Below are 55,035 nucleotides of genomic sequence, written 5' to 3' on the forward strand. Positions count from 1 at the left end.
ATGTCCCATCTGCCGGTAGATCGCCGTGCGCCAGTCGCGGCCGTAGCCTTCGGATGCGCGGAAATCCAGGTCCAGCACGATGTAGCCCTGCTGCACCAGCATGTTGTGGAACATCTGTTCGCGGAAGTAGTTCGGGTAGCGGTCGCTGACGTTCTGCAGGTAGCCCGCGCCGTGCACGAACAGCACGATCGGGTACTCGCGGCCGGGCTCCATCGTGGCGGGGCCGTAGTACTTGCCCCAGATGGTGCCGGCGCCGTGCTTCGAAGGCACCTGCACGGTCTCGGGCTGGATCCACTCGCGCGCCTTGAACTCCGCGGTGCGGGTGTCGGTCAGCTGGCGCGCACTGCCGCCGGCGGCGTCGACCACGGACAGCTGCGGCGGCACGTAGCTGGTCGAGTGGCGCACCAGCACGCGGCTGCCATCGGGCGAGGCGACGAAGTCCTCAACGCCATGAAGCGCGGTCAGCTCGCGCACCTCGCCGCCGTTGGCGCCGACGTGGCAGACCTCGTAGTCACCGGGACGCGCGCGATTGCACAGGAACCAGAAGCCCTGGCCATCGGCGGCCAGCACCGGCTGCGAAGCCTCCCAGCGGCCCGAGGTGAGCGCGCGCGCGCGGCTGCCCGTCGTGACGTACAGGTGCGACCAGCCCGACTCCTCCGACATGAACCACAGGCTGCGTCCGTCGGGCATCCAGCCGAACTCGTTGAAGCCCCAGTTGATCCAGGCGTCGTCGGTCAGGCGGTGCACCGGCTGCAGCGTGGCCTGCGCCAGGTCCACGGTCGCCAGCCAGCGGTCCTTGTTGTCGACCGAGTGCAGCATCAGCGCGAGTGCGTCGCCGTCGTCGCTCCATCGTGCGCCCGAGGAGACGTCGCCACCCCAGCCTTCGATGCGCACGGCGCGGTTGCCCTTCAGCGCGTCCTTGCCGGCGGCCTTGCGCAGCGCGGCCAGCGGATCCTGCGTGATCCCGGGAAGCGCGTCCGTCTTGAGCTCGCGCACCGAGCCATCGGCCACCGACACCAGCCAGAACGACTGCGGCACCGGATCGTTGCGGCCGACGCGGGTGCGCACGTCCTCGAACTCCTCGTAGCCGGATTCGGTGACGTACTTGGGCATCTTGCCGGTCTGGCCGGCATCGGCGCCCTTGGCCTGGGTGACGGCGAACAGCCAGCGGCCGTCGGGCGACAGCGCGCTGCCCTGCAGCTCCACGTCCTTGCCGAGGAAGGCGGGTGCCGGCGTGCGGCTCGGGTCGGCGCTGCGCCAGGCCTCGGCCTGGGTGCGCAGCTCATCGCGACGGTCGCGCTCGGTACGGAGGGTCTCGATGTAGCGCAGCTGGCGTTCGCGCAGGTCGTCCGCCTTGGGCGGCGTGCCCGGCGCGTCCTCGGCCTTCAGGCTCGCGGCCTGGCCGACGCCGCTGCCCGCGGTCCAGCGGAACCAGTCGTTGCCGCTGCGCCAGGACAGCGAGCCGTCGCGGCCCCATTGCAGCTGCGATTCACCGGCCTCGGTGCGGGTCAGCTGGGTCAGCGCGCCGCTGCGCAGGTCGCGCAGGAAGACATCGCCGCTGCGCAGGAAGGCCATGCGCGCGCGGTTGGCGTCGTAGACCGGGTTGGCTGCATCGATGCCGGCGCGGTCGGCGCCGTCGACCCGGGTCGCATCACCGCCGACGATCGGTTGCGCGAACGTGTCGCGCACGTTGCTGCCGCGGCGCTTGGCCACGTAGTACGCGGTGCCGCCGTCCCAGGCCCACCACATGCCTTCCACCGGGGGGCCGATCCAGTCCGGGTCGGCCATGACCTGGTGCAGGTCGAGGGCCTGCACGGGCTGCGCCGCGGCATCGGACGCCGGCGCGATGGCCAGCAGCAGGGAGAACGACAGGAGCGGGACGACGAAGCATTGGCGCATGGTGCAGGGATCCCCGGGGACGGTTGACGCGCCAGCGTATCAGCCGGGTGCAAGGCCGCTCCCGGGCCGGTGGTCATGCCCGCGTTTCACGCCGCCTGAACAGCGCGCGCGCGCGGCCGGCGCACAATGCGCATTCGCGGCACCCCGGCCCGTGTCGCGGAGAAGGATGTGGACGCACTGCTGTTGTCGCGGATCCAGTTCGGTTTCGTGATCACCTTCCACATCCTGTTTCCCGCCTTCACCATCGGCCTGGCGCACTGGCTGGCCTTCCTGGAATGGCGCTGGCTGCGCACCCGCGACGCCATGTGGCGCGACCTCTATTTCTTCTGGCTCCGGATCTTCGCGATCTCGTTCGGCATGGGCGTGGTGTCGGGGATCGTGATGAGCTTCCAGTTCGGCACCAACTGGGCGGCGCTGTCCGAGCGCGCCGGTGCCATCCTCGGCCCGCTGCTGGCGTACGAGGTGCTGACCGCGTTCTTCCTCGAGGCCAGCTTCCTGGGCGTGATGCTGTTCGGCTGGAACCGGGTGTCGCCGAAGCTGCACTTCTTCTCCACCTGCATGGTCGCGCTGGGCACGCTGTTCTCGACCTTCTGGATCCTCGCCGCCAACAGCTGGATGCAGACGCCGCAGGGCCACGAGATCGTCGACGGCATGTTCCACCCCGTCGACTGGTGGGCAATCATCTTCAATCCGTCCTTCCCGTACCGGCTCGCGCACATGGTGCTGGCCGCGTTCATCACCACCTGCATGGTGATCGGCGGCGTCAGCGCCTGGTACCTGCGCCGCGGCGTGCACGTCGAGGCGGGCCGCAGGTCGCTGAAGCTGGCGGTCGCGTTCGCCGCCATCGCGCTGCCGCTGCAGGTATTGGTGGGCGACCTGCACGGGCTCAACGTCGGCGAGCACCAGCCGGTGAAGCTGGCGGCGATGGAGGGGCACTGGGAACACGCCGAGCCGGGCGCCGGCGTGCCGCTGGTGCTGTTCGCCTGGCCGGACGAGGCGACTGAAAGCAACCGCTACGAGCTGGCGATCCCGCGCCTTGGCAGCCTGATCCTCACCCACAGCTGGGACGGCGAGATCGAGCCGCTGACCGCCGTGCCGGCCACCGAGCGTCCGCCGATCGCGCCGGTGTTCTGGGGCTTCCGGGTCATGGTCGGGCTGGGCATGGCGATGCTGCTGCTCGCGCTGGCCTCGGCCTGGGCCTGGTGGCGCGGCTGGCTGTTCGAATCGAAGTGGCTGCTCAACGGCTGGCGACTGCTCAGTCCCGCGGGCTTCGTGGCCCTGCTCGCGGGCTGGTACGTGGTCGAGATCGGCCGCCAGCCCTGGGTCGTCTACGGCCTGATGCGCACCAGCGAAGCGCTCAGCCCCAACATCTCCGCCGCGGCCGTGATGACGTCGCTGGCCACGTATGCCGTCGCCTATGCCGTGATCTTCGGCGCCGGCATCTGGTATCTCATCGGCCTTGCGCGCAAGGGCCCGCAGCGGCACGAGGACGCGCCCGATACCGAGGGCGGCGACAAGACCCCGGCGCGCCCGCTGTCGGTCGGCGATCGCGACGACATGCAGACGGAGGGCCCGTGATGGACGCTGCGACCTGGCTGCCGGTGGCCTGGTACTTCGTGATCGGCTTCGGCGTGCTGATGTACGTGCTGCTGGATGGCTTCGTGCTCGGGCTGGGCATCCTCGCGCCCTTCGCCGAAGACAGCGGCCAGCTCGACAACATGATGAACACCGCCGCGCCGATCTGGGACGGCAACGAGACCTGGCTGGTGCTCGGCGGTACCGCGCTGCTGGCCGCGTTCCCCAAGGCCTATGCGGTGTTGCTGTCGGCGCTCTACCTGCCGGTGCTGGTGATGCTGATCGCGCTGATCTTCCGCGGCGTGGCCTTCGAGTTCCGCTTCAAGGCGCGGCGCGCGCGGCGGTTCTGGGGCGGCGCGTTCGCGCTCGGTTCGATGGTGGCGGCGTTCGCGCAGGGCCTGATCCTGGGCGCGCTGGTGGAAGGCATGCCGCTGGAGGAGGGCAAGTACCTCGGCGGCGCCTTCGACTGGTTCAGCCCGTTCTCGATGCTGACCGGCGTCGCCGTGGTGTTCGGCTACGCGCTGCTCGGCGCCGGCTGGCTGATCCTCAAGACCGAAGGGCCGCTGCAGAAGGTGGCGCGCACGCTCACCCGGCCGCTGGTGCTGGTGGTGGTGGCTTTCATGGGCCTGGTCAGCGCCTGGTTGCCGTTCCTGGATTCGCAGGTGATGGCGCGCTGGTTCGAAAGCGGCAACTTCTGGTGGCTGGCGCCGGTGCCGCTGCTGGCCCTGGCCAATGCCGTCGCGCTCTGGGTCGCGGCGATGCGCGAGGGCCGCGACGCCAGTCCGTTCCTGCTCACGCTGAGCTTCTTCGTGCTCGGCTTCATCGGCCTGGCGGTGGGCATCTGGCCCAACATCATCCCGCCCTCGCTGAGCATCTGGGATGCAGCCTCGCCGCCGTCCTCGCAGGGTTTCACCCTGGTGGGGCTGGTCATCCTGCTGCCGATCATCCTCGGCTACACGGCGTGGTCGTACTCGGTATTCCGCGGCAAGATCCAGGCCGACGCAGGCTACCAATGAACATTCCCGCCACCCCGCGCCCGTCGGTGCGCGGCGGCGCGGCGCGCTTGCTTTATGCTTCCCTCTGCACGCGTGCGCCCACACGCCGGACCAGCAGATGCAAGCCTTCGTCTACAAGAGCCTTCGAAAGGCCGATACCTACGTCTACCTCGCCGGCCGCGACGACTTCGGCCGCATCCCCGATCCGGTCCGCGGCGAGCTCGGCGAGCTGCGCTTCGTGCTCGAGGTCGCGCTCACACCCGGCCGCCGCCTCGCCCGCGAGGACGCCGACGTGGTCCGCACGAACCTCGTCGCCCGCGGCTTCCACCTGCAGATGCCGCCGCGGGCCGACCTCGACCCGCTGACCGAGGACTGGGGCACCGATGCCTGAGTCCCCGTCCGTGAAGACTCCGCCCATGAAGCGCTGGATGCCCGTCGTCATCGGCGTCGCGCTGTCCTTGCTGGCCGGGCTCCCGGAGGCCGGGGTCGCGGCCCTGGCTGTCTGGGTGGCGCAGCCGGCGTTCGCGCTTGGATTGCGCGCGGTCCGTGGCGCTGCGCTGCCTGCGGGCCCCGGTCTGCGCCGCGAGCTGCTGGCGCTGGCTGCGCTGTGGGCCGCAGCCATGGCCGCCACCGCGCTGCTGGTGGGCTGGCCACTGTCCACGCTGCTGGAAAGCCGCGGTGCCTCGTTGGGATCGGTGCTTGCGCTCAGTGCCACCGCAGGCCTTGGCGTGATCGCGCTGTGGCGGCTGTGGCCGCTGTGGCAGCTGGTCGAGGGTGCCGGCGGCCAGGGCCTGGCAGGCCACTGGCGCGCGCTGGACGATTACGACGGCTCGAGCTGGCGTGGCCTGGGCGCGGCCCTGGCCATTGCCGCCATCCTGGCACTCGCGCTGGCACTGGCCTGGCCCGGCCTGGTCTCCGGCGGCGCGCGCTGGGCGCTGGCGGCACTGGCAGCCGTGGCATGGCCGCTGCTGCACCTGGCGGTGCTGCGCACGCCGCTGTCGCAGGCCATGATCGAAGTGGTCGACATGCCGGAGCCGGCGTTGCCGGCCGCCGTTGAAGAGACCGATGGCGACGCCACCGCGGCGCTGTACGCCGCAGCGCGGGGTGGACGCGTCGAGCGCGCGCTGGCCCTGCTCGAGGACGGCGCCGATCCGCACGCGCTGCCCGATGCCGAAAGCCGCGACCAGCGCGCCCTGGCGGTGCTGGCCGCCGTGCTGCCCGACCTGCGCCTGCTGCGCGCGCTGATCGCCAGCGGCGTCGATCTCAACCACGCCCATGCCGGACTGACGCCGCTGCTGGCCGCGACCCGCGACAGCTGGCACGGCCGCCCCGAAGCCGTGATGACCCTGCTCGCCAACGGCGCCGATCCGCGCGCGGCCGACCGCGATGGCAACACCCCGCTGCACCACGCCGCACGCAGCTCCGATCCGGGCGTCGCCGCGCTGCTGCGCGATGCCGCCGCCGAACTCGATGCCCGCAACGCCGACGGCCTGACTCCGCTGGGCATCGCCTGCGGCTGCGGCAACTGGCGCCTGGCCCGCTTCCTGCTCGAGCGCGGCGCACGCACCGAGCCCGAAGGCGGCTCGCCGCCGCTGCTGGCGGCCGCGGGTGGCGATGACGACGACGTCGCCGGCGTGGCGCTGCTGCTGCGTCACAAGGCGAAGGTCGACGCACGCGACGCGCGTGGACGCAGCGCCCTGCACGAGGCCGCGCTGGCCGGCCATGCCGAGATCATGGCGGCGCTGCTCGACGCCCGCGCCGACGCCGATGCCCGCGATGCCCACGGCCGTGCGCCGCTGCATGAAGCCGCCTTTGGGGGGCATCTCGCCGCGCTTGAACTGCTGGCCGAACGCGTGGACGTCCACGTGCTCGACGCCGAGGGACGCAACGCCATGCACCTGGCCGGGCTCAGCGCATCGGGCAGCGCGCCGCTGGCGGCGCGCCTGATGGAGCTGGGTGTCGATGCCGCGATCGAGGACGCCGTGGGCAAGCGGCCCGTCGACCATGCCGCCTCCGGCGGCCGCTGGGCGATGGTGGCCGCGCTCGATCCCGCGCATCCGCTGCCGGCCAGCGTGCTCGGTGGCGACAGCGACGTGCCGACCGACCGCGCGCCGCTGGACGTGTTGCGCGAACAGCTCGGGGACGGCCGCTTCGAAGGCCTCGAGCCGCTGGCGCAGCTGGTGACCGCGGCCGAACTCGGTGGCCTGCTGCTGCCCGCCGATGCCCCGCCGACGCCCGCACGCATTGAATGGCTGCTGCTCAACGGCGCCGATGCGGACGTGCGCGAGGACGACGGCGACAGCGCGCTGATGCAGCTGCTCGGTCGCGGCACCGCCGCGCTGCCCGCGGCGCAGGCGCTGCTGCGCGGTGGCGCCTCGCCGGCGGGGGCCGGCGGCCTGGCGCGCTTCCTCGAGGCCTGCGTGCGCGAAGACCAGGCCGCGCGTGGCCTCGAGCAGTTCGCGCTGGAACTCATCGAACGCGGCGCCGACGTGTTCGCGTCTTCGCCGGGCGGCGATCCCGCCGCGGCGCTGGCCGTGCGCCTGGGCTGGATGCGCCTGCTCGAGCGCCTGGTCGCCGATGGCGTCGACCTCGATCGCCGCGACGGCCATGGCATGGCCGCCCTGCACCTGGCGGCCGCCCTCGCTCGCGAGCCGGCGCTGAAGCTGCTGGTCAAGGGCGGTGCCTCGCCCGACGTGCGCGCCGCCGATGGCCAGACGCCGCTGGGCGTGGCCCTGTCCGCTGGCCGCCGCGATCTCGCCGACTGGCTCGACTGGAACGGCTGGGCGCTGCCCAAGCGCCCGCTCCAAGCCGGTGACCTCCCGGCCGCGGCCATGGTCGGCGACACCGGCGCGGTGCGCCGCCTCCTCGAACTCGGCTTCCCGGTCGATGCCGCCGACGACAAGGGCTGCACCGCCCTGTTGCGCGCCGCGGGCGGTGGCCATGCCGACACCCTCGAACTCCTGCTCGAGCGCGGCGCGGACGCACAGCGCGCGGCGCACACCGGCGCCACGCCGCTCTCGGCCGCGGTGAGCATGCGCCACGGCGCGATCGTCGAACGCCTGCTCGCCACCGGCGCCGCGCTGGAACAGCGCCTGCCGGGCGATGTCACCGTGCTCATGCTTGCCGCCGCGCTCGGCATGCCCGACATCTGCGCGCGCCTGCTCACCGCGGGTGCGAACGTGCAGGCCGCCGATGCACAGGGCCTCACGCCGCTGCACTGCGCCGCGCTCTACGGCTTCACCGCGCGCGACCGCCCCCGCCTGCTCGCCCTGTTCGACACCCTGCTGCTGGCCGGCGCCGAGCCCGATGCCGTCGCCGCCGGCGGTGTGACCCCGCTGCTGCTGCTGCTGGGCGCGCGCGCCGAACCGGGCACCGCCTGCGACGAGGACGTGGTGCTCTCGGCCGTCGACCGCCTGCTTGATGAAGACACGCGCCTGGACGCCCAGGACCCACGTGGTTTCGGCCCGCTGCACCTGACCGCCCTGCACGGCCTGCTGCGCCTGGCCCGGCACCTGCTGCGCGCCGGCTGCGATCCGGACCTGCGCGACGCCCTCAACCGCACCCCGCGCGAAGTCGCGGTGATGCGCGGCTTCATCGACGTTGCCGCCGAGTTCGCGCCGGCGCCGACCGGGGTGTCGATGGCGCGGTTCCTGCGCGACCGGAGCTGAGGCCGGCGCGCGCCGGCCTCAGCGGCCCCGGGTCGGTCCCGGGGAGCGCAGCCGGCCGCGGTCGCCCTGGTCGTTGTCGTCCGGCGGCGTCATCGCGGGCGAGAAGATCCAGGCCTGGGAGCCCGCGCCGTTGCAGGCCGACATCTGCACCACGCGGCGCATGCTGCTCGAATGGTCCATGCACTGGCCGGCGGCACCGCGCAGTTCGTTGTCGGATGTCGGTACGAAGCGCTGCGACGGCTGGCCGTTGCAGTCGGCCAGGCGCACCGCGGCAGTGCCGCGCACGCCTGCTGCAATGGCGACGTCGGCGCAGCGGTCCGCGCCGGGGTTGAACAGCGAACCGTCGCCGCGCAGCACCCAGCGTTGGCCGGGTTCGCCGGTGCAGGGCCAGGCCAGCAGGCCGGTGCCGGCCGCGGTGCCCGGCGCGTGCAGGCACTGCCCGCTGAGCGTGTTGATCTGCGACTCCCCGGTGTCGCCCGTGCCGACGACGCGATAGATCGCGCCGGTGAGGCTGGACACGTACAGCTCGCCGAACACGTCCTCGCCGAAGGCGACCGGCTGGCTGATCGCGCCGGCCGGGATCGGGGTCTCCACCCGCGGCTGGCCGTTGTCGAAGGTGATCGTGCGGATCGCCGTGTTGCAGTAATCGGTGAAGAAGTAGCGTCCGGCCAGCGACGGCGATGCGCTGCCGCGATACGCGCGTCCGCCGGTGATCGAGCAGTTGCCCGCGGCGTGGGTGGTGGTGATGAGCGGCGCGAAGTAGGCACCGTTGCAGCCCGCGCCGTTGTAGACCTGGTTGCCCTCGTAGCAGCGCCAGCCGAAGTTGAGGCCGGCCGCGGTCCCCGCCGGCACGAAGTTGATTTCCTCGTGGGCGTTCTGGCCGACGTCGGCGATCCACAGGTCGCCGGTGACCGCGTCGAAGGCGATGCGCCAGGGGTTGCGCAGGCCGAGGCCGTGGATCTCGTCGCAGCCCGCGCCGCCGGTGCCGTCCGTGTAGGCGTTGTCCGCGGGGATACCGTAGTGCTGGCCGGACGCCAGGTTGCAGTCGGGCGCGCTGCCGCCGCCGTCGACATCGATGCGCAGCAGCTTGCCGAGCAGCCGGTTGGGGTTCTGGGCGTTGTTCTGCGGATCGCCACCGCTGCCGCCGTCGCCCGAGGCGATGTACAGGTAGCCGTCGGGACCGAACTGGATGTCGCCGCCGTTGTGGTTGGCGTAGGGCTGTTCGAACTCCATCAACACCAGTTCGGAGCCGGGATCGGCCACGTTGGAATTCGGGGCCGCCGTGAAGCGCGAGATGCGCGTGCGGTCCAGGCCGCTGCCGGGCGGATCCCGGGTGTAGTTGACGTAGACGTAGCCGTTGTCGGCGTAGTCGGGGTGGAAGGCCAGTCCAAGCAGGCCCTGTTCGTTGCCGCTGGCGTCCACGCGGTCGCGGATGTCGAGGAAGGGCACGGGCAAGACCACGCCCGCGTCGATCACCCGGATGCGGCCGGGCTGCTCGGCGACGAACAGCCGCGTGTCGCCGGCATGGGTGATGACCACAGGTTGCGTGAGTCCGCTCACGAACGGCTCCAGCGATGCGTCGGCCGGCGGCGGCGGCGGCGGCGGCGGCGGCTCCGGGTCGCCGTTCTGCACGGTGACCGTAAGCTGCCGGGTCCCGATGCCGTCGCCGAGCAGGTTGAGGAGGCCGTTGCTGGAGTTGCCGGCCGCGTACAGGGTCACGGGGCCGTTGTGGCCGGGCGCCTGCCAGCGGAAGTTGAAGCTGACCGCGCCGCCGGCGAAGGCCTTCGGCTGCGTATGCGAGAGTTCGCCGCCCACCACGTGCACGTCCTTGCCGACGGCCTGGAAGCTGCCCACGCCGCCCGAGGCCGACACACCAAGGCCGCCGGTGGCGCCGGGGCCGCCGGTGATGGTCACCGTGTAGTCGGCGATCGTGCCGGCATCGAGGACCTGCGGGCCGCTGATCGTCACCGTCGGGGTCGCGGCGCCGGGCGCGTGGCAGGCGCTGCAGTTGGCGCCGTTGTTGGTGCCGGGATTGCCGGAGAAGCCGTCGCGCCCGTACAGGCTGGCGTCGGCCGAGGCGCTCCAGGCCAGGATGACGGCGGCGGCGATCGACGCACGGAACCAGGTCTTGCCCATGACTACCCCAGCGATTGGCATGAAGGGGCCGAGTATTGCGTATAGGGCTGGCCGGCGTCATTGGGGTGTACCCGTGACGACGATGCAATAAGCTGGCCCCGGATCGGGGACCGGGGATGGGAATGCGCAAGCGGTGGGTGTCTGTATTGGCTCTCTTCCTGCTGTTGCTGCCGCTTGCGGCCGCGGCCCTCACGCCCTCGGGCAAGGTGCACGAAGTGCGCATCAAAGGCCGGATCGAGATCGGCCCCGATGGCCAAGTGGTGGATTACCGGCCCAGCCGGGACCTGCCGGCGGTGATCTCGAACGCGGTGGATGCGAACGTTCGCAGCTGGACGTTTGAACCTGTCGTCATCGATGGTCGTGCGGTCACGGCGGAGACGGGCGTGTTGCTGGTGCTGGATGCCCGCGAGAGAAGTGATGGTGGGCTGGCGCTGCGGATCAAGGACGTGGCCTTCGGCGCGCCCGAGGGCAGTGTCGAGAAGGCGCATCCCCGCTATCCGGTCGACGCGCTGCGCAGCTCCATCGAAGCGCGGGTCATCCTCGTCATGCGCGTGGACGGCGATGGCGATGTGCTGGACGTCGCGGTGGAGCAGACCAGCCTCAGCAGGCACGTGAAGCCGCGCCATGCCCAAACGTACGCGGACATGTTCGAGGCGGCGAGCATCGACGTGGCCTGGCGCTGGCGCTTCGGAACGCGGGAAAGCGTCGACGGCGTTCCGGTCGAGGACACCGTCCGGGTGCCGGTCGAGTACCTGGTCGGCAGCCGCACGCCCAGGTTCACGCCGGGGCCGGTGCGCGTGGCGCCCTGGCGCGCAGAGAGTCCGCCGGCGCTGCCCTCCGAGCTTGCGGCGCTGGCTAGCGACGACATCCGATCGCTGGACTCCGTCTTCAAGTTGCGCAGCGGCGTGTTGGGCACGGAGATCTGAGCGCGGTCGCCCCGCATGTCGCTATGATCAGGCGGGAGTCGACAGGGAGCCGAACATGATGAACAGGATGTTGGCCAGTGTCGTGCTGGCGCTGGCGCTGCTTGCGACAGGTGTCGCGCTGGCGAACGGACCGGCGGCAGTGCGCAAGCAGATGGAGGCGAGCATGCTCGTCACCGGCATGGTGGTGATCGAGCCCGATGGCCGCGTGTCGACCTGGGAAGTGGATCGTCGGGACAAGCTCCCGGAGGCGGTCATTGAGCTGATCGAGAAGTCCGCTCCTTCATGGGTCTTCAACCCGGTCGTCGTCGATGGCGACATCGTGCGGGCACAGGCAAGGATGAGCCTTCGCGTGGTGGCCACGCCCCACGGCGAGGACGGCTTCCAGGTCACCATCCGCAGCGGGCACTTCGGATACGACGCGTTGAGCTCCGAGGAGCGCCGGATGGCCGCGGACACGGACAATGTCCGCTCGGTGCGGATGCAGCCACCCTCGTATCCGGGCAGTGCGCTGGCGGCGGGCTTGATGGGCACGGTGTATCTCGTGCTGCGGATCGACCGCGAAGGCAAGGTATCCGACGTGTTCGCCGAGCAGGTCAACCTGCGGATCGTGGCCGGCGAGCGCCAGATGGAGCAGATGCGCCAGACGCTGATACGCCCGGCGCTCGCCGCGGCACGCAAGTGGAGCTTCGATATCCCCACCACCGGCGACGACGCGGGCCGCGACTACTGGTCCCTGCGCGTGCCGGTGGAATACCAGATCAAGGGCGCGAAGGTGGCCACCTATGGCGAGTGGCAGGCCTACATTCCCGGCCCGAGGCAGAAGGCGCCGTGGAGCAGGGGCGAGCTTGGGCCCGACCAGAGCCCCGACGCCCTGGTTGCCGGCCGCATCTACCAGGAAGGCAAGGGACTGAAGCTGCTGACGCCGCTGGGCGAAGGCTGAGCATTCACCGCGCCTGCAACTGGCGCGCCCAAGAAAAAAGCCCCGCGAGTGCGGGGCTTTTTCGTCCGTTGACCCGGAGGTCAGCGCCTCATCGAAGAGAAGAACTCGTCGTTGGACTTGGTGGTCTTCATCTTGTCGAGCAGGAACTCCATCGCCGCGATCTCGTCCATCGGATGCAGCAGCTTGCGTAGGATCCAGATCTTCTGCAGCAGCTCCGGCTCGATGAGGTAGTCCTCGCGGCGGGTGCCCGACTGGTTGACGTTGATCGCCGGGTAGACGCGCTTCTCGGTGATGCGGCGGTCCAGGTGCACTTCCGAGTTGCCGGTGCCCTTGAACTCCTCGTAGATCACCTTGTCCATCGCGCTGCCGGTGTCGACCAGTGCGGTGGCGATGATGGTCAGCGAGCCGCCTTCCTCGACGTTGCGCGCGGCGCCGAAGAAACGCTTCGGGCGGTGCATGGCGTTGGCGTCGACGCCACCGGTCAGCACCTTGCCGGAGCTCGGCACCACGTTGTTGTAGGCACGCGCCAGGCGGGTGATCGAGTCGAGCAGGATCACCACGTCCTTCTTGTGCTCGACCAGGCGCTTGGCGCGCTCGATCACCATCTCGGCGACCTGCACGTGGCGCGCGGCCGGCTCGTCGAAGGTCGAGCTGATCACTTCGCCGCGCACGCTGCGCTGCATCTCGGTCACTTCCTCGGGCCGCTCGTCGATGAGCAGCACGATCATGTGCACGTCGGGATGGTTGTAGGTGATGGCGCTGGCGATCTGCTGCATCATCATCGTCTTGCCGGCCTTGGGCGGCGACACGATCAGGGCGCGCTGGCCCTTGCCCTGCGGGGCCATCAGATCGAGGATGCGGCCGGCGATGTCCTCGCTGCTGCCATCGCCGCGCTCGAGCTTGAACTTCTTGCGCGGGAACAGCGGCGTCAGGTTCTCGAACAGGACCTTGCCCTTGCTCGCTTCCAGCGGCTCGCCGTTGATGGTGTCGACGACGTTGAGCGCGAAGTAACGCTCGCCGTCCTTCGGCCAGCGGATGCGGCCCGACAGGTGGTCGCCGGTGCGCAGGTTGAAACGGCGGATCTGGCTGGGCGAGATGTAGGTGTCGTCCGGGCCGGCCAGGTAGCTGGCCTCGGCGGCACGCAGGAAGCCGAAGCCGTCGGGCAGGATCTCGAGCACGCCGTCGGCGACGACGCCTTCGCCGTGGCGGGTCAGCACCTTCAGCAGGGCGAAGATCACGTCCTGCTTGCGCGCGCGGGCCACGCCCTCGTGGATGTTCAGCTGCTCGGCGATGTCCATGAGCTTCTGCGCGGGCATGCGCTTCAGGTCGGACAGCGAGTACTGCGGGAAGCCTTCCGGGATGTTCGGAGGCGGCAGGCGGTTGGCCTGGTCGTTGTTGTCGGTCGGCAGGCCGTCGTCGCGTGGGCGGTCGCCACGGGGGCGCTGCTCGCGGTCGCGGCGGTTGCGGAAGCGCTCGCGGCGGTTGCCCTGACCTTGCTGCTGGTCCTGCGAATGCTGGCCGCCCTGGCGCTGGCCGCCCTTGTGCCCGTCATTGCCGTCGTCACCGCTGGACTGCCCGGCGGAGTCAGACTGCTGGCCCTGCTGCGGCTGTTGCGGCGACTGCGACTGTTGCTGTTGGGGCTGCTGGGGTTGCTTTGGCTGCGCCGGGGCCGCGGCGTCGCCGGGTGCCGGTGCTGCGGGCTTCGCCGGGGCATCGACCTTGAGCTCGGCCTGGACCGGAGCCGTGGCAGGCGCGTCGGCCTTACCCGTGGTGGGGGCCTCGCCCTGGGCGGCGGCCTTGGTGGCGCGCGGCTTGCGCACGCGCTTCACGGCGGTGTCGCCGGGATCGGAAGGATTGTCTGACAAGTGCGGAACCTCGCTTGCTGCGAGCGCCCTGGAAGGGCGGCCTGGGAATGGACTGGTGGGGTTGTTGCAGAAGGTGCGGCGTCACTGGAGCGCGCCGGGGCACGGTTGAAGCTAGCACTCCCGACAGCCTACGGCAAGCCGGTGCACGCACTGTGTAGGAGCATCTACGGCTGGGACCGGGCCTGGAGCGCGGCATGGCGGAGCGCAGGCTGCACGGGTTGCAGCTGCACGGGTCGCAGCTGCAGCTGCTCCTGCACGCGGGATGCGGCGCGCAGGACTCGCCCGGAGGCGCTCGCCAGTCGGGCCGTCAGAGGGCCTTGTCGATCATCTGGGCCAGGGCCGGCTTGCCGACGGCGCCGATCTGGGTGGCCTGGACCTGGCCGCCCTTGAACAGCAGCAGCATCGGGATCGAGCGCACGTGGTACTTCATGGCGGTGGCGCGGTTCTGGTCGATGTCGATCTTCACGATCTTGGCGCGGCCGGCATATTCGCCTGCGAGCTCGTCCAGGGCGGGGGCGATCATCTTGCACGGGCCGCACCAGGGCGCCCAGAAGTCGACCAGCACCGGCTCCTCGGAGGCGAGGACGGTGGCGTCGAAATCGGCGTCGCTGGCGTGGATGACGTCTTGGCTCACGGGGATCTCCTGCGTGGGGGGCGTCCGGGCCGGCCCGAAGGACGGGCGGTTGGCGGCCGCGGTAGCTGCTAAACTTGGGCGATTCGCGGCCGATTCAAGGGGCTGTCCCGTCGGAGGGGGCGAGCTTCGAGCGGGCAAGCCGCCGCGCCATCACCACGGCAGTCTGCTTGGCTGCCGCCTTCCACGCAAGCGCGCCACGCCGCGCAGACTTCCGACGAATGACCGACAAACCACTTACCGACGTCACCTTTTCTTCCTTCGATCTCCATCCGCGGCTGCAGGCCGGCCTCGAGACCGCAGGCTTCACGCGCCTCACGCCGATCCAGGCGCTGACCCTCCCGGTCGCGTTGCCCGGGGGCGATGTCGCCGGCCAGGCACAGACCGGCACGGGCAAGACGCTGGCCTTCCTGGTGGCGGTGATGAACCGCCTCCTGACGCGTCCGGCGCTGGCCGACCGCAAGCCCGAGGACCCGCGCGCGCTGATCCTGGCGCCCACCCGCGAACTCGCGATCCAGATCCACAAGGATGCGGTGAAGTTCGGCCCGGAGCTGGGCCTGCGCTTCGCGCTGGTCTACGGCGGCGTCGACTACGACAAGCAGCGCCAGCTGCTGCAGGAGGGCGTGGACGTCATCATCGCCACCCCCGGCCGCCTGATCGACTACGTCAAGCAGCACAAGGTGGTCAGCCTGCACGCCTGCGAGATCTGCGTGCTGGACGAGGCCGACCGCATGTTCGACCTCGGCTTCATCAAGGACATCCGCTTCCTGCTGCGCCGCATGCCGGTGCGCACCGAGCGCCAGACGCTGCTGTTCTCGGCCACCTTGAGCCACCGCGTGCTGGAGCTCGCCTACGAGCACATGAACGAGCCGCAGAAAATGGTGGTCGAGACCGAGACCATCACCGCCGCGCTCGTGCGCCAGAAGCTTTATTACCCCTCCGACGAAGAGAAGCTGCCGCTGCTGCTGGGCCTGCTCTCGCGCGGCGAGGGTGCCCGCACGATGGTGTTCGTGAACACCAAGGTGTTCGTGGAGCGCGTGGCCCGTGCTCTGGAGCGCGCCGGCTACCGCGTGGGCGTGCTTTCGGGCGACGTGCCGCAGAAGAAGCGCGAGTCGCTGCTGAAGAAGTTCCAGGCCGGCCAGCTCGAGATCCTGGTCGCCACCGACGTCGCCGCCCGCGGCCTGCACATCGATGGCGTGAAGTACGTCTACAACTACGACCTGCCCTTCGATGCCGAGGACTACGTGCACCGCATCGGCCGCACCGCGCGGCTTGGTGAAGAGGGCGACGCGATCAGCTTCGCCTGCGAGCGCTACGCGATCGGCCTGCCGGACATCGAGGCCTTCATCGAGCAGAAGATCCCGTCCGAGCCGGTGTCCGCCGAGCTCCTGACCGCGCTGCCGCGCAAGCCGCGCGAAGGCGTCGAGCTCGAGCCCGAAGCGGGCGAGAGCGTCAGCGAGATCTTCCGCGAGGCGCGCGAGCAGCGCGCCGCCGACGATGCCCGTCGTGGCGGTGGCCGTCGCGAAGGCGGCGGTCGTTCGCCTGGACCGCGCAGCGAGGGCGAGGCACGCCGTGAACGGGCCCCGCGCAAGCCGCGTGCGCCCCGCGCGGACGAAGACGCCGCCGTTGCGCCCGTTGCAGCAGTGAACAGCGACGCTGCGCCGATCGCGGCCACGCCGGCCGCCGCCGGCACGGACGATGCCATCGCGGGCGCCGAAGGCGAGCGTGGGCCGCGCAAGCGTCGCCGCCGTCGCGGTGGCCGCCGTATCGGTGAAGACCGGCAGGCGCAGGGGGCCGAGCAGGGCAACGGCGCCGACACGCCCGCCTCGCCACGCGCGCCGCGCGCGAAGCAGCAGGACAAGGCGCAGGCCGCCGCCAAGCCGCAGGGCGCACAGCCGCGGTCGCAGCAGGTTGCCGGCCAGCCCGCTGCATCGGCTTCGGAACAGGCGCCATCGCTGCTTGGCCGCATCGGCCAGGGGCTGCGCAAGCTGGTCACGCGCGCACCGCGTTCGCAGCACTGATCACATGCGGCTGCTGCCGACTTCCCCGTGGCAGCCGCTCTTGTGGGAGCCGCTATAGCGGCGATCGCGGCCATGGCCGCTCCCACAAATCCGGCGGGCAGGCGATACTCACGTTCTCCACGACATGAGTCCCGCCATGCCGCCCGTCCTGCGCTTCGACAACGTCTGCAAGCAATACCCGGGCGGGCACGTCGCGCTTGAGGACGTCAGCTTCAACGTCGAGGCCGGCGAAATGCTGTTCGTCACCGGCCATTCCGGCGCCGGCAAAAGCACCCTGCTCAGGCTGATCCACCTGTCCGAACGGCCCAGCCGCGGCGCGGTGCTGTTTGGCGAACGCAACCTGCTCAAGGTCCGTGGCGGCCGGGTGGCGCTGCACCGGCGCGAGGTCGGCGTCGTGTTCCAGGACCACCGCCTGCTGGCCGACCGCAGCGTGCACGACAACGTCGCCCTGCCGCTGGTGCTGCGCGGCATGCGCCGCGGCGACGCCGGGCGCCGGGTGCGGCCCGTGCTCGAGCGCCTGGGCCTGGGCGCGCGCGGCAACGCACTGCCGGGCGAGCTCTCCGCGGGCGAGCAGCAGCGCGTCGGCATCGCGCGGGCCGTGGTGGCCGAGCCGCGGCTGCTGGTGGCCGACGAACCCACCGGCAACCTCGACCCCACCCTTGCCGCCGAGATCATGGCGCTGTTCGCATCGCTGCCCGAGCAGGGCACCAGCGTGTTGGTTGCCAGCCACGACCTGGGCCTGGTCAAGCGCATGAAGAAGCGCGTGCTGGTGCTCGACCACGGCCGCCTGGCCGACGACATCGCGCCCGAGGACCTGGCCGATGAATGAGCCCATCGCACGCAGCCGCGTGCCTGCCCGGTCCCGGCCCGGCGCCTGGCTGGACCACCACGCCTACAGCATCGTGGCGAGCCTCGGCCGGCTGCTGCGCAAGCCGGGATCCACCGCCCTGACCATCGGCGTGATGGCGGTGGCGCTGGCGCTGCCGCTGGGGCTGTGGCTGGTGCTGGCCAATGTCGAACGCTTCGCCGGCGACGTGCAGTCCTCGCGCCAGCTGAGCATCTTCCTCAAGCAGGACACGGTAGCGTCGCGCGTGGCGGAACTCGCTGCCTCGCTCGACGGGCGCGCCGACATCGGCCGGGTCGAGCACCGCACGCCCGAGCAGGGCCTGGAAGAACTGCGCGCGCGCAGCGGCCTGGACGAGGCCATCGACGCGCTGGGCGAGAACCCGCTGCCGCACGTGCTGGTGGTGACGCCGGCGGGCGACGAGGCGCTGCTGGTCGAGTCCTTGCGCACCCTGCCCGAGGCGGAGCTGGTGCAGCATGACGCCGCCTGGCGCGAGCGCCTGGACAACTGGCTGCGCTTCGGAGGCCGCGTCGCCTGGGTGCTCGCGGCGCTGCTCGGCCTGGGCGCGCTGCTCGTGGTCGGCAACACGGTCCGCCTGGACATCCAGTCGCGGCGCGACGAGCTGGGCGTGCTGCAGCTGCTGGGCGCCAGCGACGGTTTCATCCGCCGTCCCTTCCTCTATCTCGGGGCCTGGTACGGGCTCGGCGCCGGTGCGCTGGCACTGGGACTGCTCACCGTTGCCGGCGCGGCCCTGGGCACGCCGCTGGCGGAACTCGCCACCAGCTATGGCAGCAGTTTCGCACTCACGGGTTTCGCGCCGCGCGAGGTGCTGGCGGTCATCGCATGCGCCACCGTGCTCGGCTGGCTCGGTGCCGGCGCGGTCACCGGCCACTTCCTGCGCCAGACCCGGCCCACGGACACCTGAGCGCATGGCGGAACCCAACGACATCCGGCACCTGGATGGCACCGCGCCGAGGATCATGGTCGTCGACGGTTCGCGCCTGGTGCGCAAGCTGATCGGTGACGTGTTGAAGAGTGAGCTGCCCGGTGCCGAGGTGGTGGCCTGTGCCGGCCTGGCAGAGGCGCATGCCGCGCTCGCGGCCGCGCCCATCGATCTCGCCACCACCTCGCTCGTGCTTCCCGACGGTGACGGCCAGCAGCTGGCCGAAGCCGTGCGCGCCGCGGCCAGCCAGCGCTACGTGCCCGTGGTGGTGGTGTCCGGGAACGCACAGGAGCACCTGGAAGGGCGCCACTTCAGCGACGACATCACCGACTATTTCGACAAGTCGCATGGCCACCATGCACTGGCGGAATTCATCCGCGGCTATGTGCAGCCCGCGCCGATCCCCGGCGTGCGCGTGCTGTACGTCGAGGACAGCCGCACCGTGGCGCTGGCGACCTCGCGCATGCTCAAGGCGCAGCAGATGCACGTCGAGCACGTGGTCAGCGTGGAGGCCGCGCTCGAGTTCCTGCATGCGCGCCGCGAGGCGGGCGACATCCCGGGCGTCGATCTCGTGCTCACCGATGTCTACCTCAAGGGCGAGCTTGACGGCGGCGACCTGCTGCGCGCCATCCGCGGGGAGTTCGGGTACTCCAAGCGCCGCCTGCCGGTGCTGGTGATGACCGGTGACGCCAACCCGGCCAACCAGGCCGCACTGCTGCGCGAGGGGGCCAACGACCTCGTGCTCAAGCCCATCGAAGAGCGCCTGCTGGTCACCAAGACCCTGTTCCAGCTGCGCCTGGCCCGTGCGCCCGAGTCCAGGGTGTTCGGTACATGAGTGCAGCGGGCGAGCTCCGCATGGAGCCGGCATGGAAGGCACGCGTGGGCGACTGGTTCGAGCGCGACGACATGCGTGCGCTGTCGGCCTTCCTGCGCGGGCGCCGTGCTTCTGGCGCGCGCATCTTCCCGCCGGGGCCTGACATCTTCGCCGCGTTCGATGCCACGCCTTTCGACGACGTCCGCGTGGTCGTGCTTGGCCAGGATCCCTACCACGGCGCCGGCCAGGCGCATGGCCTGGCGTTCTCGGTGCGGCCGGGCGTGCGCGTGCCGCCGTCACTGGACAACATCTTCAAGGAGATCCAGCGCGACCTCGGGACCGCCCGCCCCGACCACGGCTGCCTGCTGCCCTGGGCGCAGCGTGGCGTGCTGTTGCTCAACGCCGTGCTCACCGTCGAAGAGGGGCGCCCGGGTTCACACCAGCGCCAGGGCTGGGAGGGTTTCACCGACCACGTGGTCGATGTGCTGGGCCGCGAGCGCGAAGGCCTGGTGTTCATGCTCTGGGGCGCCTATGCGCAGGCCAAGGGCAAGGTGATCGATGCGCGTCGCCACCGCGTGCTGCGCAGCACGCACCCGTCGCCGCTGTCGGCGCACCGGGGATTCCTCGGATGCGGGCATTTCTCCGCGGCCAACCAGTACCTGGTGCGCAACGGCAGCGCGCCCGTCGACTGGACCCTGCCGCCGCGGTCCGCGATGGAGGCCGCATGACGGCGCCGCCGGTGGTGGTGTCGCTGCATTTGCCAAAGACCGCGGGGACGAGCTTCGCAGAGACCCTGCGCGCCGCGAACGGCGAGGGCTACCGGCCCGATTACGCGGACCTTCCCATGCAGTACGACGCCTGGCGGCGGCGGCGTGACGCGGTGCGCGGAGGACTGGCGCTGCGCGGCCGGCTGGGGGCGGACGTGACCTGCATCCACGGGCACTTCCTGGCGCTGAAATACCGCATCGCGCTGGGGCGGCGGCCGGCGCGCTACATCACCTGGCTGCGCGACCCGGTGCAGCGGCTGGCCTCGCATTACGCGTACTGGCGCCGTGACTATGACGGCGGCGACCCGGCGCAGCCGCTGCGCAACCGGATGCTGCGCGAGGAGTGGTCGTTCGAGCGTTTCGCGCTCGGCCCGGAGATGTGCAACGCCTACCGCCAATACCTGTGGGGCTTCGACCCCGCGCGCTTCGACTTCATCGGCATCACCGAGCGCTACGAGGCCGACCTGGAACGGCTGGTCCGCATGCTGGGCTGCGACGCCGTGGTGGCCGCCGCGCTGGTGAACCCGGACTGCGGGGAGGCCGGGTACGGGATCGAACCGGGCCTGTTGCAGCGCATCGAACGCCATCACGCCGCCGACCTGGCCCTGTACCGGTGGGCTGCGGGCGCGCGCGTCCGCTGAATTTTTTCGCGGGGGTGGCGGGAACCGGAAGTTTTCTTCGATCTGTGAGGTGAGGGCGGCCTGACGGCGCGTCCGCAACCCTGCGAGGAGAACAGCTGTATGAGCAATGCCACGATGCCGCCCGTGCTGGCGGCCGCCTGCGTCCTTGGCCTGGTGGCCGGGCTGCAGGCCACGGACGCCGACGCGGCCAACCAGCGCGCCCGCTACACCCGCCCGGCCGGCGTCTGCGAGGCGCCGCTGCCCGTCTACGACGCCTACCTGCGCAAGTCGCCACTGATGGTGGCCAACGTCGGGAACCAGAACGTCTTCGTCAACTGCGCCATGCCCAGCGACCCGGTGGGCGATGTCGGCAGCGCATGGATCGAGATCCACGTGGCTTCGTCCGCCCCGGCGAACGCTTCGGTCACGTGCACCCTCGTCACGGGGACCGCCGACGCGCCCGTGCAAGACATTCGCAGCCGCTCGGTGGGGCCCAATTCCAACACCTGGTTCACCTGGTCATCCCTTGACAAGGGGAGTCCGGACGGTCTGTTCGCCTTCATGTGTTCGCTGCCGCCCGGCGTCCAGATCACCCACATCCTTGCCACTGAAGCGGACAGCGCCGGTGGCATCTGACGTGTCCCTGCCTGCCTTCCATCCCTGGAGACTCCCATGATCGCAAGCCCCGTCCATCGCGCCCTGGTTGCTGCCGGCGCGTGCGTGTGCCTGTCGATGGCCGTGCACTCGCCGGCTGCCGACGCCGCGACCCAGCGCACCATCAATCTTTCCGCCACCAGCGTCTGCGAAGCGCCGCTGCCGGTCTTCAACGTCCACCTGCGGAAGCGGCCGGTCGCGGTCCAGAACGAAAGCGACCGCCCCGTGTTCGTCTCCTGCACCCTGCCGACGGATTCCGCGGGACAGTCCAACACGGGTTCGGTGCGGGTCTCGTTCGCAACCTTCGGCGAAGCGGCCACGATCAGCTGCACCATGGTGTCGGGAACCAGGGGCGCCCAGGTGTTCTATGTACCCGAGGAACGAGCCCTTGCGGCGAACGGTCGCGTCGTCATGGACTGGAACGACATCAACAAGTGGAGCACGTCCGGCACGTATGCCTTCAGCTGCAACCTGCCGCCCGGGGTGGTGATGGAAACCATCACCTACACCCAGACCGACACCGGCGGCCGGCTGTGACCCGTCGCCCCATGGAGAACCGACGCATGAACAAGCCTTTCCACAGCCGCATGCCCGCAATGGCGACCTGCGCGCTCGCGCTCGGCGCGATGCTGCATGCCCCCGACAGCAGCGCCGCCACCGAGCGCGTCCAGCGCGTCAGCGCCAGTGCGGTGTGCGAAGCGCCGTTGCCCGTCTACGACATCACCCTGCGCAAGCGCCCGATCGGCATCGGCAACGAGGGCACGACCAATATCTTCGTGTCCTGTGCGCTGCCGACCGACGCCGCCGCGCCGCCGGGTGGCGCCACGGTCAGCGTGCGGTTGGCCATGCTCGCCAACCTTCCAGCAACCACGGTCAACTGCCAGCTGGTGGCCGGCACCGCGGACAATCTGGTCTTCACCGAGGGCACTGCGGTCGTGCCGTCGAGCGGCACGGTCTGGCTGACCTGGGACAATGTCCACAAGGGCTCCACCGGTGGCACGATCAACTTCAGCTGCAGCCTGCCGCCACAGATGGACATCAGTACGATCCTGTACCGGGAGGTCGACCCTGGCGGCGGCCTTTGAAGCAACGACCCCCACCCCGGCCGTTTGCGGCCGGGGTGGGGGGCCGTATATTGAATGCATATTCGGTCCAATCCATAAACATGAACGAAGATTGTCCTGTTGATGGAACTTAATGAACTCTTTGGTCGTTTAGCAGTCTTAACAGGCCACTGCTAAAATCGACGCCATGACAGCAAATACCGCTACTGCGCTCATCCCGAACAATCTGCCGGTCCCCAGCGCGCTCGGCTCGCTGGATGCCTATATCGGCGCCGTGCACCAGATCCCCGTGCTCACCGTGGAAGAAGAGCAGGCGCTCGCCCGCCGTTTCCTCGAAGAAGAGGACCTCGGCGCCGCGCGCGACCTGGTGATGTCGCACCTGCGCTTCGTGGTCCACGTGGCCCGCGGTTACAACGGCTACGGCCTGCCGCTGGGCGACCTCATCCAGGAAGGCAACATCGGCCTGATGAAGGCCGTGAAGCGCTTCGACCCGGACGTCGGCGTGCGCCTGGTCTCGTTCGCGGTGCACTGGATCCGCGCCGAGATGCACGAGTACATCATCAAGAACTGGCGCATCGTCAAGGTCGCCACCACCAAGGCGCAGCGCAAGCTGTTCTTCAACCTGCGCCGCAGCAAGAAGCGCCTGGGCTGGCTCAATGCCGCCGAGGTCAGCGCGGTGGCCAAGGACCTCAACGTCTCCGAGCGCGAGGTGGTGGAGATGGAGTCGCGCCTGTCCGGCCGCGACATCGGCTTCGACCTGTCCGCCGACGAGGACGACGAGCGCGCCCCGCCGGCGCCGGCCGCCTACCTGAAGTCGCACGCCGAGGACCCGTCGCAGGCCTACGAGCGCGAGGACAGCGAGTCCAGCCAGCTCGAGCTGCTGCGCGAGGGGCTGGCGACCCTGGATGCGCGCTCGCGCGACATCGTCCAGCGGCGCTGGCTCGACGCCGACAGCAAGGTCACGTTGCAGGAACTGGCCGACGAGTACGGCGTCTCCGCCGAGCGCATCCGCCAGGTCGAGGCCAACGCGCTGAAGAAGATGAAGGCGCTGTTCGCGGCCTGAGTGCCATGCGCGATCGATCGATGAAGCCCGGCCCCGGCCGGGCTTTTTCGTGGGCGTGCGGTTACCCTTCGGGCTCACGGGAACAAGGTCGTCGCCACCGCGATGAGGCTCTGGATCGCCCTCTATGCCGTCGGCGCCGTGCAGGCGGCGATGCTCGCCGTCGCCTTGTGGCGCAGGCCTGCGAACGCACCGGCCAACCGGGTGCTGTCGGCCTGGCTGGCCATCGTCGCCGCCGACCTCGCGGTCAAGGCGCTGCACATGGCCTCACCCGGCGCCGGCTTCGCCCCCGCGTTCGGCGTCGCGCGGCTGTTACCGTTCGTGTACGCGCCGCTGTTCTTCGTCTACGTGCGTTCATTGACCGTAGGCCGTGCGCCTGGCGTCCGCGCGCTGGTCCACGGTGGATGGTTCCTGCTGGTGCTGTCCTGGGCGGCCTGGCGTTGGCTTTCGGGCGATCCGCTGCCGGTCGACGGCTCCTGGGACGCAGGCTGGTTCGATCCGCTGCTGTTCGGCGTGGCCTTCGCCTATCTCGCGGCGGCAGTGCTCGAGATACGCCGGTACCGTGCGTGGCTGCGCACGCGCCGCGCGGACGCCGACCGCCTGTCGTTGCGCTGGCTTGCCGTGATGGCGGGCTGCCAGTTCGCGATCTGGGGCATCGCCATGGCCCACTGGCAGCTGGGGCTGCCCTTCGTCGACTACCGCCTGATCTACGTCGCGGTCGCCGCCTGGGTGTGCGTGGTGGGCTGGTTCTCGCAGGGCCAGCCGCCGGTGGTGGTGGCGCAGGCGGATGACGCCGCGCCGGCTGGCCCCGACGCGCCGGCAGCGGATAGCGCGCTCGATGATCCCCGCTTCGACGCCGTGGAAGCGCGGCTGTCGGCGCTGATGTCCGAGCAGGCGATGTTCCGCGAACCCGCCCTCACCATCGCTCAGCTCGCGCGCCGCAGCGGCTATCCGGAATATTTGGTGTCGACGGTGATCAACCGCCGCTTTGGCGGCAACTTCTGGGACTACGTGAATCGCCATCGCATCGATGCAGTGCGGGCCTGCCTTGCAGACGCGAAGGATGCGCGCAGCATCCTCGAGATCGCCTACGACGCCGGATTCACCTCCAAGTCGACCTTCAACACCGCCTTCAAGCGGATCATCGGCGAAACGCCCAGCGGCTACCGGCGTCGCCAGGCGGCGCCGGCCGCGGCTCCGCCATCGCGCTGAGGCAGCGCGGACGCGGCGCGCGCAGCAGCCATGCACAGACCGACAGGTTGAACAGCCAGCTGGCCCAGGCGGCGGTGATGTAGACCGGCATGAAGGGCAGCTGCAGCATTCCGCCCCCGACCGCGAGGATCACCCGCAGGGTCACGGCCGCCGAGGTCAACGCGATGCTGTAGGCCATCCAGCGGCGGTGCCGCGCGAGCTCGCCCATGATCGCCAACCGGATGCCGTTGGCGGTCGTGCCCAACCACAGCACCGAGAGCAGGCTGAAGCCGATGCGGCTGGGCCACCCGCCCTGGGCGTGTTGTGCCAGCGACAGGCCGGAGACGCCGCCGACCAGGATGGCGAAGGCCGACAGCAGGCCGCCGATGCGGTGCAGGGCCGGCCAGCGCTGGCGGACCGCATCGGAGAGCTGCAGCGGTACGAGCAGCAGCGCCAGTCCCGCGCCGAAGAAGTGGGCGGGGACATCCCGGCCGGAGACCGCGAAGTTTTCCGCGAACGGATCGCCCTGCCGGAACGCCATGTACAGATAGGCAAAGGCGTAGGCCGCGGTGGCCACGCATGCGAGCGAGAACACGGCCAGCAGCGCGAGCCGTCCGGGCTGGCAGGGTCGTGGGCGCATGTCCTTCCTCCATCGGGATCGATGGCTGAAGGTGGCGGCGTGCGCCCCGGGTGTCGTCGCGGCCGGCGGAATCGAACGTCGCCGCGGCCGCCGGCACGTGCGGACCGGCGGATCCGGACGTCGCCTCAGGCCGCGGCGGCGTCGCCCGGCGGGTTCACCACTTGAACAGCACCAGGCTGATCGCCAGCACGGCCATGCCGCTGACCAGGCCGTAGACGGTCTCGTGGCCCTTCGAATAGCGCTTCGCGGCCGGCAGCAGTTCGTCCAGCGCCAGGAACACCATCACGCCCGCGATGATGCCGAACACGCTGCCGAACACCGCATCCGACATCCACGGCCGCAGCAGTGCGTAGCCGATGATCGCGCCGATCGGTTCGGCAAGCCCCGACAGCAGGCAGGCGCCGAAGGCATAGGCCTTGTTGTTGGTGGCGAAGTACACCGGCACCGCGATCGCGATGCCCTCGGGCACGTTGTGGATGGCGATGGCGAAGGCCAGCGGCATGCCCACGCCGGGGTTCTCCAGCGTGGCGAAGAAGGTGGCCAGGCCCTCGGGGAAGTTGTGCACGGTGATTGCCAGCGCGGTCAGCAGGCCGACGCGCTTGATGTAGGCGGCGTTGTGCTCGCGGTAGAACGGGTCGTCGGCCTCGAGGCGTTCGTGCGGGTTGGGGATCAGGCGGTCGATGAGCATGATCAGGCCGACGCCGCACAGGAAGGCCAGCGTGCCCAGGCTGAAGCCCATGCGGTCGCCGTAGCCCTGGCTGAAGGAATGGATCGACTTGTTGAGGATCTCCGACAGCGACACGTAGACCATCGCGCCGCCGGCGAAGGCCAGGCCGAAGGCGAGCAGGCGCGCATTGGGTGTCTTCTGCGCGAACACCAGCAGGCCGCCGACGCCGGTGGCCAGCCCGGCCGCGGTGGTCACGGCCAGCGCCATGAGCAGGTTGGCGTTGGAAAACTCGATCATGTGCCGCTGTCCCCGCCCTTTCCGAAAATGATCCGCGCCGCGCGCTGGTAGCTCCAATACGCCCAGGTCCAGTTGAACATCACCACCACGCGGTTGCGGAAGCCGATCAGGAAGAGGATGTGTACCAGCAACCAGAACCACCAGGCCAGCACGCCGGACAGTTTGAGGCGCCCGAAGTGGACCACGGCGGCCATGCGCCCGATGGTGGCGAGGTTGCCCCAGTCACGGTAGCCGAATGCGGGCGCGGCGCGACAGCCGATGCGCGCGCGGATGGCAACCGCGACATGGCGGCCCATCTGCTTTGCGGCCGGCGCGACCCCGGGGACCGGCTGTCCATCGGCCCGGGTCATCGCGGCAAGGTCGCCGGCGATGAAGATCCGTGGCTGGCCCGGCACGCCAAGGTCGGGTTCGACCCGGACCCGCCCGGCGCGGTCCAGCGGCACGCCCAGTGACTGCGCCAACGGGGACGCCGCGACGCCTGCGGCCCAGAGGACCGTGCGCGACGGCATGAACCGGTCGCCCAGCCAATAGCCGCTGGCGTCGATGGCGGTGACCGGGGCGCCGGTGACCACCTCCACGCCCAGGCGCTCGAGCTGCCGTTGCGCACGCGCCGACAGGTCTTCGGGGAACGAGGCCAGCACCCGTGGACCCGCTTCGACCAGGCGCACCCGCGCGCTGGCCGGATCGATGTTGCGGAACTCGTCGCGCAGCGTGTGCCGCGCGATCTCGGCCAGGGTGCCGGCCAGCTCCACGCCCGTCGGGCCGCCGCCGATGATGGCGAAGTCGAGCCAGGCGGCCTGCTTCGCTGGATCGGATTCCGCTTCGGCGCGCTCGAAGGCGAGCAGCACGCGGCGACGGATGTCCAGCGCGTCCCCCAACGTCTTCAGGCCGGGCGCGTGCGCGGCCCACGCGTCGTTGCCGAAATAGGCGTGGGTGGCGCCGGCGGCCAGCAGCAGGTAGTCGTAGGCAAGGTGGCTGCCGTCGGCCAGGTGCACGCAGCGGGCCTGCGCATCGACCGTGGTCACGTCCGCGAGCCGGACTTCGACGTTGGGTTGCCGCCGCAGGATGTGGCGCAGCGGCGCGGCGATGTCGGGGGCCGACAGACCCGCGGTCGCCACCTGGTAGAGCAGGGGCTGGAACAGGTGGTGGTTGCTGCGGTCGACCAGGGTGATGCGCACGCGCTCGCGGGCCAGTGCACGCGTGGCCCAGAGGCCGGCGAAGCCACCGCCGACCACCACCACCCGTGGAAAGGACGAAGCATCCATTGCGCTATTGTGCTCGCAACGCGCCCGGTTCGGCGCACCGCCAGAGCCTACGCAATGCCCGATGACGAGAAACGCATCGCACTCCTGATCGACGCCGACAACGCGCCGGCGTCGAAGATCGAAGTGATCCTTGCCGAGATCGCGCGCCATGGCGTGGCCAACGTGCGCCGCGCCTATGGCAACTGGAAAAGCCAGCACCTGGTGGGTTGGGAAAAGTGCCTGCACACCTGGGCCATCCGCCCGATCCAGCAGTTCGCCTACACCAGCGGCAAGAATGCGTCGGACATGGCGATGGTGATCGATGCCATGGACCTGCTGTACGCGCGCAACCTCGACGGCTTCGCCATCGTGTCGTCGGATGCCGACTTCACGCCGCTGGTGATGCGCCTGCGCAACGACGGCGTGGCGGTGTACGGCTTCGGCCAGGAGAAGACGCCGGAGCCGTTCGTGCGCGCCTGCTCCACCTTCCTGTACCTGGAGAAGCTCGGCGAACCCGACGACGACAACGGTGACGCCAGCCCCGCGCCGTCGCCGGCGCAGCTGCAGCACGATGCCGACCTGGTGCGCCTGCTGCGCGGCGCGGTCGACGCCACCCAGGGCGAGGACGGTTGGTCGAAGCTGGGCGCGGTCGGCAGCCACGTCGGCAACCAGGGCTCGTTCGACTCGCGCAACCACGGCTACCGCAAACTGAGCGATCTGATCGAAGCGATCGGTCTGTTCGAAGTGCGCCGCCAGGGGCAGGTGATCGAGGTCCGCAACCGCAGCGCGCGCGGGCGCAAGCAGCCAGCGCCCAGCGCGACCCCGGCGCCCAAGGCGGCGAAAGCCATCGGCGCGGCCAAGGCCCCTAGGCCTCCCAAGACCCCACCCAAACCCTGACCCACCCGCCGGAACAGCCCCCCTTTCCTTGTGGGAGCGGCTATAGCCGCGATACCGACTCCGCAGGATGTTGGGGCAATCGCCGCTATAGCGGCCTCCCACATAAGATCTGCTCCCACAGGATCGGATCACGCCTCAATAGAGGTCGATGGGATCCACGTCCAGCGACCAGCGCACGCGCCGCGCCTCCGGCAGCGCGTGCAGTCCAGCGATGACCGCATCGAGCACCACGTGCAGCGCCCGCCGCTCCGGCGATGACAGCACCAGTTGGGCGCGGTGCATGCCCGCGCGCCGCGGCATCGGCGCCGGCACGGGGCCCGCGAGCATCAGCGCGCGTGACTGCGCCAGCGGCAATGCATCACGTGCCTGGCCGAACGCGGCGGCGGCGGCCTGCAGGAAGGCTTCGGGCAGTCCCGGCTTCTGCGCCTCGGCGCGCAGCATGGCCATGTGCGCGAACGGCGGGAACGCGGCGGCTTCGCGCTGGCCGAGTTCGGCGTCGGCGAAGGCGCGATAGCCGCCGTGCACCAACACCTCCAGCAGCGGATGCCCGGGATGGTGCGTCTGCAGCAGCACTTCGCCCGGACGCTCGGCGCGGCCCGCGCGCCCGGACACCTGCACCAGCAGCTGGGCGAGCTTCTCGCTGGCGCGGAAGTCGGCCGAGAACAGGCCTTCGTCGATGCCGACCACGCACACCAGCACCAGCTTCGGCAGGTCATGTCCCTTGGCCAGCATCTGCGTGCCGACCAAAATGCCCGGCCCGTCATCGAGCTTCGCCAGTTCGCGCGCAAGGCCATCGCGGCGTCGCGTGCTGGCGCTGTCGATGCGCAGCACCGGCACATCGCCGAAGCGCGCGGCCAGCAGTTCCTCGATGCGCTCGGTGCCCACGCCCTGCGGCTGCAGCGCCAGGCTCGCGCAGTCGGGGCAGGCCATCGGCACCGGCCGCCGTGAGCCGCAGTGGTGGCACTGCAGGCGACGGCCGCCGGCGTGCACGGTCATCGGTGTCGCGCGCTCGGGTGCGCTGCAGCGTTGACAGGCGGCACCCCAGCCGCAGTCGTGGCACAGCAGCACCGGCGCGTAGCCGCGGCGGTTCTTGAACACCAGCACCTGGCCACCGCCGTCGAGCGCGCCGCGGATGCCCGCAAGCAGCTCTTCGGACAGCCCGGCCTGCAGTGGTCGCTTGCGCACATCGAGCACGCGCACCCGCGGTGGCTTCGCTTCGCCCGCACGCGTCCGCAGGCGCAGGTGCGCATGGCGGCCGGCGCGGGCGTTGTGCAGCGTCTCCAGCGACGGCGTGGCGCTGCCCAGCAGCACCGGGACGTCCAGCGCCTTGCCGCGCACCAGGGCGACGTCGCGGGCGTGGTAGCGGATGCCGTCCTGCTGCTTGTAGCTGCCGTCGTGCTCTTCGTCGACGACGATCAGGCCGGCATTGGGCAGCGGCGCGAACACCGCCGAGCGCGTGCCCACCACCACCTGCGCCTCGCCGCGCCAGGCGGCGGCCCAGGTGCGCGCGCGTTCGCCATCGTTGAGGCCGGAATGCAGCGCGTGTACGGGTACGCCCAGGCGCGTGCGGAAGCGGGCCAGCATCTGCGGCGTGAGCCCGATCTCGGGCACAAGCACCAGCGCCTGGCGGCCGTGGGCGAGGCAGCGTTCGATGATGGCCTGCAGGTAGACCTCGGTCTTGCCGCTGCCGGTCACGCCTTCCAGCAGCATCGGAGCGAAGCCGGCCGCCGCGCGCAGCGCCTCGAGCGCCGCGGCCTGTTCGTCCGTGGGCACGGGGCCGGGCTGCACGGGTACAGGCGATCCCGGTCCGTCCACCACCACGCGCTCGACCAGTCCGCGCTCTTCCAGGCTGCGCGCCGCCGTGCGCCAGCCATCGATCGCGTCGTCGAGCAGATCGTCGGCCTGCGGTCCGCCACGCAGCGCCTCGGCCAGGCGCCGGGGGCGCCCGCCTGCGCGCAGTCCCTCGATCGCCGCCATGCCGGCGGCGGTGAGCGCGCGTCCCCAGGTGGCGGTGTCGGGCAGCGGCTCGCCGCGACGCAGCGCCGCCGGCAGGGCCGTGGCCAGCACCTCGCCCAGCGGCGCGTGCAGGTAGCGCGCCAGCCATCGGGACGTCGCCAGCAGCTCGCCGTGGATGAGCGGCTCCGGATCCAGCCAGGCCAAGGCGTCGCGCAGCGCCGGGGCGTCGTCGGCCACCGGCCCGACCGCGGCGACCACCCCCACGAGTTCGCGCGGGCCGAAGGGCACGCGTACGCGCCGGCCGACGTCGTCGGGCGAGGCTTCGCCGCCCTCCGGGGCGAGGTAGTCGAACAGGCGTGGCAGCGGCAGCGGCAGGGCGATGCGCAGGACATTTGCGGGCATCGCGGCAGTCTAGCGACTCGCTCGGCGGCCTTTGATGCCGGTTGCAGGCCATAGCTGCCTTGCAAACTACAATAAGGCTGCAAGTTGCGGACACATAAAGGAATTTTGTTTATCCACACAAGCTGTGGATAAGTCTGTGCATGGTGTCCGCGGGGCATGCCTGAAAGCGCATGGGAACAGCGTTCAGGCTGCGTTGGCGAAAAATTCACCATTCCTGCAAAGGTCAGTCGATTCAACAACTTGCCCGTGAAACATGGCGGTCCCGATGCTCCACGTGGGCGTGAAGGCTGGATCAATGACATTTGCGTGACTGCTGTGAACAACCTTTTGCAGTGCGGAATGCGCACTGAGGGCGTCCGGACCGCAAAGTGTGCGCCCCGTCAAGGGCGGCGGTCCCGGCGGGCGCGGCTATGATGGCGCCCTGCATGCGTCCGGCCCCATGACCCCACGACACCCGACAGAACCTGCCGAGGCCGCCGCGCCGACCGCCCTGGGCGCCTTCCTTCGCGGCGTCGAGCGCCGCGGCCTGGTGTTCGCGCGGCTGCTCGCGGGGTCCCGCGAGGCCGGTGACGACGCCCTGGCCTGGGCGCTGCAGCGCTTCGCCGACGAGGCCGGCAAGACCGCATTCGGTGAATGGCCGCGCCGCTTCTGGTCGCTGCTGTTGGCCGCGCCGAGCCTGCGGCTCACGCCCGCGGCGCCAGGCTGGGAGCCGGGGTTCGAATGGCTGTCGCGGATCGGCCACGGCCCGCGGGCCGCGCTGCTGCTGCGCCTGGTCGCGGGGCTGGCGGAATCCGATGCCGCGAGCGTCCTCGGCATCGCGCGGCCCACGTACCGCCTTGGCCTGCAGCGTGCGCTGCCGCACCGCGCCGACGGCAGCGCCGACGTCGACGCCTGGCACGCGCTTGGCCGGGCGGCGCAGGACATGCAACGTGCGCTGCCGCCGGGCTCCCTGGCGCTGTCCCTGCGGGCCGAAGGTGGCGTGGACGGCGCCGCGGCCACGCCCCCCGCGCGGCGTGGGCCGTTGGGACGCGGCGTCCGGGCCGCCTTGTGGCTGGTGGCCTTGGCCACCCTCGGCGGCCTGGTCGCCACCTTCGTTGCCATCGACCGCCTGCCCGCCGGCCTGGACGCGGCGCCCGGCCACATCCTGTCCGAACCGCTGCCCATGGCCGAGCCGCCGGCCGGTCGCTATGCGGATGAGGACGCGCTGACCCTGCATCCCGACCTCGGCCTGCTGCTGGACGCCGACGACCAGGAGGCCGCGGCGGCGGACCCCGCATTCCACGCCTGGCTGGTGGCGGAAAGCGAAGCCGAAGCGCGGGCCGAAGCCGAAGCCGTGTCCGCCAGCCCCACGACCACGTCCGTCCCCGCCGCTGCGCGTCCCGAGCCCCGGCCCCAGCCGGCCGGCGACCGGCTTGCCGCGCTCGAACCTGCAGCCCGCGCGCGGCTGGCACAGCGGCGCGACCAGTGGGACGCGCTGCCGCATGCCGAGCGTGGCGAACGCCGTGAGCGCTGGCTGGCCTGGAACGACTTTTCCGCCGCGGAGCGCGCGCAGCTGCGGGACGTCGCTGCCGCCTTCGCGCTTCGCAGCGCCGACGAGCGCGCCGCGCTGCGCGCCCGCTTCGACGCCATGGATGCCAGCGATCGCCACGGTTGGCTGCTCGGCCCCGATCTCGGCGCCGACTATCCGCGGCTGCACCCCCTGATCGCCCAGGTGCCGCTGGACGCACGCACGGCGCTGCTCGAGGCCCTGCGCGGGCTCGAGCCCCAGGCCCGTGACGACCTCGCCGTGTTGGCCGCGCGTACCGCTCCGCAGGCGCGCGCGGAACTCCGCATCGAGCTGCTGGCCACGCCCGCCGCGCAGCGTGCGCGCTGGCTGCGACGCACCGTAGCGCCCGTCCAGTAAACCAATGTCCACCCAAACCGAACCACTCCCCTTGGGCGGCGAAGTCCGCGCCACGGCGGTGCTTGCCACCCCGCTGGTGTTCGGCCACCTCGCCACCGGCATGATCGGTTTCGTCGACAGCGTGATCGCCGGGCGCCACGGCACCACCACGCTGGCCGCGGTGTCGGTGGGCACGGCCATGTTCTGGCTGCCGATGATGATCCCGATGGGCACGCTGATGGCGCTGCCGCCGTCGGTGTCCCAGCTCGCCGGCGCGGGCCGCCACGGCGAGATCGCACCGCTGTTCCGGCAGTCGCTGTGGCTGGCGCTGGGCCTGGGCCTGCTGCTGTTCGCGCTCCTGAGCCTTGCGCCGATGGTCCTGGCACCGATGGGCATCGCCGAAGGCATCCGCCCGGGCGCGCGCGACTTCCTGCACGGCATCCGCTGGGGCGTACCTGCGCTGACGCTGTACTACGCCATGCGCTATCTGAGCGACGGCCTGCACTGGACGCTGCCGACCATGCTGCTCGGCTTCGGCGGACTGCTGCTGCTGGTGCCGCTGGGCTGGGCCTTCGCCTTCGGCCGCTTCGGCCTGCCCGAGATGGGTGCCGGAGGCTTGGGCCTGGCCTCGTCGCTGATGATGTGGGCGCAGGCGATCGCCTTCGCGATCTACCTGTCGCGTGCGAAGCGCTTCGCGTCGCTGGGCCTGTTCGCGCGCTTCGACCCGCCGCGGTGGGCATCGATCCGCGATCTGTTGCGCACCGGCCTGCCGATCGGGGTCACGGTGGCGATGGAAGGCGGGCTGTTCGTGGTCACGGCGCTGCTGATCGGCCGCCTGGGCCAGATCGAGGCCGCGGCCCACCAGGTGGCGATCAACGTCGCCAGCCTGTGCTTCATGATTCCGTTCGGCGTGGCGGAGGCCACTACGGTCCGCGTGGGCCATGCGCTGGGCGCCGGTGCCGGGCGCGAGGGCGTGCGCCGGGCCATGGTCGCCGGGCTGGCGCTGGTGCTGTGCACCCAGGCGCTGTCGGCGCTGGTGCTGGTGGCCGGCCACGGCGTGATCGCGTCGATCTACACCACCGACCAGGCGGTGGCGGCGCTTGCGGGATCGCTGCTGCTGTTCGCGGCGGTGTTCCAGTTCCCCGATGGCGTCCAGGTGCTGTCGGCCGGCGCGCTGCGCGGACTCAAGGATACGCGGGTGCCGATGCTGCTGGCCGCGTTCGCGTACTGGGGCGTGGGCATGGCCCTGGGCGCCACCCTGGGGCTGGGCATGGGCATGGGGCCGCGCGGCATGTGGATCGGCCTGATCGCCGGACTTTCGGTCGCGGCGGTGCTGATGGCCTGGCGCTTCCTGCGCACGTCCGGGCGGCTGCCCCGAACGGGGCAGTGACCAAAGGCGGGTGACTCGGGCGGCCGGCAGCGGTGATACTGCCGGCAACGCATCACACTTCTGCGAGCTGCCTCCATGTCCGACCCGCAAGACACCCCCCGGCGCCGCCGCGGTCCCATCGCCCGCGTGCTGGTTGGCGCCTGGGACTCCGTCAACTTCGCCCGCCGCCTGGTGTTCAACCTGCTGTTCCTGCTGGTCGTGGCGGTGGTGCTGATCGCGCTGTTCAGCGCCGAGCGCGCCAAGCCGGTGCTGGACCGCACGACGCTGGTGATCGCGCCGGAAGGCGCCCTGGTTGAGCAGTTCAGCGTCGACCCGGTCAGCCGTGCGATCGCCAAGATCACCGGCAGCGACACGCCCGAAGTGCGCCTGCGCGACCTGCTGCGCGTGATCGAGAAGGCCGCCGAAGACGACCGCATCGAACGCGTGCTGCTGCGCACCGACCGCATGGCGTTCTCCGGCTACGCATCGATGCGCGAGCTTGGCGACGCCATCGGCACGCTGCGCGAGGCGGGCAAGGAAGTGATTGCCTATGGCGACTACTTCGGCCAGGCCCAGTACCTGCTGGCCGCGCATGCCGACGAGGTCTACATGGATCCCTACGGCGGCCTGGTGCTCGAGGGCCTCGGCCGCTATCGCCAGTACTACCGCGAGGGCCTGCAGGACAAGCTCGGCGTCGACATCCACCTGTTCAAGGTCGGCGAGTTCAAGTCCGCGGCCGAGCCCTATGTGCTCGACCAGGCCTCGCCCGAGGCCAAGGAAGCCGACCTGTACTGGATGAACGACATCTGGCAGCGCTTCCTGGGTGACATCGCCAAGGCGCGCGGGCTCGATGCCGCGACCCTGGCCGCGAACGTGGACGCCTTGCCCGATGGCGTCACTGCCGCCGGCGGCGACCTCGCGAAGCTGGCCGTGGACCAGAAGCTGGTCGACGGCCTGAAGACGCTGGAAGAAGTGCAGCAGCTGCTGGCCGAGCGCGGTGAAGCCGACGAAGACAGCGACAGCGGCGTGCGCGACATCGCCTACGACGCCTACCTCAAGCACGTCACCAGCCCGATGGCCGCCGCCGACGCACGTCCGCAGGTCGCGGTGGTCGTGGCCGAAGGCGCGATCATGGGCGGCAAGCAGAACCCGGGCAGCGTCGGCGGCGAGTCGACCTCGGCCCTGCTGCGCGCCGCGCGCGACGACGAAGCGGTCAAGGCCGTGGTGCTGCGCGTGGACTCGCCGGGCGGCGAAGTCTTCGCCTCCGAGCAGATCCGCCGCGAGGTGGTGGCGCTGCAGGCCGCCGGCAAGCCGGTGGTGGTGTCGATGGGTGACCTGGCCGCATCCGGCGGCTACTGGATCAGCATGGACGCCGACGCGATCTACGCCGACCCGTCGACGATCACCGGCTCCATCGGCATCTTCGGCATGTTCCCGACCATCCCGCGCACGCTGGAGAAGATCGGCGTGCGCACCGACGGCGTCGGCACCACGCGCTTCGCCGGTGCCTTCGATCCCACGCGTCCGCTGCAGCCCGAGGTGGGCACGGTGATCCAGAGCGTGATCGACAAGGGCTACCGCGATTTCACCGGCAAGGTGGCGACTGCGCGCGGTCGCAGTGTCGAAGAGATCGACCTCGTGGCCCGCGGCCGCGTGTGGAGCGGCGCGCAGGCGAAGGAGCGCGGCCTGGTGGACGAGTTCGGCGGCCTGCGCGACGCGCTTGCCAACGCCGCATCGCGCGCCGAGCTGGGCGAGGACGACAGCTGGGGCGTGAAGTACATCGAAAAGCAGCTCACCCCGTTCGAGAACTTCGTGGCCGGCATGGCCGAGAGCCGCGTCGGCGCCGCGATGCTGGCGCGCAGCGATGTTGCCCAGGGTCTGCTGCTCAAGGCCGTGCCCGGCGTTGCCGGCGACCTGCGCTTCATCGAACAGGCGCTCGCACGCGGCGGCCACCCGGTGAAGGCCGTCGCCCACTGCTTCTGCATGCCGTGAGCAGCATGGACCGGTCGCGCTGGAGCCTGGACGGACAGCTGGCCCTGGTCACCGGCGGCAGCGCCGGCATTGGCCGCGCGATCGCCGCCGAGCTGCTCGGCTTCGGCGCGCGCGTGCTGATCGCCGCGCGCGACGGCAATGCGCTCGAAGCTGCGCGCGAAGAGCTGCTCGAGCTGCATCCCGAAGGTGACGTCCGCGCGCTGATCGCCGATGTCGCCGACGACGAACAGCGCCGCGAACTGCTGGACTGGGTCGAAGACCAGGGCGAAGGCCTCAACATCCTGGTCAACAACGCCGGCGGCAACCTCAGCAAGCCATCCATCGACTACACCGAGGACGAATGGCGCGAAGTCTTCGAGGTCAACCTGTTCAGCGCCTTCGAGCTCAGCCGCTACGCCTATCCGCTGCTGACCCAGCACGCTGCCAGCAGCATCGTGAACGTGGGCAGCGTGTCCGGCGCCACCCACGTGCGCACCGGCGCGCCCTATGGCATGAGCAAGGCCGCGCTGCACCAGATGACCCGCAACCTCGCCTGCGAATGGGCCGAGGACGGCGTGCGCGTGAACTGCGTCGCGCCCTGGTACATCCGCACCCGCCGCACCTCGCCGTCGCTGGCCGATCCGGATTACCTGGATGACGTGCTGCTGCGCACGCCCATGGGGCGCATCGGCGAACCGGAAGAAGTCGCCGCCGCGGTGGCGTTCCTGTGCCTGCCTGCGGCGGGCTATGTCACCGGCGAATGCATCGCCGTGGATGGCGGGTTCCTGCGCTACGGGTTCTGAGGCTGCGGGCTGGAAATCCCCCGCGTGGGGATCGACGGACTACCATGCGCGCACCTTACCGCCCGGCTGAAGCAATGCCCGCCCCGATCACGCCTGCCTACCTCGACGACGACCAGATCGAGCGTCTTGCCGCGCTGCTGGAACAGCGCGCCGTCCCGTTCAAGGGATTCAACCTGGAGGCGCTGGACGGCTTTCTGTCCGCGCTGGTGGTGGGGCCGTCGCTGGTGCCGCCCAGCGAGTGGCAGCCCGTGGTCTGGGGCGGCAAGCCGCTGCGCTGGGACACGGAGGACGAAGCCGCGCAGGTACAGGCCCTGCTGATGGGCCACTGGAACATGTGCAGCGCGCGCGTGCGCCATGACGGCGACAACCTGCCCGACCACCTGTCGCCGCTGATGTGGCTGCCCGAAGACCCGGAGCTGACCGGCGAAGAGGCCCTGCGCGAGGACGAACTCGACGTCGGCCACGACTGGGCGCTGGGCTTCTTCGCCGCCGTCGGCCTGCGCGAGCAGGAGTGGGACCGGTGGCTGGACGACAACGAGTGGATGGATGACATCTTCAACCTGTTCGACCGCCTGGTCACCGGCGAAGTCATGGACGCCGGGGATCCCACCGCAGCGGCGACCCCGATCAGCTACCGCGAGCGCCTGGAGATCATCGTCGGCCTGCCGGGGATGCTGGCCGACCTCAACCACCACCGCGTGGAAGCACTGACCCCGCGTGATCCGATCCGCCGCGAAGCGGCACCGGAGCGCAACGGGCCGTGCCCGTGCGGCAGCGGCAGGAAGTACAAGAAGTGCTGCGGCAAGCCAGACGGCGCGGCGGACGCCTGAATCCCGCCGCGCCCATCCGCCGTCTTCAGTCCACGTCCCCGTCCCGGTACAGCCACCGCCCGTCCACGCGTTCGAACCGGCTGAGCTCCCGCATCCGGACCGCCGGCGCGCCGCCCAGCCTGTAGCGGGCGACAAACGCCACCACCGCAGTGCCGTCGCCGGCATCGGCGTGGCGCTTCACGTCCAGGCCGAGCCACTTCAGGCCGGGCGTGTCGTCCAGGTTCAGTGCGACGGGCCGCGTATCCGGGTGCCAGGTGGCGAGCAGGTAGTCACGCAGGCCGAGCACGTAGGCGCTGTAGCGCGAGCGCATCAGGGCTTCGGCGCTCGCGGCCGGCGCGCCTTCGTGCAGCGGCTGGCAGCAGGCGGCGTAGGTGGAGAGCGGGTTGCAGGGGCAGGGTTGGTGCATGGCGGGTTTGAGTGTGACCCCTCAGCGGCAGGTGGTGTTGCCGTAAGCATCCGTGCTGCAGCGCTTGGTGGTGCCGTCGCTGTTGCGGTACGTCGTGTTGCCGTAGGCATCGGTCGTGGCACGGGTCGTCGAGCCGTCGCTGTGGCGATACGTGGTGTTCCCATAGGAGTCGGATGTTGCGCGCGTGCTTGAGCCATCGCTGCTGCGAAACGTCGTGTTGCCATAAGGGTCCGATGTGGCGCGGGTTGTCGGGCCGTTGCTGCGACGGTAGGTCGTGTTGCCGTACGGATCGGTGGAGGCACGGGTCGTGGTTCCATCGCTGCTGCGGCAGGTGGTGTTGCCATACGGGTCGGTGGAGCATCGCGTCTGCGCGAAAGCGCTGGAATGGGCTGCGAGCAGTCCGACAAGCACTACCGTAAGGATCCTCATGTCTTCCCCTCCCCAGAGATCACGCCTTCGATCCAGTCAATGTAATGGCTGAGGCGGACACTGCAGCTGGCCTGACCATAGCGTCCGGGCCGGGCAGTCCGGACATCGCCCGGCAAGAGCTTCCAGGCGAACAGGCCTGCCAGCAGCCATTCGCCTTCGGCCTGGATGAGCGCGGGGCTGCCGCTGTCTCCGTTCCCGCCTGTGCCCTCAAGGGGCAGGGCCGACGATGGCTCATCGAACACATGGCAGAGCCAGCGCTCGTGCGCGCTGGTGATCGTGTTGAACGCGCGGCGGAGTTCCGTGCGATTGGGACCTTTGGGGTCGTGCCCGTTGGCTCCCGTGCCCGTCGCGCCTTTTCCGACGATCTTGACGATCTGGTTTGGCTCGTCGCTGTCCTTGTAGAGCGCGACGGGGGCAACATCCGTGACGGGCTGTGTCAGCTTGAGCAGTGCGATGTCGTCGGACGAGGCGAGCAGTACCAGTATCAGCACTGCTTCTCCAGTGGCCATTGCCTGATCGATCAGCTCATGTGGCGGCGCTCTGTACCCGGGATGCGTCACGACCCGCTCGACGTCCCTTGGTCTCCCGCCAACAACCACCTGCATGTGCCCGGAGTGCCAGGGAAGCACATGCGCGGCCGTGATCACCCACTGCGGAGCAATCAGTACGCCGTGGCCCTCGCCGGGCATGTCAACCAGCGCCGGGAAACCGGATGCCGGAATCCGATACTCGGCGTCATCAACGTCATCCCGAATCACGATGGCGCCGGCAGTTGCTGGCACCAGGAATAGCATGAGCAACAACAGTCGGGTCATGCGTGATGCCATGCAATTGGATTCGCTATGGGGCATCGGTGCAATCCCGTGGCGCGAACAGGATCCCGCCAGGCCATTCGATTGATGCGCCTTCATTGTTGCTCGCGATTTGCTGTGCCCAGCAATAGAAAGATGGCAGGCCGATCTCAGCCCGTCTCTCGTCGAGCTGGCTGGAATTCACGATGTCGTAGAACCGTATTACATCTCCTGGAAGAACCTGGAACTGCATTCCATACACCTGCGGCTGATCGTTCAGCCGACGATTCCTGTCGACCAGGAGCGCGAGATCGCGCGCCTCGGCCTCGCCCCGGTGCACGGCAAGCTCGAGCTGCTGTGCAGCAAGCGCTTGGTACTGCGGATCCATGTCTGCGTGTTGGGTCAGCCGCCATGCTGCCTTCGCGGCCTGCTCGCCCACTTCGGACCGCTTGGGCCAACCGCAGTTGGCCACCACTGTCCTCATGTAACGGGTGTTCTCGCGGTCGACGTCCAAGGCGCGCTCCAAGGCTTCCTTCGACTCGCGGTCGGCAAGAAGAGCTCTTCGTGCGGCCTGATCTGTTTCATTTCGCTGCAGCAAATCATCCCTGAGCGCGTCGGGCGAGCAATCCTGGGCAAGCGCGAGACCAGGCCATAGAGACAAAACTGCCAGTAGCAGACGAAACATCGCGTGCCCCCAGATCCAGATGAGTTGTCAGCCGCTGATACGCCCGACCAAGTCCGCAAGAAGACCGGACTTGTGAAGCCAGGTCACCGCGGCCAGGTTGAAGATGACCGTAGCCCAGAAGGCGAGCTGGAACGACGGCTTCACGGTCTTGTGGCGGAACTGTTGCTGGGCGATCAGCGCGCCGGGCCACCCTCCAAGGAGGTCTGCAAGGTGGAGGCTGGCTTCCGGCGTGCGTTGCGCATCGCTCTGGGCCGCGATCTTGTCGGACCTGTACATGAAGTACGACGAGACACTCAACGCGAGGTACGCGACCATCAACAGCGCCGGGAAAAGGTCGATGGCAGCAGCGGCCACGCCGCCCGTCAACGCGCCCACGCCAAGAGCCGCCCTTGGAATCCGGGAAGGGGCGCGCGGCACTTCGATCCTCTGGCCGGCGTGACGGACCTGCCGTGCGTTGGTCCGCCCTCGCGGGTCAACCTTGGGGAGGTAGGAGATCATGTCGCCGACAACGGGCCGGCGCGAACCCCGCTGGAACTCGTTGATATGGACGAACGCGCGAGTACCGCCGCCATGGGGCACTACGAAGCCGAAACCCTTGTCGTCGTTCCAGTCAGTGACGCGGCCCGCAAGTCGCATGGTCAGCCCTCAACCCGATCAAAGCTGCCAGATGCCGCATTCCTCGCAAAGACCGAACCTGATGGCTCTTCCAGGAGGTCAGGCACGGTGTCGTCTCGATTCAGTACCGCGCCAGTCGGGCTACAGGGAAGTATTTTGCTGTCCGCTTCATGTAGCCCCGCAACCTTTGCGTGAAGCGCCCTGCGGATATCCATGTCTTCGTCCTGACCCGTAGCTGGAAGAGCGTTGAGCAGCATGGAGAAAAGCGCGATCGACTTCATTGGCGCCCTTTGATACCTGAGCCAACCCGCCCGGTGCGGTCTCGGCTTGAAGGCATTGTCAGGCCGCGACCGCGCCGCTGCTGAGGCGCTCGCTCTTGGGGCCTGCGAAAGAGTCAAAGATCCGACGGTGAGCATGGTAAGACCATTGATCTTGCCGCACATAATAGTCCGCCACCCAAGCTTGCAGGTTCTCCAGCATCTGGTCTTGAGCTGCTCTCGAGGCGTACTTGTGGGGCTCCCACGGACGCTTGCGGTTGTGCTCCAGGCACGTTTCAAGCCCGGGATTGAGGAAGACAAGCTCGGTGCAGTGGGCCGACGCGGCCAGCACCAGCTCGCCGTAGCAGCCCTCGATGACCCAGTTGGGGTGTTCGGATAAAAACGCAACCAACGAGGCCTCGATTGCGTGAGCAGGCCGCTGGACAGCAATCTTGCCAGGCTCCCAGACGATGGAGTCGAGGTCGAGATGAGCCAAGCAGTGTTCTGAAGCCAGTTGCCTGGCAAATGTGCTCTTCCCAGAACCCGAGTTGCCGAAGACGAGAACTTTCATAGCGGCCTAACAAGAAGTACCCGGCATTTCCAAGAAGTAGTATTGCTCACACCGCAACATGGCCGCCCTCCTGCTCAAGCGCCCTCCCCAGCGCCACCAGCTTCGGCAACCGCTCTTCCATGGGCCGCACGCAGGATACGTCAACTCAGCGCATGGGCTCAGGAGGCGGATGACCGGGATCGCGCAGCGGTGGCGGTGCGGTGGGGTCGGCCGGGCGGTCCGGCATCGGGTCGATGGGGCGGTCGGGCACGGGGTCGGTCGGCTGGGGCGGTGCAGGGTCGTGGGGCTGGTCGGGCACCGGGTCCCTGGGCTGGTCGGGCACGGGGTCGCGGGCGGGATGCGGGGCTTGCCCGGGGATGTCACGCGGGTCGGGGGTCATGGGGCGCTCCAGGTGCGGGGTGCGCCATGATCCTGGCGGTCGCGGGATGGCATCCGCGTGAATAATGCGGGAGCAGCCATAGCCGCTCTCACATCGGTCCCGGCGCGCCGGTCAGGGTTCGTCGATCGCTTCCAGGATGATGCCGCGCTCGGCCAGCACCTTCGCGGCCTCCTTGTCACCGGCGACCCGGTGCTTCAGCGACCGGCAGCGCTCGATGCCGGCCAGGGTGAGGCGGTAGTCGCCGTCGTCGTCGTCGACCAGGCCGGCTTCGACGAGCCGTTCGAGCATGTCGTCCGCGCGCGAATCAAGGCGCTGGCCCTGGTCGATCCTGATCAGGCATTCGAGGAGGTCCAGCTCCTGCTGGCCGATATCCCCGACGTTCATCGCGTAGCGTTTGTCACTTGCCATGGGCGTGTTCTCGAGTGCCCGGAGAAAGGCGATTCTAGGCCTGTCGGGCGGATCAACGCCAATCCGCGAGCTCATGTAGCTGCCTGGTGTGGGAGCGGCTATAGCCGCGATCCATTGCGCCGATCGCGGCTATAGCCGCTCCCACAGCTCCTACGGGGCTGGCTGGTCCTCTGCCGGCTGCCTGTCCACAGCCCGCCGGCCGATCGCGACATCGTCGGTGAAGAAGCCGTCGATGCCGGCATCGAGCAGGGCGCGGATGTGAGCGATGGCCCCGTCGTCGCTGCGGCTGCGCGGATCTTCGCCCTGCCACAGGCTTCGCGGCAGGAAGTGGTTCTCTGGGCGGAACGTGTAGGGCATGACCTGCAGTCCGGCGGCGTGCGCGGCGCCGACCAGCGGCGTGGCCTGGCCCAGGCGCCCGTCGTCATCCACCGGGATGACGTAGCCCAGGTGCGGTCCGAGGATGTCGGCGTAGGTGGCGATCCCGCGCAGGCCGTCGACGGTGAGCATCTCGAGATAGGTCGGGCCGCCGGCCGCGGCAAGATCGGCGGGTGCCGAGTCCGGCGCGCCGAGCAGCTGCAGCAGGCGGATGTTGTTCCTGTCCTTGCCGAGTTTCCCGCGCAGCGCGCGCAGGTTGCCCACTTCGAACGACTGGATCACCACCGGCGCGCTGCGGGTGTAGGGATGCGCGGCCAGCGCGTCGAGCAGGCGATCTTCCAGCGCCAGTCCGCGCGCGCGGAAGTGGGTGGAGTGCTTGAGCTCGGGGATCAGCCCGATCACGCGGCCGCGCGCCGCGGACTCGCGCACCACGAGAGCGACGATCTCTGCGAACGTCGGTACCGGGTACAGGCCATCGTGCGCGGTACTGCGCAGCTGTGGGATGCGCTCGCGGGCACGCAGCGTGCGCAATTCCTCGAGGCTGAAGTCCTCCACGAACCAGCCCTCGATCGCCTGGCCGTCGACGTCGCGCGTGGTCTTGCGGTCGGCGAAGGCGGGGTGTGCGGCAACATCGGTTGTGCCGCCGATCTCGTTCTCGTGCCGCGCCACCAGCACGCCGTCGCGGGTGGCGACGAGGTCGGGCTCGATATAGTCCGCACCTTCCTCGATTGCGCGTGCGTAGGCGGCGAGCGTGTGTTCGGGCAGCGCCGCGCTCGCGCCGCGGTGAGCGATCACCAGCGCCTTCGCGGCAGGCGATGGCGGGTCCTTGAGAAGTGTCTCGGCGGCGTGTACGGGCATGGTGGCCAGGGCGAAGGCGAGAGCGATCCAACGGATCATGGCGGACTCCAGCGGCGGGATGCCAACGTGCATCATCAGCGCTGGGATTGACACCGGGATGACGCGCCGCCGGCGTTCGCGTTCACGCTTGCGATTGCGCACGCGGCCGCGGCGAGACCCACATCGCGATGCTGGCGCGGAACACGGTGTCGCCGCCGGCGTTGCGCACATCCACCACCACCGGCAGTTCGTACCCCTCGGTGCCGGACGTGATCAGCGCGGCCGGCTGGGCCACGGCATGCATCGTGCCCACGGCCTTCTTCACGTATTCGACCGTCATGCCCTTCGGGATCCAGCGCATGTCGGGCGGCAGGCTGGCCTCCAGCATGACGCCGCCAGCCAGTTCGGCCAGGTTGCACAGGGCGATGGCGTGCACGCTGCCGATATGGTTGTGCACGCGGCGGCGGTCCGGGATCGCGACCTCGCAGCGGCCCTGGGCGACCATGAGAAACCGCGGCGCAATGGTCCCGAAATAGGGCGCACGGAAACAGACGGCGCGTGCGAACAGCCACCGGCCCATGGGCAGGCGTGACATGCGCTCGAACAGGGCGACCAGGCGCGAACGGTGGGTCGGGGACACTTGGGTCATGACAGACCTGCTCGGTGGCGGGAGATGCGCTCGCCAGCGGCGGCGCCGTCGAGGTCACTACACCGCAGTTTCAACCATGTGGGCGCCAATGGCATCGCACCTCCCGCCTCGTTGACTCCCGCATCATCCGCGCCAGCGATACTCGGAACGCGGACCCGGGCACGCGGTGAGAGGGCGACACGCGCGATTGCCGCACCTGGTGGCGTGGCTGGACAAGGAGCAGCCCGACATCGTCGCCCTGCAGGAGCTGAAGGCGGTGGACGAGGCCTTCCCCGCCGCCGAGCTTGAAGCGGCCGGCTACGGGGCGATCTGGCAAGGCCAGCGGGCCTGGAACGGCGTGGCCCTGCTCGCGCGCGGCGCGGTGCCGGTGGAAAGCCGCCGCGGGCTGCCGGGGGATCCCGGGGATACGCAGAGCCGCTACATCGAAGCCGCCATCCACGGCGTCATCGTCGCCGGCATCTACCTGCCCAACGGCAATCCGCAGCTGGGGCCGAAGTTCGACTACAAGCTCAAGTGGATGCAGCGCCTGCGGCGCCATGCTGCACACCGGGCATCGGGTACGACGTGCCTTGGCGCGAAGTCGAAGCCATGCTGCTGATGGCGGTGGCGCGCACCGAAGGGCTCATGGCGGAGCCGAAGCCCTTCGTGCTGCAGGTATCGCTTGGGGACTTCGCGGCCAACTACGAGGTCAATGCCTATTGCGACGATGCGCTGCGCATGCTGTTGCTGTACTCCGCGCTGCACGCGAGCATCCAGGACGTGTTCAACGAGCACGGCGTACAGATCATGTCGCCCGCGTACACGCAGCTTCTGCCGGCGCCTTCGGCGGACCAGGCGGCGTCGAAGCCGGAGCCCGTGGCTCGCCCGGCGAGCTGAGTTTTGCTACCAGTCCGTCGGCTTGTAATCCTTCAGGAACTGTCCCCAGACATGCTCGCCTGTGTTCAGCCCGGCGATGATCGGGTCGACGATGCGCGCGGCGCCATCGACGATGTCGAGCGGTGGGTGGAAGCGCTCCTCGATCGTCTTGCGCGCGGCGATCTCCACCGGATCCTCGTCGGTCACCCAGCCGGTATCGACGGAATTCATGTGGATGCCGTCGCCGTGGTAATCGGCGGCCGAGGTGCGCGTCATCATGTTGAGCGCGGCCTTGGCCATGTTGGTGTGCGGGTGCCGGGTGGTCTTGAAATTGCGGTAGAACTGCCCCTCGACTGCCGACACGTTGACGATGTGGCGGTCGCGCGTCGGCGCGCTGCCGTCCGGTGTGCGCAGCATCAGTGGCTTCAGGCGCGCATTGATCAGGAACGGCGCGATCGCGTTGACCAGCTGCACTTCAAGCAGCTCCACCGACGGCACTTCGTCCATCAGCAGGCGCCAGGAGTTGCGGCCGCGCAGGTCGACCTGCTGCAGGTCCTGGTCAAGCCTGCCTTCCGGGAACAGGTGCGACTGGCCGAGCAGCTCTTCGGCCAGCAGCGGCACCTGCGACAGCTCGGCGGCGCGGGTGAGGCCGGCGGCGGCTTCGTGGCGCAGGTCGCGTCCGGCGAGCGCGGTCTTGTCGCCTTCGGGCAGGAGCGCGTCGGCGCGCAGGCCTTCGTAGCGGCCGAGCAGGCGCTGCAGGTGTTCGGGCGCGTCGCGCAGGGCCGCGGTTTCCGCCGCCATCATGTGGGTGTAGAAGCCCGGCGGGCGGCGCACCGTCTGGCAGGCGTTGTTGATGATGAAATCGAGGCGGTCGTGGGTGGCGAGCAGCTCGCTGCAGAACGCTTCCACGCTCGGCGTGTGGCGCAGGTCGAGGCCGAAGATCTCCAGGCGGTCGTGCCAGTCGGCGAAGTCCGGCTCCTGCGCGTAACGCGCGGCGGAGTCGCGCGGGAAGCGCGTGGTCACGATCAGCCGCGCGCCGCAGCGCAGCAGCTTCAGACCGGCCTGGTAACCGATCTTGACCCGGCCGCCGGTCAGCAGCGCGACGCGACCGGTGAGGTCGGTGAGCTCGGTGCGCTTGGCGAAGTTGAACTCCGCGCACTCGGGGCACAGCTGGTCGTAGAAATGGTGGATGCGCGTGTACTTCTGCTTGCACACGTAGCAGTGCTGCGGCTCGAGTGCCTCGTGGTGCGGCGGCACGTCGGCGTCGAGGTCGTGGGGCGTGAAACCGGTGGGCGGGAAATAGTTGGGCGTGGTGAACACCGGCTGCCGGCGCAGGGTGCGGATGCCGGTGGCGTCGAGAATCGCGTCGTCGCGCTCGTTCCTGGCCTGCACGCGGCTGCGCTTCTCCTGCTTGCGGCGCTGGCGACGGGTCACGGCGTCGATCGGCGCGCCAAGCGCGGCCGCGGCGCGGTGCAGGCGCTCGCGCGTGGCGTCGTCGAGGTCGGCGAGCAGCGCATGGTCGGCCGCGACGGCTTCAAGGGTGTCGGTGGCCTGCTTCAGGCGCTGCTCGAAGCAATCGCCGGACAGGTCGGGGCGGGCCGCAGGGGCGGCCGGGGGAGGCGTGGTCATCCACATAGTTTGAGGGCTTGGGGCCGCGAGCGACAGCGCGCCCGGCGCCGGGCACCGTGTGGGCGCCCGCGGACGGACGCCGGGGCGGCCATCTGCACCTGCGCCTGCACCGCCGCGCCGTATCCTGTGCACCCCAGCCGCCGACCACGCCGACATGCACACCCCAGACTCTGAATTCGACCCCGACGACAACTTCAGCGGCATGGATCCGGAATCCGCGATCGACGAAGAGGCCGGCACCGAGGCACTGGTCTGGCAGCTCCTGCTGCGCATCAATCCCGGTGACGAGGAGACCGCGCTGCGGCAGTTCGATGCCTACCGCGAGGCCACCGTGGATGCCGGCGACGAAGAGTTCGAGCCGGCCTGGGTGCTGAAGGACATCATCGACTGGACGTCCGGCTTCCAGGTCCATGACGATGACGCCGCCGCGTTCATCGAAAGCATCACCGAGCTTGTCGCGCGCTGGAACCTCGAGCTCGACTGGGGCGTCGACGATCCCACCGACGACGAGTTCCTGGACAAGGCCAGCGTCCACGACCTGCTCAAGGTCGCCCATGACGCCCTGCGGGCCTACGGCTACACCCTGTGGACCTGGGACACCGGCACCGACACCATCGCGGGCTGGATCACCCTGAGCCGCGACGACGAAGCCATGCGCGTGATCGCGCCGGAGCTGGGCATCACCCTGCGCACCGGCGGCCAGGCCTAGCGGGCCGCCCGCTACAATCCGCCACGCCCCCGCCCGAACGGCCTTCGATGACGAATGCGCTCCAGTTCCAGCGCCGCCAGGTGCTCAAGGCCATGATGGCCGCGGCCGTGCCCGGCGTGCTGGCGTCGTGCGCCGGTGGCGGATCGTCAGACGCCCTGGTGGTCGGCGGACTGCCGGTGACCTGCAACCTCACCCTGCCGGTCGCCTGCGTGGCGCACGCGAAGGCAATGCAGGCGTCCGGCATGCCGCGGACCGCGATCGAGTTCAGCAAGTTCAGCGGCTGGCCGGAGGTCAAGGAGTCACTGATGACCGGGCGGATCCAGGCCGCCTACATGCTGGCGCCGCTGGTGATGGACCTGGCCGACAGCAACATCCCGGTGAAGATCGTGTCGCTCGGGCACCGCTCGGGCGCGGTGATCATGGTGCGCACGGACTCCCCGTACCGCACGTTCCGGGAGCTTGCCGGCAAGCAGATCGCCATTCCCAGCCGTTTTGCCGTGGATTTCCTGTTCCTGCGCAAGATGCTCGAACAGGAGGGGATGACGCCCGACGACATCCGCATCGTCGAGATGCCGCCGCCGGACATGCCCGCTGCGCTGTACGCGGACGCGGTCGATGCCTATTGCACGGGGGAGCCCTTCGGCGCCGCCGCGCAGCATGCAGGCTACGGACGCCCGCTGCGCATGACGCGCGACGAATGGCGCAACTACATCTGCTGCGTGCTGGCGGTGCGCGAAGAGCTGATCGAGTCGAACCGGCCGCTGGTGCAGGAGCTGGTGGACTACGTCCAGGCGGCGGGTGTCTGGCTCGACCAGGACCAGGCGAATCGCGAGAAGGCGGTGGAGATCGCCGCGCGACGCGAGTACTTCAACCAGGACCCGTCCATCATCCGCTTCGTGATGGAGAATCCGACCGACCGGGTGACCTATGGCGACCTGCGCATGATCCGCAGTGAATTCGAAGAGTTGATGCAGTTGTCCATCGAAGCCGGCACCATCAAGCATCCGATCGCCTATGAGACGTACATGGACGAAAGCTTTTCACGGGCCACGCGCCCGGTGGCGATCGAGGTATGAGCCGCGTGGGCGATCTGTCGAAGTGGCTGCGGAAGCCCATGCTCGGCTGCGCGGCGATCGTCGCGCTGGCGTGCACGGCATTCGCCGGCGCGGCCGATGCCGCGGTGCTCAAGGCCGGCGCGTTCGAGCCGCCCGCCGCGGCGCCCGGACTCGACCTGGCGGCCTCGAACGGCGGCACGCTTTCGCTTGCGGACTACCGCGGCCGCGTCGTGCTCATCGCCTTCGGGTTCACCGCGTGCCCGGAGGTCTGCCCGACCACGCTTGCCGTGCTGGCGCAGGCCAGGAAGCGGCTTGGGCCGCAGGGGAAGGACGTGCAGGTGGTCTTCGTCACCGTCGACCCGGAGCGTGACGACGCGGAGCGCATGCGTGGCTATCTGCGCGCCTTCGATCCCGGTTTCGTCGGCGGTACCGGCACCCCGGCGCAGCTGGCCGCCGTGCGGGCGCGCTACGGCGTCATGGCCCAGCGCCAGGCCGTGGGCGACAGCTACACGGTCGGCCATTCGTCTTCGGTGTACCTCGTCGATCGCGAGGGCCTGCTGCGCGGGATGATGCCGTACGGCCGCCCGGCGGGGGACTTCGTCCACGATGTTCGCGCGCTGCTTGCCGAATGACGCGTCCGCCACCGGCCCCGCGCGCCGGGGTGTCGCCATGAGCCGCGGCGTGCGACGGGCCGCGGCGCTGGGCGTGGCGGCGGTGCTCGCATCGGCCGTCGCGTGGGCGGCGTTCGCGCCGGTGGCCGGGCCGCCGACCCGGGAGAAGGCCTTCATCATTCCCGAGGGCACCTGGGAACGCAGGATGGCCGGAGAGGAGCTGGACATCCTGCCGCAGCGCATCCGGCTCACCCTTGGCGTCAACGACGTGCTGCGCTTGGAGAACCGGGACACCGTGCCGCAGACCTTCGGGCCGGCGCTGCTGATGCCCGGGCAGACGTTCCGCCTGCCCTTCGACCGCGCCTCCGAATACCAGTTCGCCTGTACCGCGCACTCGAACGGCCAGATGGACGTCATCGTCGACCCGTTCCCGGCGACGCCCTGGGCGCGGCTGCGCTGGCGGCTGCACCAGGCCGCCGACCGGCTCGGCACGCAAAGGCATCAACCGACATGAGGTTGCGACAGTCGCTGCCCGGCGTCGTCGTCATCGTGCTGCTGCTGGCCGCGTGGTGGGCCACGGTGGCCTGGACGCACAGCGTGATCTTCCCGACGCCGTGGAAGGTGATGTCGGGCACCCTCGAGCTGGTGCGCGACGGCACCCTGTGGTGGCACATCGCCGCTTCGCTCGGCCGCGTCGGCGCCGGTTTCGCGCTGGCTGTCGCCGTGGGCGTGCCGCTGGGGCTGTGGATGGGCTGGAAGCGCGGGGCCCACGACGCGCTCAATCCGCTGTTCCAGATCCTGCGGCCGATTTCCCCGATTGCCTGGATCCCGATCTCCATCCTGTGGTTCGGCATCGGCAACGCGTCGCCGATCTACCTGATCTTCATTTCGTCGGTGTTCCCGCTGGTGCTGCAGACCGTCGCCGGCGTGCATACGATCGAGAAGCGCTACCTGCGCGCCGCCGAAAACTTCGGCGTATCGAGGCGGAAGCTGTTCGCCCAGGTCGTGATCCCGGCGACGCTGCCGCAGGTCATCGTCGGCATGCGCATCGGCCTGGGCGTGGCCTGGCTGGTGGTGGTCGCGGCGGAGATGATCGCGCTGCGTTCCGGCCTGGGCTACCTGATCATGGATTCGCGCAACGCCGGCAACCGCTATGACCTGGTGATCGCCGCGATGATCATCATCGGCCTGATCGGCCTGCTGCTGGATGGACTGATGCGCCAGCTGGAAGAAGCGAAGATCGTGCGGTGGCGCTATGCCCACTAAGATCTGCGTATCGGGGCTGCGGAAAAGCTTCGCGACCGACACCGGCCGGCTGCCGGTGGTCGACGACGTCACCCTGCAGGTGGCCGACGGCGAATTCATCGCGATCGTGGGGCCGTCGGGCTGCGGCAAGTCCACCTTGATGCGGATGATCGCGGGCTTCATCCCCGCCGACGAAGGACACGTCGAGATCGATGGCGTCGTGCAGCAGCGGCCCGGCCCTCAGGGCATCCTCATCTCGCAGCACGGCTCCGTGTTCCCGTGGCTGACGGTGCGGCAGAACCTCATGTTCGGGCTGGGTGACGCGCTCGGCGGCGTGGAGAAGGCCGCCATCGCGGACCACTACGCACGTATCGTCGGCCTGGAAGGATTCGAGGGCAGCTATCCGCATGAGCTTTCGGGCGGCATGCTCAAGCGGGTCGAGATCGCGCGCGCGCTCGCGGTGAAGCCGGCGGTCCTGTACATGGACGAGCCGTTCTCGGCGCTGGACGCGCTGACCAGCCTGCGCATGCGCAACGAACTGCTGAAGATCCTCGCGCAGGAGCGGCATACCGCGCTGCTGATCACGCACGACGTGGAGGAGGCGATCCATCTTGCCGATCGCGTGCTGGTGCTGTCGCCGCGGCCGACCCGGATCCAGGCGACCTTCGAAGTGGACCTGCCGCATCCGCGCAGGCTGACCAGTCCCGAGGTGCAGGAGCTGCGGACGGCGATCCTGCGGGAGCTCGGCGTGCCAGCGGGGGAAGAGGGCGACGGGGCCTGATCGGGCATTGACGTCCGCCTCATGCGGGCAGCCCCAAGTTCGCGGGTTGGGTGAAGGTGCTGTCGGAGTTCATCGACCATCACGCGGAGAGGAGGAGAAGGAGATGTTCGCCTCCGCGCGTGAACTGTTCACGCCGCAGGAGCTGGCTGAGTTCGACGAACAGTACGAGGAATGAAGGACATCGTTCGTTGCAGCCGGTGTCACCGCCCACGCCAGGATCAAGACCGGGCTGAAGTCGGTGATGCGCAATCCGAAGGCGCCGGGTTAGGCGTCGCCGCCCGATCCGGGCCATCGATGCGCGCTCCTGCAGCGGGTGCGTAACCCCGTGCAGGAGCGCGCGGCCCTGGCGTCAGGGCACCTGCTTTGCGCTCACAGTGTGCGGCGTCCCGCTGCTGCCATCGGCGCGGATCTCCACCACCGAGACAACGACGTCCACGTCGGGAGCGTTCTCCATCTCGCGGATGGTCGGCAGCGTCACCGCCCTGATCCTCCAGGTACCGTCGGCGTTCGTCTTGGCCGTGAAGGTGCCCAGGTCGTCTCCGGCGCCACTGCGCGGCGGAACAGGCTTGCCGCCGGGTCGCGAGCGCGAGGCGATCGTGCGCTTCACGTTGATGCGGAGGTTGCTACCCGGTGCCGCCGTGCCGCTGACCTCCATGAGGCCGCTGACGCGGCTGCCTGCTGCAGGCGCGGTGACCGTGGCTACAGGGCGCGTCAACACCTCCCTGGTTTCCGCGATCCTTGCTTCGTCACGCGCGCTCATCGTGACGCCCGCCGGAATCTGCGCATCCACCGATGCCCTGGCGGCTTCCTGCGGCGTCGGCGCGCGCTTGGTGGGAACCTCCACCGGCACGTCGCGGATGGTCGCGTTCGACGCCAGCGAGTCGCTTTCCCGATGGATCTCCGTCGCCGTGATGCGATTCCGGGCGTTCACGTAGTTGTCCCGTGTCCGGCCGCTTGCTGCCCGTGCCTGCCACGCTCCGTTGCTGCCGACGGTGACCGTGGTGCTGGCGCTGTTGCTCTTGAGCTCATAGCCCGGGCGGGTATCCAGGGCGTACAAGAGCTCGGTGGCCACCCGCACGCGGTTGCCCGGCGTACCCGTGCCATTGATGACGAACTGCTTGTCGGCGGGAAGGATCGTGCTCGAGGTCGGTGTCTGGATCACCGGTGCCGGCGGCGCGGTCGGCAGCGGTTCGGGCTGCGACTGCGGGAACACCTCAACGACCGTCGCCGCGGATGGGTCCTTGATGATGTGATGCTGCTCGGGTCGTCTGTCCCAGTGTAGGACCGCGGAGATTTCGTAGCGCACATCCTCCCAGCCCCGCTGCATCCTCGGCAGGTCAAAGGTCGCCTGCCACTGGCCGTTGGACACCGTGGCTCCCTTGGTGAGGTGCTGCCCCCCATCGATGCGTCTGCCATTGCGGACATGGAACACGCGCACCGTGACCGTTGCCTTGGTGAACGAGGGCGCGCCACCCCGCACCGTGACCTTGGACGGATCCGCCAGCCGCGAGCCGGCCGCGGGTGACGTCACTGTGGGCGCGGGCGGCACACTCGCAGTGTTGCTATTGGTGTTGGCGAGCGCGGTGGGCGCGGCTACCAGCAACGCCAGCAACGCGGTCAACGCACGGAACCGGAAGCAGCGTGTCGACTTCGGCTGTTCACTCATGTTTTGTTTTCCTGCTGGGCATGATGAAAGCCTTAAGACGACCGATGGCGGCGCGAACGGACATTGGCCGTCACCGGTCCCTGGACCGGCAGCCATGTCGTCTGCACGTATTCGTGGCCCGCACGCCCCGGGCGGAGGTGCGCCTGCCCCGTTGGAATGCGCGCGTCAGCGCTGCCCCGGGATGCCGCAGCTGGTGTCGGACAGGATCGTCGCCACGCGTGCGAACTCCTCCTGCAGTGGCGCCTTGCCGTCGCCGCGCGCGTAGCGCCAGCTCGACTCGATCTCCCGGCTGCGCTGGCGCCAGCCGTCGCAGGCCTCGCCGTCTGGAATGCGTTCGCAGCGGTCGTACTGCCATTCACAGGCAGCGCCCGCGGCGAGGGCCGGATCGCCGTTGATGCCGACCGTCTGCATCGCGACGCAGCGCGGCTTGGGCTCGGCGTCTTCGCTGATGTAGCGATCATTGCCGGGCGTGTGGCAACGGAAGATCGGTGGTGGCGGCAGGCGGTCCGCATCGGTGATGCGCGCGGGCCGTGGGGCGTCGGGACGATCGGGCGCGGCAGGCGTGGCCTCGGGTTCGGGCTCAGGAACCGGTGCCTGCGGTGGTGGCGCCTGCGGAACGTAGACGGGCATGGGTGGCGGTGGCTGGACCACGCTGCGCTCCTGCCGGCTGCCGGCAGGGCAGGGTTCGTCGTTCTGCACGGTGAGCGCACCGCTGGCGTCGGTGCAGCGGTAGATCACGACCTGCGGCGTGGCGGCGATGGGGGTGGCGAACGCAGCGGCGGCGAGCAGTGCCGCCAGGCCCAGGCGGCATCGGGTGGATCGGAGCATCAATACGTCCTGCAGTCGCGGTCGATGCGGGCGTTGAGCCCGCGCTCTTCGATGCGCAGGGTATCGCGCTCGCGCTGTTGGGCGTTGAAGAAACGGCGGCGGAGGTCTTCGCGCCGGTCGCGCAGGCGGGAACAGGTCTCGGCCTGGGGCAACACGTGGCATGCGTCGCGCTCCCAGCTGCCGGCGCCGCCCGGCCAACCGTAGCCGCCATGGGGCGGGCGCGGGCGGGGACCGACGCTGCCCGGGTCGGGACGAGGTGGATCGGGTGGAATGCTGATGCGGCTGACCGGCGGTGCGCTCAGGCCACTCCCTGCAGGGGTCGTCTGGCCACGGCTGCCGATGTCGCCGCGGCCGCCGGGACGCCCGGGCCGCCCGCCATGCCCGGGATGTCCGGCGCCGATGCCACCGACGGGCCAACCCTCGGTCCACCGCGGCACCCATCGGGGTTCGCCGTCACCGCTGTCGCTCTGGTAGGTGCCGCCGTCCGGGCGCACGCATTCGTACAGCGGCTGCGGCGGCTGGGCGACCACGTAGCGCACTTCGGGTTTGGCGGACGCGGGTGTCGCGGCCGGCGCGGACATGACCGGCGCCGGCGTGCCGTCCACCGGCCGGGCCATGCTGCGTGTCTCCTGGCGGTCGCCGTCGGCGCAGGGCAGGTTGCCGATGCTCACCGTGCCGCTCGCGTCGACGCAGCGGTAGATGGTGACGTCATCCTGCGCACTGAGCGGCGCGGCCACCGGCACGGACAAGACAGCCAGGAGACCGGAGATTGCGACTATGGAGCGGGCACGGCGCACGCGGCCATCTTGCGCTGAAGCTGTTGCCGATGAAAGCCGGTTGCGTCCGACGACGCTCATTTCACCCGCGTGTACTCCAGCTGCATCGTGCGCACCTCCTTGCCGTCCTTGGGCTCGAACATCTCCATCACGTGATGATCGGCGTCGACGACACGGACGGTCTCGCGCACCGGGATCATGGTGCCCGGGTGCATCGGGTCGGCCATCTCCCCGGTAAACGTGTACGTGCGGGTGGCCTCGTCGTAGTCGCCATCGGTGAGCATGTGCGAGGTCGACATGTTGTCGGTCCAGCTCGACGTGTAGCGCTCGCGGACGTTGTCGTAGCCGCTCATGCCCGTGCCTTCGAACGGCGCACCCATGAACGTGCCCTTGAAGTCCTGGCGCAGCTGGCGGCCGCCGAGCACCGGGCTGATGGTGGCGGTGCCGCGCTGGCTGACCGGTGGCGCGTCAGGCTCCATCCAGATCGACATGGCGACGTCCCAACTGCCAGCGAAGTGTTCGGCGAGCTGCGCGTGCTCGGCCCCGGGGGTCGCGGCCCTTGTCCAGGCGTCCATCATCGCCTGCTGCTCGGCCGACATGGTTCCCTGCCGGGCCTGGGCGGTTCCCGTCTGCGGCGCGGGCTCCGCGGCCAGGGCGATCGGCATGGCGCAGGCCAGCGCGATGGCCAGGCAACGGCGGGCGTGGATGCGGGTGGCGGTGTTCATGAGCGCTCCTCCCTTGGTCCGGCGGATGCCGGCGGTCGGATCGTATGCCCGCGCGTGCCCCGCCGCATGTCGCGCTGCGGCAGCCGGTCGCCCGGCCTCAGTCGCGCAGCCCGGCGCCGCTGCGGGCGTCGCGGATCGGGGTCGGGCGGTCGAGTCCGCCGGTCTCTCCGGCCAGCACCGCA

General features: G+C 69.8%; 54 protein-coding genes and 1 pseudogene (2 of these 55 cut by a window edge). 31 read left to right on the plus strand and 24 right to left on the minus strand.

From position 1 onward, the window contains the following. A protein-coding gene (locus ACW5E8_RS10525) for a S9 family peptidase (protein WP_456965478.1) crosses the window boundary here: on the minus strand, positions 1-1,899 show its 5' portion. 495 nt of this gene lie to the left of the window's left edge; only the first 1,899 of its 2,394 coding nucleotides appear in the window; the start codon lies at positions 1,897-1,899; its stop codon lies off the left edge, out of view. A 168-nt stretch (positions 1,900-2,067) separates the two neighbouring features. On the opposite strand from ACW5E8_RS10525, the gene ACW5E8_RS10530 reads away from it, so the two are divergent. The 4 genes from ACW5E8_RS10530 (at position 2,068) to ACW5E8_RS10545 (ending at position 8,137) form a co-directional block, all read left to right on the plus strand. Next, positions 2,068-3,477: a cytochrome ubiquinol oxidase subunit I gene (locus ACW5E8_RS10530; RefSeq protein WP_456965479.1), complete on the plus strand. Its 1,410-nt coding sequence runs from the start codon at positions 2,068-2,070 to the stop codon at positions 3,475-3,477. Beyond that, a complete protein-coding gene (gene cydB / locus ACW5E8_RS10535; protein WP_456965480.1) occupies positions 3,477-4,490 on the plus strand; it encodes a cytochrome d ubiquinol oxidase subunit II in 1,014 nt (337 codons plus the stop codon). The genes ACW5E8_RS10530 and cydB overlap by 1 nt, the downstream gene beginning before the upstream one ends. 97 nt (positions 4,491-4,587) lie before the next feature. Next, positions 4,588-4,860, plus strand: coding sequence for a YcgL domain-containing protein (locus ACW5E8_RS10540; protein ID WP_456965481.1), 273 nt, complete (start codon positions 4,588-4,590; stop codon positions 4,858-4,860). A 229-nt stretch (positions 4,861-5,089) separates the two neighbouring features. Next, positions 5,090-8,137 carry an ankyrin repeat domain-containing protein gene (locus ACW5E8_RS10545; RefSeq protein WP_456965739.1) on the plus strand — a complete coding sequence of 1,016 codons (3,048 nt, stop codon included), beginning with the start codon at positions 5,090-5,092 and terminating at the stop codon, positions 8,135-8,137. A gap of 18 nt (positions 8,138-8,155) precedes the next feature. Here the strand turns inward: ACW5E8_RS10545 and ACW5E8_RS10550 are convergent, their stop codons facing one another. Next, positions 8,156-10,273, minus strand: coding sequence for a PQQ-dependent sugar dehydrogenase (locus tag ACW5E8_RS10550; protein WP_456965482.1), 2,118 nt, complete (start codon positions 10,271-10,273; stop codon positions 8,156-8,158). 116 nt (positions 10,274-10,389) lie between these two features. On the opposite strand from ACW5E8_RS10550, the gene ACW5E8_RS10555 reads away from it, so the two are divergent. After that, positions 10,390-11,199, plus strand: coding sequence for a hypothetical protein (locus ACW5E8_RS10555; RefSeq protein WP_456965483.1), 810 nt, complete (start codon positions 10,390-10,392; stop codon positions 11,197-11,199). A 58-nt stretch (positions 11,200-11,257) separates the two neighbouring features. Continuing rightward, on the plus strand, positions 11,258-12,139 hold the full coding sequence (locus tag ACW5E8_RS10560; RefSeq protein ID WP_456965484.1) for an energy transducer TonB: 882 nt from the start codon (positions 11,258-11,260) through the stop codon (positions 12,137-12,139). A gap of 80 nt (positions 12,140-12,219) precedes the next feature. On the opposite strand, the gene rho is transcribed toward ACW5E8_RS10560, so the two are convergent. Both rho and trxA read right to left on the minus strand, forming a co-directional pair. Continuing rightward, on the minus strand, positions 12,220-14,004 hold the full coding sequence (rho, locus tag ACW5E8_RS10565; protein ID WP_456965485.1) for a transcription termination factor Rho: 1,785 nt from the start codon (positions 14,002-14,004) through the stop codon (positions 12,220-12,222). Positions 14,005-14,311: 307 nt separating this feature from the next. After that, positions 14,312-14,638 carry a thioredoxin gene (gene trxA / locus ACW5E8_RS10570; protein ID WP_456965486.1) on the minus strand — a complete coding sequence of 109 codons (327 nt, stop codon included), beginning with the start codon at positions 14,636-14,638 and terminating at the stop codon, positions 14,312-14,314. Between the two features lie 218 nt (positions 14,639-14,856). Here trxA and rhlB point away from each other — a divergent pair, with 218 nt between their 5' ends. The 11 genes from rhlB to ACW5E8_RS10625 all read left to right on the plus strand — a co-directional run bounded on the left by rhlB (position 14,857) and on the right by ACW5E8_RS10625 (position 24,634). Next, a complete protein-coding gene (rhlB, locus tag ACW5E8_RS10575) occupies positions 14,857-16,656 on the plus strand; it encodes an ATP-dependent RNA helicase RhlB (RefSeq protein ID WP_456965487.1) in 1,800 nt (599 codons plus the stop codon). Positions 16,657-16,792: 136 nt separating this feature from the next. After that, entirely contained in the window at positions 16,793-17,485 is a 693-nt protein-coding gene (gene ftsE / locus ACW5E8_RS10580) for a cell division ATP-binding protein FtsE (protein WP_456965488.1), read from the plus strand. Further along, entirely contained in the window at positions 17,478-18,425 is a 948-nt protein-coding gene (gene ftsX / locus ACW5E8_RS10585; RefSeq protein WP_456965489.1) for a permease-like cell division protein FtsX, read from the plus strand. Before ftsE ends, ftsX begins: the two co-directional genes overlap by 8 nt. A gap of 4 nt (positions 18,426-18,429) precedes the next feature. After that, complete coding sequence (locus tag ACW5E8_RS10590) at positions 18,430-19,278, plus strand: response regulator (RefSeq protein ID WP_456965490.1); 849 nt, start codon at positions 18,430-18,432, stop codon at positions 19,276-19,278. Next, complete coding sequence (gene ung / locus ACW5E8_RS10595) at positions 19,275-19,985, plus strand: uracil-DNA glycosylase (RefSeq protein WP_456965491.1); 711 nt, start codon at positions 19,275-19,277, stop codon at positions 19,983-19,985. The genes ACW5E8_RS10590 and ung overlap by 4 nt, the downstream gene beginning before the upstream one ends. Further along, a complete protein-coding gene (locus ACW5E8_RS10600; RefSeq protein ID WP_456965492.1) occupies positions 19,982-20,665 on the plus strand; it encodes a hypothetical protein in 684 nt (227 codons plus the stop codon). Before ung ends, ACW5E8_RS10600 begins: the two co-directional genes overlap by 4 nt. A gap of 99 nt (positions 20,666-20,764) precedes the next feature. Next, entirely contained in the window at positions 20,765-21,280 is a 516-nt protein-coding gene (locus ACW5E8_RS10605; RefSeq protein WP_456965493.1) for a hypothetical protein, read from the plus strand. A gap of 36 nt (positions 21,281-21,316) precedes the next feature. After that, positions 21,317-21,835, plus strand: a complete 519-nt coding sequence (locus ACW5E8_RS10610; protein WP_456965494.1) for a hypothetical protein — start codon at positions 21,317-21,319, stop codon at positions 21,833-21,835. A gap of 26 nt (positions 21,836-21,861) precedes the next feature. After that, positions 21,862-22,383: a hypothetical protein gene (locus ACW5E8_RS10615; RefSeq protein WP_456965495.1), complete on the plus strand. Its 522-nt coding sequence runs from the start codon at positions 21,862-21,864 to the stop codon at positions 22,381-22,383. Positions 22,384-22,549: 166 nt separating this feature from the next. Then, on the plus strand, positions 22,550-23,425 hold the full coding sequence (gene rpoH, locus ACW5E8_RS10620; protein ID WP_456965496.1) for an RNA polymerase sigma factor RpoH: 876 nt from the start codon (positions 22,550-22,552) through the stop codon (positions 23,423-23,425). Positions 23,426-23,527: 102 nt separating this feature from the next. Beyond that, complete coding sequence (locus ACW5E8_RS10625; RefSeq protein ID WP_456965497.1) at positions 23,528-24,634, plus strand: helix-turn-helix domain-containing protein; 1,107 nt, start codon at positions 23,528-23,530, stop codon at positions 24,632-24,634. On the opposite strand, the gene ACW5E8_RS10630 is transcribed toward ACW5E8_RS10625, so the two are convergent. From ACW5E8_RS10630 to ACW5E8_RS10640, 3 genes are all read right to left on the minus strand, one after another. Further along, entirely contained in the window at positions 24,564-25,253 is a 690-nt protein-coding gene (locus ACW5E8_RS10630; RefSeq protein ID WP_456965498.1) for a DUF2306 domain-containing protein, read from the minus strand. The genes ACW5E8_RS10625 and ACW5E8_RS10630 overlap by 71 nt on opposite strands. Positions 25,254-25,407: 154 nt before the next feature. After that, a complete protein-coding gene (gene zupT / locus ACW5E8_RS10635) occupies positions 25,408-26,217 on the minus strand; it encodes a zinc transporter ZupT (RefSeq protein ID WP_456965499.1) in 810 nt (269 codons plus the stop codon). Further along, positions 26,214-27,482, minus strand: a complete 1,269-nt coding sequence (locus tag ACW5E8_RS10640; protein ID WP_456965500.1) for an NAD(P)/FAD-dependent oxidoreductase — start codon at positions 27,480-27,482, stop codon at positions 26,214-26,216. Before ACW5E8_RS10640 ends, zupT begins: the two co-directional genes overlap by 4 nt. 54 nt (positions 27,483-27,536) lie before the next feature. On the opposite strand from ACW5E8_RS10640, the gene ACW5E8_RS10645 reads away from it, so the two are divergent. Then, positions 27,537-28,358 carry an NYN domain-containing protein gene (locus ACW5E8_RS10645; RefSeq protein ID WP_456965501.1) on the plus strand — a complete coding sequence of 274 codons (822 nt, stop codon included), beginning with the start codon at positions 27,537-27,539 and terminating at the stop codon, positions 28,356-28,358. A gap of 135 nt (positions 28,359-28,493) precedes the next feature. Here the strand turns inward: ACW5E8_RS10645 and ACW5E8_RS10650 are convergent, their stop codons facing one another. Then, the gene (locus ACW5E8_RS10650; RefSeq protein WP_456965502.1) at positions 28,494-30,716 is read right to left on the minus strand and encodes a primosomal protein N'; all 2,223 of its coding nucleotides are present in this window, start codon (positions 30,714-30,716) and stop codon (positions 28,494-28,496) included. 439 nt (positions 30,717-31,155) lie between these two features. On the opposite strand from ACW5E8_RS10650, the gene ACW5E8_RS10655 reads away from it, so the two are divergent. The 5 genes from ACW5E8_RS10655 (at position 31,156) to ACW5E8_RS10675 (ending at position 37,571) form a co-directional block, all read left to right on the plus strand. Beyond that, a complete protein-coding gene (locus tag ACW5E8_RS10655; RefSeq protein WP_456965503.1) occupies positions 31,156-32,619 on the plus strand; it encodes a DUF3106 domain-containing protein in 1,464 nt (487 codons plus the stop codon). A gap of 4 nt (positions 32,620-32,623) precedes the next feature. After that, entirely contained in the window at positions 32,624-33,988 is a 1,365-nt protein-coding gene (locus tag ACW5E8_RS10660) for an MATE family efflux transporter (protein WP_456965504.1), read from the plus strand. 75 nt (positions 33,989-34,063) lie between these two features. Next, the gene (gene sppA, locus ACW5E8_RS10665; protein WP_456965505.1) at positions 34,064-35,959 is read left to right on the plus strand and encodes a signal peptide peptidase SppA; all 1,896 of its coding nucleotides are present in this window, start codon (positions 34,064-34,066) and stop codon (positions 35,957-35,959) included. Between the two features lie 5 nt (positions 35,960-35,964). After that, entirely contained in the window at positions 35,965-36,741 is a 777-nt protein-coding gene (locus ACW5E8_RS10670; protein WP_456965506.1) for an SDR family oxidoreductase, read from the plus strand. A 74-nt stretch (positions 36,742-36,815) separates the two neighbouring features. After that, on the plus strand, positions 36,816-37,571 hold the full coding sequence (locus ACW5E8_RS10675; protein WP_456965507.1) for a UPF0149 family protein: 756 nt from the start codon (positions 36,816-36,818) through the stop codon (positions 37,569-37,571). A 25-nt stretch (positions 37,572-37,596) separates the two neighbouring features. Here ACW5E8_RS10675 and ACW5E8_RS10680 read toward each other — a convergent pair whose 3' ends face one another. From ACW5E8_RS10680 to ACW5E8_RS10725, 10 genes are all read right to left on the minus strand, one after another. Further along, positions 37,597-37,977 carry a YchJ family protein gene (locus ACW5E8_RS10680; protein WP_456965508.1) on the minus strand — a complete coding sequence of 127 codons (381 nt, stop codon included), beginning with the start codon at positions 37,975-37,977 and terminating at the stop codon, positions 37,597-37,599. A 21-nt stretch (positions 37,978-37,998) separates the two neighbouring features. Then, positions 37,999-38,388, minus strand: coding sequence for a hypothetical protein (locus ACW5E8_RS10685; RefSeq protein WP_456965509.1), 390 nt, complete (start codon positions 38,386-38,388; stop codon positions 37,999-38,001). Between the two features lie 14 nt (positions 38,389-38,402). Beyond that, on the minus strand, positions 38,403-39,221 hold the full coding sequence (locus tag ACW5E8_RS10690; RefSeq protein ID WP_456965510.1) for a S1 family peptidase: 819 nt from the start codon (positions 39,219-39,221) through the stop codon (positions 38,403-38,405). A 25-nt stretch (positions 39,222-39,246) separates the two neighbouring features. After that, on the minus strand, positions 39,247-39,882 hold the full coding sequence (locus ACW5E8_RS10695; RefSeq protein ID WP_456965511.1) for a DUF6624 domain-containing protein: 636 nt from the start codon (positions 39,880-39,882) through the stop codon (positions 39,247-39,249). 27 nt (positions 39,883-39,909) lie between these two features. Further along, positions 39,910-40,518, minus strand: a complete 609-nt coding sequence (locus ACW5E8_RS10700; protein WP_456965512.1) for a DUF1294 domain-containing protein — start codon at positions 40,516-40,518, stop codon at positions 39,910-39,912. Positions 40,519-40,836: 318 nt separating this feature from the next. Continuing rightward, positions 40,837-41,325 (minus strand): AAA family ATPase, encoded by a 489-nt coding sequence (locus ACW5E8_RS10705; RefSeq protein ID WP_456965513.1) that lies wholly within the window; start codon positions 41,323-41,325, stop codon positions 40,837-40,839. Positions 41,326-41,470: 145 nt separating this feature from the next. Further along, positions 41,471-41,704 carry a hypothetical protein gene (locus ACW5E8_RS10710; RefSeq protein ID WP_456965514.1) on the minus strand — a complete coding sequence of 78 codons (234 nt, stop codon included), beginning with the start codon at positions 41,702-41,704 and terminating at the stop codon, positions 41,471-41,473. 111 nt (positions 41,705-41,815) lie between these two features. Beyond that, positions 41,816-42,112, minus strand: coding sequence for a hypothetical protein (locus ACW5E8_RS10715; protein ID WP_456965515.1), 297 nt, complete (start codon positions 42,110-42,112; stop codon positions 41,816-41,818). A gap of 150 nt (positions 42,113-42,262) precedes the next feature. Then, positions 42,263-43,345: a glycerophosphodiester phosphodiesterase gene (locus ACW5E8_RS10720; RefSeq protein ID WP_456965740.1), complete on the minus strand. Its 1,083-nt coding sequence runs from the start codon at positions 43,343-43,345 to the stop codon at positions 42,263-42,265. 121 nt (positions 43,346-43,466) lie between these two features. Further along, a complete protein-coding gene (locus ACW5E8_RS10725; RefSeq protein ID WP_456965516.1) occupies positions 43,467-43,973 on the minus strand; it encodes a hotdog fold domain-containing protein in 507 nt (168 codons plus the stop codon). A gap of 166 nt (positions 43,974-44,139) precedes the next feature. Between ACW5E8_RS10725 and ACW5E8_RS10730 the strand changes: the two are divergent. Together ACW5E8_RS10730 and ACW5E8_RS10735 are read left to right on the plus strand one after the other, a co-directional pair. Beyond that, positions 44,140-44,517 (plus strand): annotated as a pseudogene (locus tag ACW5E8_RS10730) (endonuclease/exonuclease/phosphatase family protein); the annotation flags it as partial. A 44-nt stretch (positions 44,518-44,561) separates the two neighbouring features. Next, entirely contained in the window at positions 44,562-44,849 is a 288-nt protein-coding gene (locus tag ACW5E8_RS10735) for a hypothetical protein (protein WP_456965517.1), read from the plus strand. A 6-nt stretch (positions 44,850-44,855) separates the two neighbouring features. On the opposite strand, the gene ACW5E8_RS10740 is transcribed toward ACW5E8_RS10735, so the two are convergent. Continuing rightward, on the minus strand, positions 44,856-46,457 hold the full coding sequence (locus ACW5E8_RS10740; protein ID WP_456965518.1) for an SDR family NAD(P)-dependent oxidoreductase: 1,602 nt from the start codon (positions 46,455-46,457) through the stop codon (positions 44,856-44,858). A 154-nt stretch (positions 46,458-46,611) separates the two neighbouring features. Here ACW5E8_RS10740 and ACW5E8_RS10745 point away from each other — a divergent pair, with 154 nt between their 5' ends. Genes ACW5E8_RS10745 through ACW5E8_RS10770 form a run of 6 tightly spaced genes read left to right on the plus strand, consistent with a single transcriptional unit; the run spans position 46,612 to position 50,858 of the window. Beyond that, positions 46,612-47,166 carry a DUF6630 family protein gene (locus ACW5E8_RS10745; protein WP_456965519.1) on the plus strand — a complete coding sequence of 185 codons (555 nt, stop codon included), beginning with the start codon at positions 46,612-46,614 and terminating at the stop codon, positions 47,164-47,166. A gap of 47 nt (positions 47,167-47,213) precedes the next feature. Then, positions 47,214-48,242 carry an ABC transporter substrate-binding protein gene (locus ACW5E8_RS10750; RefSeq protein ID WP_456965520.1) on the plus strand — a complete coding sequence of 343 codons (1,029 nt, stop codon included), beginning with the start codon at positions 47,214-47,216 and terminating at the stop codon, positions 48,240-48,242. Further along, the gene (locus ACW5E8_RS10755) at positions 48,239-48,853 is read left to right on the plus strand and encodes an SCO family protein (RefSeq protein WP_456965521.1); all 615 of its coding nucleotides are present in this window, start codon (positions 48,239-48,241) and stop codon (positions 48,851-48,853) included. The genes ACW5E8_RS10750 and ACW5E8_RS10755 overlap by 4 nt, the downstream gene beginning before the upstream one ends. A gap of 37 nt (positions 48,854-48,890) precedes the next feature. Next, entirely contained in the window at positions 48,891-49,346 is a 456-nt protein-coding gene (locus ACW5E8_RS10760; protein ID WP_456965522.1) for a cupredoxin domain-containing protein, read from the plus strand. Continuing rightward, positions 49,343-50,098 (plus strand): ABC transporter permease, encoded by a 756-nt coding sequence (locus ACW5E8_RS10765; RefSeq protein WP_456965523.1) that lies wholly within the window; start codon positions 49,343-49,345, stop codon positions 50,096-50,098. Before ACW5E8_RS10760 ends, ACW5E8_RS10765 begins: the two co-directional genes overlap by 4 nt. Then, complete coding sequence (locus ACW5E8_RS10770; RefSeq protein WP_456965524.1) at positions 50,088-50,858, plus strand: ABC transporter ATP-binding protein; 771 nt, start codon at positions 50,088-50,090, stop codon at positions 50,856-50,858. The genes ACW5E8_RS10765 and ACW5E8_RS10770 overlap by 11 nt, the downstream gene beginning before the upstream one ends. Before the next feature lie 349 nt (positions 50,859-51,207). Here the strand turns inward: ACW5E8_RS10770 and ACW5E8_RS10775 are convergent, their stop codons facing one another. From ACW5E8_RS10775 to ACW5E8_RS10795, 5 genes are all read right to left on the minus strand, one after another. Then, positions 51,208-52,620 carry a hypothetical protein gene (locus ACW5E8_RS10775; RefSeq protein ID WP_456965525.1) on the minus strand — a complete coding sequence of 471 codons (1,413 nt, stop codon included), beginning with the start codon at positions 52,618-52,620 and terminating at the stop codon, positions 51,208-51,210. A 69-nt stretch (positions 52,621-52,689) separates the two neighbouring features. Beyond that, the gene (locus tag ACW5E8_RS10780) at positions 52,690-53,352 is read right to left on the minus strand and encodes a DUF4124 domain-containing protein (RefSeq protein WP_456965526.1); all 663 of its coding nucleotides are present in this window, start codon (positions 53,350-53,352) and stop codon (positions 52,690-52,692) included. Further along, positions 53,352-54,095 carry a DUF4124 domain-containing protein gene (locus tag ACW5E8_RS10785; protein ID WP_456965741.1) on the minus strand — a complete coding sequence of 248 codons (744 nt, stop codon included), beginning with the start codon at positions 54,093-54,095 and terminating at the stop codon, positions 53,352-53,354. Before ACW5E8_RS10785 ends, ACW5E8_RS10780 begins: the two co-directional genes overlap by 1 nt. Positions 54,096-54,205: 110 nt before the next feature. Further along, entirely contained in the window at positions 54,206-54,853 is a 648-nt protein-coding gene (locus tag ACW5E8_RS10790; protein WP_456965527.1) for a DUF1579 domain-containing protein, read from the minus strand. Between the two features lie 97 nt (positions 54,854-54,950). Next, positions 54,951-55,035, minus strand: the 3' end of a protein-coding gene (locus tag ACW5E8_RS10795) for a Sua5/YciO/YrdC/YwlC family protein (protein WP_456965528.1). Its footprint extends 479 nt past the window's final position; 85 of the gene's 564 nt are visible here — the last part of the coding sequence; its start codon lies beyond the right edge, outside the window — the gene reads right to left on this strand; it ends in the stop codon at positions 54,951-54,953.

It is taken from the genome of Luteimonas sp. A649 (assembly GCF_054072735.1).

Bases quoted from the DNA above. Each gene is read 5' to 3' on its own strand.
- ACW5E8_RS10690 (WP_456965510.1), bottom strand. From the start codon at position 39,221: ATGACCCGACTGTTGTTGCTCATGCTATTCCTGGTGCCAGCAACTGCC.
- ACW5E8_RS10725 (WP_456965516.1), bottom strand. From the start codon at position 43,973: ATGACCCAAGTGTCCCCGACCCACCGTTCGCGCCTGGTCGCCCTGTTC.
- ACW5E8_RS10755 (WP_456965521.1), top strand. From the start codon at position 48,239: ATGAGCCGCGTGGGCGATCTGTCGAAGTGGCTGCGGAAGCCCATGCTC.
- ACW5E8_RS10745 (WP_456965519.1), top strand. From the start codon at position 46,612: ATGCACACCCCAGACTCTGAATTCGACCCCGACGACAACTTCAGCGGC.
- ACW5E8_RS10760 (WP_456965522.1), top strand. From the start codon at position 48,891: ATGAGCCGCGGCGTGCGACGGGCCGCGGCGCTGGGCGTGGCGGCGGTG.
- ACW5E8_RS10655 (WP_456965503.1), top strand. From the start codon at position 31,156: ATGACCCCACGACACCCGACAGAACCTGCCGAGGCCGCCGCGCCGACC.
- ACW5E8_RS10765 (WP_456965523.1), top strand. From the start codon at position 49,343: ATGAGGTTGCGACAGTCGCTGCCCGGCGTCGTCGTCATCGTGCTGCTG.
- ACW5E8_RS10710 (WP_456965514.1), bottom strand. From the start codon at position 41,704: ATGACCCCCGACCCGCGTGACATCCCCGGGCAAGCCCCGCATCCCGCC.
- ACW5E8_RS10790 (WP_456965527.1), bottom strand. From the start codon at position 54,853: ATGAACACCGCCACCCGCATCCACGCCCGCCGTTGCCTGGCCATCGCG.
- ACW5E8_RS10600 (WP_456965492.1), top strand. From the start codon at position 19,982: ATGACGGCGCCGCCGGTGGTGGTGTCGCTGCATTTGCCAAAGACCGCG.
- ftsE (WP_456965488.1), top strand. From the start codon at position 16,793: ATGCCGCCCGTCCTGCGCTTCGACAACGTCTGCAAGCAATACCCGGGC.
- ACW5E8_RS10740 (WP_456965518.1), bottom strand. From the start codon at position 46,457: ATGACCACGCCTCCCCCGGCCGCCCCTGCGGCCCGCCCCGACCTGTCC.
- rhlB (WP_456965487.1), top strand. From the start codon at position 14,857: ATGACCGACAAACCACTTACCGACGTCACCTTTTCTTCCTTCGATCTC.
- ACW5E8_RS10680 (WP_456965508.1), bottom strand. From the start codon at position 37,977: ATGCACCAACCCTGCCCCTGCAACCCGCTCTCCACCTACGCCGCCTGC.
- ACW5E8_RS10590 (WP_456965490.1), top strand. From the start codon at position 18,430: ATGGCGGAACCCAACGACATCCGGCACCTGGATGGCACCGCGCCGAGG.
- ACW5E8_RS10700 (WP_456965512.1), bottom strand. From the start codon at position 40,518: ATGCGACTTGCGGGCCGCGTCACTGACTGGAACGACGACAAGGGTTTC.
- ACW5E8_RS10750 (WP_456965520.1), top strand. From the start codon at position 47,214: ATGACGAATGCGCTCCAGTTCCAGCGCCGCCAGGTGCTCAAGGCCATG.
- ACW5E8_RS10645 (WP_456965501.1), top strand. From the start codon at position 27,537: ATGCCCGATGACGAGAAACGCATCGCACTCCTGATCGACGCCGACAAC.
- ACW5E8_RS10780 (WP_456965526.1), bottom strand. From the start codon at position 53,352: ATGCTCCGATCCACCCGATGCCGCCTGGGCCTGGCGGCACTGCTCGCC.
- ACW5E8_RS10640 (WP_456965500.1), bottom strand. From the start codon at position 27,482: ATGGATGCTTCGTCCTTTCCACGGGTGGTGGTGGTCGGCGGTGGCTTC.
- ACW5E8_RS10670 (WP_456965506.1), top strand. From the start codon at position 35,965: ATGGACCGGTCGCGCTGGAGCCTGGACGGACAGCTGGCCCTGGTCACC.
- ACW5E8_RS10550 (WP_456965482.1), bottom strand. From the start codon at position 10,273: ATGGGCAAGACCTGGTTCCGTGCGTCGATCGCCGCCGCCGTCATCCTG.
- ACW5E8_RS10625 (WP_456965497.1), top strand. From the start codon at position 23,528: ATGAGGCTCTGGATCGCCCTCTATGCCGTCGGCGCCGTGCAGGCGGCG.
- ACW5E8_RS10540 (WP_456965481.1), top strand. From the start codon at position 4,588: ATGCAAGCCTTCGTCTACAAGAGCCTTCGAAAGGCCGATACCTACGTC.
- ACW5E8_RS10720 (WP_456965740.1), bottom strand. From the start codon at position 43,345: ATGCCCGTACACGCCGCCGAGACACTTCTCAAGGACCCGCCATCGCCT.
- rpoH (WP_456965496.1), top strand. From the start codon at position 22,550: ATGACAGCAAATACCGCTACTGCGCTCATCCCGAACAATCTGCCGGTC.
- sppA (WP_456965505.1), top strand. From the start codon at position 34,064: ATGTCCGACCCGCAAGACACCCCCCGGCGCCGCCGCGGTCCCATCGCC.
- ACW5E8_RS10605 (WP_456965493.1), top strand. From the start codon at position 20,765: ATGAGCAATGCCACGATGCCGCCCGTGCTGGCGGCCGCCTGCGTCCTT.
- ACW5E8_RS10775 (WP_456965525.1), bottom strand. From the start codon at position 52,620: ATGGCTGCCGGTCCAGGGACCGGTGACGGCCAATGTCCGTTCGCGCCG.
- ACW5E8_RS10675 (WP_456965507.1), top strand. From the start codon at position 36,816: ATGCCCGCCCCGATCACGCCTGCCTACCTCGACGACGACCAGATCGAG.
- ACW5E8_RS10715 (WP_456965515.1), bottom strand. From the start codon at position 42,112: ATGGCAAGTGACAAACGCTACGCGATGAACGTCGGGGATATCGGCCAG.
- ACW5E8_RS10660 (WP_456965504.1), top strand. From the start codon at position 32,624: ATGTCCACCCAAACCGAACCACTCCCCTTGGGCGGCGAAGTCCGCGCC.
- ACW5E8_RS10650 (WP_456965502.1), bottom strand. From the start codon at position 30,716: ATGCCCGCAAATGTCCTGCGCATCGCCCTGCCGCTGCCGCTGCCACGC.
- ACW5E8_RS10610 (WP_456965494.1), top strand. From the start codon at position 21,317: ATGATCGCAAGCCCCGTCCATCGCGCCCTGGTTGCTGCCGGCGCGTGC.
- ACW5E8_RS10695 (WP_456965511.1), bottom strand. From the start codon at position 39,882: ATGTTTCGTCTGCTACTGGCAGTTTTGTCTCTATGGCCTGGTCTCGCG.
- ACW5E8_RS10705 (WP_456965513.1), bottom strand. From the start codon at position 41,325: ATGAAAGTTCTCGTCTTCGGCAACTCGGGTTCTGGGAAGAGCACATTT.
- ACW5E8_RS10560 (WP_456965484.1), top strand. From the start codon at position 11,258: ATGAACAGGATGTTGGCCAGTGTCGTGCTGGCGCTGGCGCTGCTTGCG.
- ftsX (WP_456965489.1), top strand. From the start codon at position 17,478: ATGAATGAGCCCATCGCACGCAGCCGCGTGCCTGCCCGGTCCCGGCCC.
- cydB (WP_456965480.1), top strand. From the start codon at position 3,477: ATGGACGCTGCGACCTGGCTGCCGGTGGCCTGGTACTTCGTGATCGGC.
- ACW5E8_RS10630 (WP_456965498.1), bottom strand. From the start codon at position 25,253: ATGCGCCCACGACCCTGCCAGCCCGGACGGCTCGCGCTGCTGGCCGTG.
- ung (WP_456965491.1), top strand. From the start codon at position 19,275: ATGAGTGCAGCGGGCGAGCTCCGCATGGAGCCGGCATGGAAGGCACGC.
- ACW5E8_RS10615 (WP_456965495.1), top strand. From the start codon at position 21,862: ATGAACAAGCCTTTCCACAGCCGCATGCCCGCAATGGCGACCTGCGCG.
- ACW5E8_RS10770 (WP_456965524.1), top strand. From the start codon at position 50,088: ATGCCCACTAAGATCTGCGTATCGGGGCTGCGGAAAAGCTTCGCGACC.
- zupT (WP_456965499.1), bottom strand. From the start codon at position 26,217: ATGATCGAGTTTTCCAACGCCAACCTGCTCATGGCGCTGGCCGTGACC.
- ACW5E8_RS10555 (WP_456965483.1), top strand. From the start codon at position 10,390: ATGGGAATGCGCAAGCGGTGGGTGTCTGTATTGGCTCTCTTCCTGCTG.
- ACW5E8_RS10735 (WP_456965517.1), top strand. From the start codon at position 44,562: ATGCTGCTGATGGCGGTGGCGCGCACCGAAGGGCTCATGGCGGAGCCG.
- ACW5E8_RS10545 (WP_456965739.1), top strand. From the start codon at position 5,090: ATGGCCGCCACCGCGCTGCTGGTGGGCTGGCCACTGTCCACGCTGCTG.